This is a genomic window from Microcoleus sp. LAD1_D3, assembly GCF_036702135.1.
GTDB lineage: Bacteria > Cyanobacteriota > Cyanobacteriia > Cyanobacteriales > Microcoleaceae > Microcoleus.
Window position 1 is genome coordinate 57672 of sequence record NZ_JAUBSB010000005.1, and the last position, 57310, is coordinate 114981.

A 57310-nucleotide genomic window follows, 5' to 3' on the forward strand; every position below is an offset into this window, starting at 1 on the left:
TTAGCTTTTATTACCTCATCCGCGATCGGCTCGAAAGTTTTTAGCGTTTCTCCCGTTGCCGGGTTGATAGTAGCAATAGCCATGGTTTCATCTCCTGTGTGAAAAACACAAAACTCCCTGCTAGTTTTCAAGCTATGCCGGGAGTTGTATCAAAGTATTACAAAATAGGAATTTACCAGCCACGTTGTCAGGTCTTGCTAATTTGCAAGTGCCGCGATTTGTTTAAATTTCTCTACTTTTAATTATAGTTCAGAGTCTCGATCGCAAATCTTAAGAAAATTTGTCTTTCTGAAATCACGCACAAATCTTAAGAACAGGCTTTCCGGCCTGTTCCATAAAAGTTAAATGTTCTTGTGGGGCGTCCCGCCCGCCCCTGACAGCTTTATTCACAATTAATGGTGCAAGATGGATGAAATATCTTGTCGGCTGTCCCGCCCGCCTTGCATTCTCAAGAACAGTATAGCCGTAGGGTGTGTCGCCATCAAAAATCCTCAAAAAAAGCGAAAATCTCGCAGCGACGCACCTGGCAAGAATTAGGCATAAGGTGCGTCGCCATCAAAAATCCCCAAAAAAGAGCGAAAATCTCGCAGCGACGCACCCTACGATAATTAGCAATTCCTCTCCCTCAAACAGACTGTTCCTGGACGTAATCCTGCACGTAAGACTGATAGTAATACCTGCTGCCTTTATCGTTATTCGCCACCATTCCCAACAGCGGAATCCCCGCCATTTTTAAATCTTCAAAAGCCAACACCAGCGCCTCCCGCTCAGTTTGATGCAGCCCCACTACCAGCATCAATCCGTTAGTGTGAGCCGCCAACAAATTCGCATCCGCCAAACCCAAAAGCGGTGGAGTATCGTAAATAACTAAATCAAAGTGACTTGACAAAGCTGCCATTAAATGCGGCATTTTTCGGGAAGAAAGTACCTTTGTAGGATCGAGAGGAACCGGGCCCGAAGTTAACACAAACAAATTTTCATCGCGGGGCGATCGCACAATCACCTGTTGCACATCCACATCATCAGCTATCACATTGTGCAAGCCTTGCCAATTCGGTAAACCCAGCATTTCGTGTACCTGCGGACGCCGCAAATCCCCATCCACCAACAGCACTTGCTGCCCCATTGCAGCCGCCGCCCGCGCCAGATTTACTGCTACCGTAGACTTGCCGTCACCTACTTGACAAGAAGTAATTACGCAAGAATTAATCGGAGTATCAACGTTTAGTAAGCGAATATTCGCATTGAGCGATCGAAAAGCTTCTTGAAAAGCATCCGTCGGCATCGGCGAAATTGCCACATCCACCGGGCTTGTCTCAGCAGGAGGAAGTCTCAAAATTTTATCGCTAGCAGGAATTACCCCCAACAAAGGCAGGCGAATCGACTGTTTGACATCCTCTGGAGTTTGGAACACCGTTTTATTTTTAAACCGTTCCGCCAACTGCGCCGCCAGCATACCGAACAGCAAACCACCCAATCCCCCCAAAGCCAAATTCAAAGGCATAATCGGAGCAACAGCCATCAACTCCCCATTTTTGTAACGTGGAATTTCCGGCTTAGCAATAACTTCCCAAGCCACCTCTTTTTTGCCCACAGCTTCAAGCTGCAAAGCTTGCTGTTTTGCCACCAAACCATTCAGCGTATTGTTAGTTAAATCCAACTCACGCTGCAAATCGGAATAGCGCCGCAAAATCACCGGGAATTTTTGAGAGTATTGATTCAACTGCTTAGCAGCTTGTTCCAAAACTTGATTCCGCACACCCAGCACCTGAATTAAATTAGCAGTACCGATAAACTGCTCGATCAACTTAATCCGCACCGGATCTTGAAAAGTCAGCACTTGCGAATTTACCTTAGCCAAATCAGTTCCCAGAACCTGTTGGGCTTCTTTCTTCAACAAAGGAATCAGGTTCTTGCGCTGTTCTCGCAACAATTGCATTTGCGGAGTTTCGTCTGTAAACGTAGCCGAGTTAATCGCAATTTGCCCTTCTAATTGTTGCAATTGAGTCAGCATCCCTTGATAGCGGGGAGCTTGACTCAGAGCCGAGGCCATCAGCGCTTGCTGCTGGTTCAGTCCGAGCTGATTTTGCAGATTGGAATAGAGCAATCTCTGCTGATTGAGCTGCGTTTGCGCTTCCAATCTTTGCGTTTGAAGTTCACTGATTTGCTGCGCGAGTTGTTGGGTTTGAATCTGCGGGTCAATGAAATTGTACTGCTGCCGCAATTTTTGAATTTCTGTTTGCAGAGCTTGTTGGCGCTTTCGCTGGTTGGGAATTTGCGATTTCACAAAATCCAGAGTCTGACTAATTTGAGTTGTGGTATCTTGCACGCTGTAGTTGCGGTAGCCTAGCGCAACTTTTTCCAAAACAAACTGAATTTTTTTCGGATCATAATCCCGATATCTAACTTCGATAATTTTGGTATTCTTGAATCGATTAATTGACAACCTAGTTTCCTGAGAAAACGGCAAATTATCTGCTTTTTGGTTCAAGAGGTAGTTGTAATTTATTTCTGGATACTTAGCCTGCAACTGTTTAATAATCGGCGACATTACTTGCGGGCTTTGCAAAACTTGAATTTGGGATTCGTAGTCAAAACCGGCATTTTCGGTCGTCGCGGGGGCCGCTGGTTGCAGTTTCAGCTCACCGGAGTATATTTTGGCTAAAGTATTTTGCGTAACTGCTGGTTCTACTAATAATTGAAAGCGCCCTTCGTACTCGCTTTTTTGATTCAGCGTCCAGGCGAAAACTCCGGTAGTCACTGCTGCTGCTACGCAGATGACTAAGATGGAGCGACTGCGGCAAACTTCCAAAAAACTTAACTCTTCTGCCTCGGTTTTGTTTCTGCCTAAAAATTGATCTTCTTCATAAAGCCCAGAAGATATTTTTTGCAGATCAGCAGCTTTTTTATGGTTATTAAACAGTGCTATTTGAGATTTGTTCCCTGGTTTCATTTGATTTCTACAACTTATTAGTTTAAACGTCTGTATTGATGGCAGAGTTTCAGGAAACCGGTTGATTTCTAGATATTTCATTACCCAACCGCAATTTTTTCTAGAAACCGGGTTTCTGAGGTCTTAATGCCAGTCTATTCAAATCACCGAAAAATATCGAACAACCGAAATATTCCTAACAGCGGGCTGAGAGGAGCGAGAGTCCCGCCTACATTATCCGAGAACGTAGCGCGACCCGATCGCCTTACCATAATTACATCATTATTTTGCAGTTTGGGATTAGTTTCTTCATTGGCAGTTGCGGAAAAATCAACCTTAACAGTTAGCTGCGAAACAGTGCCGTTAGGATTGAGGCGAATTAAATTCACCGAATCCATTTCGGCCCGCGCTTTATTAAAACCTCCCGCTGCTACCAGCGCTTGATTTAAAGTGGTGTTGGGCAGCACCGCAATCGCTCCGGGTTTCACGACTTCTCCCACAATGTTCACCCTAATCGTATCCGGTGAAAAATTAGAATTAGCAACTTGTTCGTCTTGGGTTTCATCAAGGTTTTCGGCTTTGGGGACGATTACCGTATCTCCCTGTTGTAGCGCTAAATCTTGGGATACATCTCCCCCTTCCAAAAGTTGCCACAAATTCACATTAATAATTTGTTCTGTACCCGCCCGCGTCAGGCGGCGAACTTGTATTTGTCTGATATCAGCTACCGGCGTAATGCCGCCTGCCATTTTAATTGCCCTCGTTACAGTTTGCTGCAAAACAGTTTCCCCGCCGTTGGTTTCCCTGGCAGCAAACAAACCAGAATTTTCACCCATTTCATTCTCTTGTACCCTACTTTGAGCCTCTTTTGCCAAAGTATAAGTACCGGGGCGAGTTACTTCGCCCACCACAGCAATATTAATTGGTTGAGTGCTTTGTCCGGTAATGTTAGCTACTGCTAAAGTCGGTGCTTCTTGGCGGTTGAGGCTAGTTACAGTGGGAATAAATATAGTATCGCCGTCGCGCAAAGTCATATCGGCCCGCAAATCGCCGTTTTGCAATAATTCCCACAAATCCACACTAATAATTTGTTCCGGTGCGTTGCGCTGGGGGCGGCGGATTTTGATTTGCCGCACGTCTGCTGACTGCGTAATTCCGCCGGCCATTCGCAGAGCCCGCGATATTGTTGGCATTTGAGTTCCCATTTGCTCTGCTGTGCCTCCGGGGCCTGCTGCTGAGGATATTGTATAGGCTCCGGGGCGGTTAATTTCGCCCGCGATCGCAATTTGCAAAGGACGCGGTGCTAGCAGTTTCAGGGTAATCCAAGGACGTTTGAGGTATTTGCCGTATCGGTCTTTAACAGCATTAGAAGCTTGTTCTAAGGTCATCCCGTACACCGAAACGCTGCCAATTAACGGCAAACTCAGGGAACCGTCCGCCTGTACTTGGTGTTGACCGTTGGGGCCGCTGTATTCCGGGACGTTGAAGATGTCCATTTGAATACGATCGCCCGCGCCTAAAGTGTAAACTTCCGATCGTACACTTGAAGGTGCACTTGCCGGAAATCCCTGAAATCCCGGCACTGCGGGTACTTGTACAGGAACAGGAGAACCCGTATCAGCAGGAGGAGGAGGAGGAGGCATCAACTGGGCCGCCGCAGGAGATGAACCCACCGCCGCGAGCACTGACACTGTTAAACTTTGGGCAATTAAACTTTTGACAGCATTGCTTGCCCAATAACTTACCTTGCAGCTTTTGCTGGAAATGTCTCCCTGAGCCCCTCTCCTTGCAGCAAAGGGGAGAAATTCTTCCCTTTCCTTCTCGGCGAAGGGGAAACAAGGGTGAGATTTTTTCTCAAGTTGCACCTTGCGCGAATCACTTTTCACCACCATCGCTTTTTGCCCCTATCCTCATCCAACCCCGCCAACATCAAATGTAACCCAACTCTTCTAACTTGCTGAGAACTTTTTTAACACTCTCTTCGACACTTTCTCGCTCTGTGTAACAAATAATCTCAGGATTGAGCGGTTCTTGATAAGGATCGTCAATTCCTGTAAAACCCTTAATTTCTCCGGCTCTGGCCTTAGCGTATAGGCCCTTGACATCGCGACCTTCGCAAACTTCTAACGGCGCTGTGATATATACTTCAACAAAATTTGGCTCCATCGCTCTAATTTCGTCGCGAATTGCTCTGTAGGGGCTAATAGCTGCGGTCATTACGGCTACTCCATTGCGGCTCAGCAGGTGAGCAACAAATCCAATCCGCCGAATATTAGTATCTCGGTCTTCTTGGCTAAATCCCAAACCTTTTGACAAGTTGGTGCGAACGACATCTCCATCCAATATTTCAACTTTGCAACCTCTTGCCTTCAATTCGGGTTCGAGAGCTTTGCTGATAGTTGTCTTACCGGAACCGCTCAGCCCGGTGAACCACAAAATAAAACCTTTTTCCATTTTCAGCCGTTAATTACTAACTCGGAAATTATTAAGACGTAAAACTTTATAGATGCTGTTCCCTTTTTTCTATTATCGTTATTCGCGGTGTCATATTGGCAATATTTGCGCGCCAAAAGTGAGAAATCAAAAGTTGCGATCGCTCATGCAGTCATTTAGTAAAAAAAGTGTGCGCTCGTTGTATAATTACCGATTTATTATTTTTCAAGTATTTACACAGTAAAATTCAATTCGCGATCGCCAACGCCGAACATCTATCCGTAGCGCACCGATCGCCTGACTAACCCTTTCACAATCTAAAATCTAAAATCCTATTCCCCATGTCCCCAACCTTAAAAGCAGATGTTTTGGTAGTCGGTGGCGGCACCGGCGGCACTGCTGCAGCCGTCCAAGCAGCCCGCCGAGGTGCCAAAACTATTTTAGTAAGCGAATTCCCCTGGCTGGGAGGAATGCTGACTTCCGCAGGCGTTTCTGCCCCCGATGGCAATGAATTAGTAGCTTTTCAAACCGGTTTGTGGGGCGCGTTTCTCCGGGAACTCCAGCAGCGACAGCCGGCAGGTTTGGATTGGGGCTGGGTCAGTTTTTTTACTTACGATCCCCGCATCGGTGCGGAAATTTTCGCTGATTGGGTTAAATGTTTGCCGAACTTGCGCTGGATTTCTGGACAAAAAGCTCAAGATGTGCTGTATGAAGGAGATCGCATTTCTGGCGTCCGGTTTGCAGATTTTACGGTTTCGGCCAAAATCACTTTGGATGCAACGGAATTGGGAGATTTGCTGGCTTTAGCGGATGTTGGACACCGCTGGGGTTGGGAATTCCAAGCCGAGTGGGGAGAACCCAGCGCGCCCGCTGCCTCTAATGCTCTCACAGAGCGCTATTCGGTGCAAGCTCCGACTTGGGTGGCAATCATGCAGGATTTTGGTAAAGGTGCGGCCGGGCCCGAAATTCCCGCGCCGCCTATTGATAATCCCGATCGATTTACTGGTGCTTGGGACGGTTACACTCCTGAGCAATTTCTCAACTACGGCAGGCTTCCGGGCGGATTGTTGATGATTAATTGGCCGATTCGAGGTAATGATTATGGTGAAGGGGTCGATCGACTCATTAAATCTGAAGCATCTCGACAAGAATTCCTCCAAGAAAGTCTCTGGCATACTCAAAGTTTCGCCCGCTTCATTCAAACGCAACTCGGCCCCCGCTACGGCTTAGCACAGAATATTTTCCCCATTTCAACGATCGAGAATCAACAAAATTCTTCCCTTCTTTCTTCCTTTGCTTTACATCCTTACTACCGAGAAAGTCGGCGCTTGCGAGGGATAAGTACAGTCAGAGAACAAGATATTTTGCCTATTGTCGGTGGAAGAGTCGCGAAGTTGCCGATAAATTCTGAGGGCATTTGTGAAACAATTGCGATCGGCAACTATGCCAATGACCACCACTACCCCAGTGGCGACATTCCCTTGCAGCCAAAATCCATCCGCTGGGGCGGCCGCTGGACGGGAACTCCGTTTACCATTCCTTACAGCGCCCTAATTCCTGCGAGTACAGACGGTTTGCTAGTCTGCGAAAAAAATATTTCCGTCTCTCACATCGCCAACGGTGCAACTCGCTTGCAACCGACGGTAATGAATATTGGACAGGCTGCGGGGATGGCGGCGGCTTTGTGCGCGGAATCTGGATGTCAGCCGCGAGAGTTGCCGGTGAGAGTTTTGCAGGAAGCTTTGCTGCAAGATACCGAGGCGAGTGCGGCAGTTATTCCCTTATTTAATTTGACACGGGCTCGATCGGACTGGCTCGACTGGCAACGCTATTATCTCGATCGACCTGAAGCATATCCCGCCAGCGGCGAATGTCAGGAGTCCGTAGAGAAACAAAGCAGTCAAACAGCAAATACCCACAGCCCATTTTCGGGCATTTTCCGTCGCCTCGGCGAACAAGACTGGACACTAACGCTGACAAGCCCCGAATCTTTAGCCTGTCAAACTTGGCAACTCGTGACTTTGGACTCCGAAACCGACAGATTTTTACACAGTTGCGAAACGGAAAAGCCTCTGACAGTATGGGGCAAGCTGAATTTTGCCGGTGCTTGGCTGCTGGCGGGATCAGTAGAATTGAAGACGTAAGGTTTTTTGCAGAGATCCGAAAATTGCACAGATATCTATCCTGATCGATCGGGGCAAGTCTGTATCAGGTAATAGACACTGACACGGATACTACCCATGCACACCTACACTGCAATTGCTTTACTAAGCCTGTTGGGCATTACCTTGAGTGCCAGCGCCCAGAGTGCTTTTGAATGCCTAGTCGAACTGCTGGCAATTGCCACCGCTGATTATATTGTCTTGGCGCCAACTCAACAAGAAAAAGGCGATCGTTCTCCTGAAAGAGGCAGCGGACGCAGACAGTTCAGTCAGCCTCATCTTTACACCCATCACATACCAGCATTTTAATGGCATGGGACGAAAGGGAGTTCCACCAATGAGTCGGTTTCGGCCACCAGTGTCGATCGGATTTTCTGGGATTCTAAGAAAGTCAGGTTCGTCTGGCAACTGCACTTCTTGTTGACAGTCATTAGAATACTTATTCTGTGTAAAAAATGATCATCTCAAGCTTCAACCGCCATCTATCGAGAGATTTACTCTTTCGATATTTGGCGGTTTTGTATTTTCAAGGCTGTAGATACATTTCACCCTGTCAAGTTAAACCACTAAAATTTACTGTGGGTGACACAATTTGAAAAGTTAAATAATTCTCGCATCATGTTTTTTGAATAGTCTGGCAATTTCTGGGAAATCAATCCTGATGAGCAAGGGAAAAGTCCGTATCTCTAAATAGACACTGACACGGATACTACCCATGACAAACTACACAGCAATTGCTTTATTGAGCCTGTTGGGCCTTAGCTTGAGTGGTACCGCCGCTCTATCCCTTGAATCCCCAGTCGAACAGCTAGAAACTGCCACCGCTCAATATATGTTGTCAGCGCAAACTCAACAAAGAGGAGAGCGCGCTCCCCGCAAAGTTCGGCAACGGCGTGATTTTATGGAGTCCCGCACTGACATTCAGCCACTACAACAATTTTAATCGCATTGCCAGAAACCTAGTTCCGCAACTGACTCATTTCGAGGCTGGTTTCGAGGCCGCCCGTGTCGATCGAGCAAACTAATTTTCTGGGACTCTAATTTTTCGGGTTCGTCAGGCAACTGCAGTTTTTGTTGACAGTTATTACGAGATTTTTTTGATCTTACTATGAGGACATATCAACTTGGAGCTGCCATCTACCTAAAGATATACTCTCCTATGTGGCGGTTTTGTATTGAAATGTTTCAATGAAATAGGAATTACCCGGAGAACTCCGATGGTCGGGTTTTTCAACCGATATCCCAGGGCATCAACCCCGTATTTTAGTCGATCGAACCTGGTGTCGCCGTCCAGGAGTATTTAAGAACTGTTGCGCTCGGAGCCGCCTCAAATTCCTCTGATCGCAACAGTTATTTACCTTGTCCCCGCCCAAAGTAGGGTTTAATTTTCAACGGCTGCACTATAATTAACGTGCGATAACTAACTTATATAGGTAAACTGTCAGCGCAGAGGGTGCAGCAATCTACTTAAATTGGCCACCAATAAGAACCACTTATGCGGTGTGGATAGCCTTTAAGCTCATGCCCCTGTTACCTCAGGGAAATTAACTAACCTGAATATTAGGGTAGCTGGCAAGCTTTCCGGCGACAGTCGGCTATGCTTGATTCGGCGCTCTCGCAATAATTTAATGGAGGATGACAAAATGCCTCCTAATTTGGCTATTTCGGGGATAGTGATGAAAAATGACTCTTTGGATCTGGTCAAAAGCCTCAGCCCTAGTGCAATGGATCAGATCATGCTATATCTGGCGTTTAGCGCCATGAGAACCAGTGGGCACAGGCACGGGGCGTTTCTAGACGCGGCCGCAACGGCGGCTAAGTGTGCCATTTATATGACTTATATGGAGCAGGACAACAACCTGCGGATGACCGGACACTTGCATCACATTGAGCCTAAACGGGTGAAGGTGATTGTTGAAGAAGTCCGGGAAGCTCTGACTCAGGGAAAATTGCTGAAAATGTTAGGCTCGCAAGAACCTAGGTATTTGATTCAGTTTCCTTATGTCTGGCTGGAACAGTATGGTTGGATGCCGGGACGCCCTCGCATTCCGGGAAACAATTTGACTGTAGATGAAAAAAAATATCTCGAAGGCAAGATTCCTCCGAATCCGCCAGATGCTCAACTGATCAATTCTTTTCAGTTTATGGAGTTGATCGAGTTTCTGCACAGGCGATCGCAAGAAGATATGTCTCCAGAAAGGCGAATGCCTTTGAGCGAAGCTCTAGCAGAACACATTAAGCGACGCTTGATCTATTCTGGGACAGTTACTCGTATTGATTCTCCTTGGGGAATGCCGTTTTATGCCCTCAGCCGCGCTACTTACTCTCCGGCAGAGCAGGAAGAGCGGACATTTACTATGGTTGAGGATACGGCTAGATATTTCCGACTGATGAAGGATTGGGCGGAAAAACAACCGAAGGTGATGCGAATTATGGAGACTTTGGATATTCCGCCGGAACGGCTCGACCAAGCCCTTGAGGAATTAGATGAAATTATTCGCAATTGGGCCGATCGCTATCACAAGCGGGGCGAACCGACGATGATTGTACAAATGGTGTTTGGGCCGCAAGACGACGCTTAGTTTGATTAGTTATTAATCATTAGTCATGAGTTGATTGCTTGAAACTAATCACTAATGATTAATAACTAATAGCCCTGGACGCCGCCACCGGGTTTTTTTTCCAAAAATACGGCTTTAATGGTTTGAGTTATCGTAAAAAACCTGTGTATTGTGTCGCGAATGTGTCCGGAATTAACTAAGCTAAAAAAGCTCTCCAGGTCGCCGCTAAAACGATCGCTGCGATCGCTCCTATGAGTGTATTGAAAAAATTTACCACCTCGTTCGTCAGCCACTCAAACTTTGATTGCACCGTCGCCCCAATCACGCTCTCAATGTTCGTGGCAATAAAAGCTGCAATAACACAAAAAACAATTCCTGTCAAGTCAATTAAACCGACGGCCCAACTCACAAGCGCAATCAAAATTGAGCCGATAATACCCGCAATTGTTCCTTCCAAACTTACGGCCCCTTCCGTACCCCTAGGTACAGGCTGCAAGCTGGTAATCAAAAAAGTCCGCTTCCCGTAAGCTTTGCCGATTTCGCTGGCGCTGGTATCGGAAAGTTTGGTGCAAAAACTCGCCGCGTAACCTAGCAATAACAGGGAAATAGCATCTTGTGGCACAGACATCTTGCCTGTCTCTCCTAAAATAGATAATGCCAAAACTCCCAAAGCGCAAAGAGTAGCGGTTAAAGCAGAACCCCAGACATTTTCCGGGCCTCTGGCGCCTGAACGCTTTTCGGCTATGCCTTCTGCTTCTTTTTGGGCTTTGCCGATGCTGGTAACTCCCGATCCGACAAGAAAGTAAAACATCACCACAGCATAGCCTTGCCATCCCAAACAGCCCCAGATGAGCACGCCCAATACCCAGCCGTGAAATTGGCCAGCGGGAGTGAGCAATTTTTTAGGCGCAATGGTGCCGATCGCAAGTAAAACTGTATTTAGGGCGATCGCCACCAACCAAGGATTAGACCAAGATAAATAATTAAAGAACAATTCAGAATTCTGCATTTAGTATCTCCATGAACCAAGTCTTATTTCATCTTGCCTTCCCCGTGACCGATATTGGTCAAACCAAAGCGTTCTACGTAGACGGACTCGGCTGCGAACTAGGTCGCGAATCGCCGAATTCTGCAATTATGGGTTTGTGTGGGCATCAAATTGTCGCCCACGTCAGCCACGAACCTTTGACGCCTCAGCGAGGCATCTATCCCCGGCATTTTGGGTTAATTTTTACTTCCGAAGCTGACTGGGAAGGATTGCTAGAAAAAGCCCAGCAAAACAAGTTAAATTTCTATCAAGAACCGAGACGGCGATTTGTCGGTTTGCCTACAGAACACCGTACTTTCTTCTTAGAAGATCCTTTCCACAATATACTGGAGTTCAAGTATTACTGTGAAGCTGAAGCAATTTTTGGCCGCAGCGAATACGCTGAAGTTGGGGATGCTGTTTGATATTTAGTCCGGTAGCGATTTGCCTCATGTGCGGGCGGGTTTACGAGATTGTTGGTTTTAGGAAAAAATGGTAGGTGAAACCCGCCCGTACAAAATTTAACATTATACAACAAGGAATCAAACGGTTAATCATGAACTTTCAAGGGTTCTGAAAGTGCTTCAGCGACCGCTTTTAAACTGCTGGAATGCCTCGCCATCATGGCATGGGCGAAAATAGACAATTTTACTTCTTTGGCAGCCGATATTTGGGAACTAGAAGCAGGTACAATGATGAAATCCCAATCTGTCCAAATCGAAGTAAAATTGAGCTTTTCCAACAAAGCAGCATCTCGATTTAAATCTTCCAAAAAAGCACTGCCAGGACGCATTTGGATGCAGCCTTTTCCCCAGAGAGTGTAAGCCATCCAAGTACCGCTGTGAGGAGAAGATATGGCAATAAAGCGCTGCACTCGGTTAATACCACCTAACCTTTGCAGGTAGTAGCGAGTTGCTAAACCGCCCATACTCAATCCTACTATATCTAAATGCTGTTCTGGCGCAAAGTTTTTGTCTATATAATCTGCTATTTGTTGGGCTAATTCGTCTATGCTGGCGTTGCCCCAATGGGGCGAGAGATTGAGAGTGTAGACTGACCATCCCAGTTGGGTGAGGTAGGCAGACATTTTGTAAAAAATTCCCGATTTTCTGAAGATTCCGTGAATTAGCAAGACTGGGTTCCGGCTAAAATTGCTATTCATTTTTAAGTGGGAATTTTATTTTCAATAGGTGCTTTGAGTTCTTCAACTAATGCGTTAATACTTAGGGGTTCGGTCACCATTTGGCGGTGCAGCAAAACGTTGACTTTAACTTCTTTACCTACTGGCATTTGGGAGCTGTTCGACGGTACAATCATTATGTCAAATGGCGTCCACATTGATGTAAAGTTTATGCGTTTGAGCAGGGTCACATCTTGATTTAAATCGCGCAGCAAGCCACTATCGGGCCGCATATCCAGGTATCCTGGTAGGCGTAGGGAATAGGCTGTGAGGGTGCCGTGGTGGGGGGAAGATAGGGTGATGAAACGCTGTACGCGGTTGATTCCTCCGAGTCGCTGGACGTAGTAGCGACTGACGATGCCGCCCATGCTGTAGCCTACTATGTCTAAAGGCTGTTCTGGATCGAAGGTTTCAGAGATGTAGTCTGCGAGTTGCTTGGCCAGTAAGTCGAGCCCGATGCTGCCGTCGTTGGGGGTGAGGTTGAGGCTGTGGACTGACCATCCGAGTTGGGTGAGGCGGGCGGACATTGTGTTGAAAATAAGCTTTGTGTCCCAGATGCCGTGTAGGAGGATGACGGGATTGCGATCGAGCGAACTGTTCATTTGGCGGGAAAATTGCTTGCTGATTACAGCATAGATTACTCCCCTAAAGAGTTTGACCCCTACTAGGACAGCTATGGAATCGGATCGAGGTACGATCGACAATTAGTGGAAATTGCTAACAAATTCTGAGATACTTTGTAAATAAGTGCAAAGCAGTGCGGGTATTTATACCTAAAGTTTTCTTTGATGAGGTAGCTTAAATTTAGCAAGATGTAAATTTTGATGAATAAATGTAGACAAAGGTTGCCATAGCTCGTAATCTAACTTTGTTGACAAGCTTGTACAAATTTCTCTAAAAGAACAAAAGGAGTAAGTCTAATGTTTGGTTTTATCAAAAATTTCTTCGGCGGTATTTTTGGCTTTTTCGGCAGACTGTTGGGCTTGAAAAAGTCTGAATATTTCCTAGATTTGGGCGAATCGGGAGCGAAGGAACCAGCAAAAGTTGCGCCTGCGAAGGCTGAGCCTGTTGCGATCGCACCGGCAAAAGTTGAGCCTGTTAAATCTGAAAAGTCTGAGAAATCAGAACCGGCTAAGAAGGCTAAGGTAGAGAAAAAGTCGAAGAAAGAAAACGAACCAGTCGCTAGCGTTCCTGCTAAGACTCCGGAACCCGCGAAGGTACCTGCCGCGGCAGCAACTAACGGGAAAGTGCCGAGTCAAGTTGAACCGAATCGGACTTTTGCTCCTAATAATTTAATGCCGACACCAACTGGAACTCGTCGGAGCCCGGGCCCCAGCATGAACAATTTCCGAGAAATGGCTCGTCAGGTGAAAACGAAGTAGGAAATTGGGAATTGATAATAGGGAATTGGGCATTGGATAATTCCCAATGCTGGCGTTAAAAAATTAAAAATGGGATTCCTGATTTTTAATTTTAACTCTTTGTTCTATTCCCTATTTTCTTGGTTTCTGAGGAAGGCTAATCCGCTGTATAGCTGAAAAGCTGAGTCCCAAGGAGTTTCGGATTTGCGCTCGACTTCTATATGAGATTCGATCTTGCTCAACATATTAGTGTAATCGAGCACTGTCTCGGCAAAGGGCGTAAATTCTGACCAAACTGTAACGTCAAGCTGGCGATCGAATATTTCTAGTAAGTTATTCCAGTTAATTCGGGTGGTACTTTGAGGAATTTGTTGAGAGTTTTTGACTTGCGATGTTTTGTTTTTCTGGTTCGGTGAAGTGGGGAGCTCGGCTGAAGCTTTGGTGAAGTCAACTCCTTGTTGAAATTGGTAACTTTGGTCGCAAATTCGCAGAATGCAGTTTCTGCTGGGAATGTGTAAGTCACAGATTTGAGCGTAATCTTGCCTGATTTCTCTGTGGCGAAATTGCTCCTTTCTGCGATTCGGGGAGTAGTCCATGACTTCGATGAACATCGGCAACAAGCCTTCTACTCTTTGGGTAACTTCTGACCAGTTAAATTCCATCGCACCGAGTCGATCGAATTTATCTTTGCAAACAACGGCTGGGGAAGAGAGAGACTGGAAGTGTTGCACTCGGAAGATTTGAATTTTTTGAATATCGCTTAGGGTTGCCCAAAATACGGGAATGCCGGCGTTGAGAAGTTCTTGACCATAAATTCGGAGTTCGGCGATGGAACCAGTTTTGTAAAGTCTCCAGCCGCGGCTTTGGATTTGCATCCGGGTTGTGTAGGCGTCGATTTTAAAGATTCTGCTGATATTTTGAATGGCGGCGGGTTTGTTTTCGGGACTCACTGGTTCGAGGATGAGGAGTCCGGGTTCGAGGTTGCTGGGGTCGTTTTTGGCGGTTTCTATGGCTTGTTGGCGGATGTTTTGTTGGGCGGTTTCAATCCGTTGAATAGCTTGGCGGGTCTGGGAGACGATTTTGGCGTTGGTGATGTCGCGGAGTATTTGTTTGTAGGTTGTTTGGGCTTTTTCGAGGTTGTTGGTGAGTTCGTAGTAGCGGGCGATATAGTATTGCACCCACGGATTTTCGGGGGATTCTTTTTGCAGTTGTTTGATGAGTTGGGCTGCTTGTTTGTAGTCTTTACCATCTAGGGCGGCTGCTATTTGGTTGATGTCTGTCATGGCGATTGCGGAAATGGCGTTGTTTCTATCTTGGCTGATGTTTGGTTGGTTCCGCCACTGGTTAACAACTTTCGCTGTTATGTTAGTGTGGGATTTTGGGCGGTTGGGAAAAATTAAGATTGGGATTTTAACCGCAGATGAACGCGGATGAACGCGGATGTGTAGAGATGGATGTTAAGGGGATGTGAAAAGAAATATAAGTTACAATTGGTTGGAATTTATGCTTAATTTGTAAGTACCTTTGCTTGTGCGATCACCCAAGACTGAAGAATTAACACTTAATGTATAATTCTTTGCTTGTGCGATCACCCAAGACTGAAGACACTATGCTGTGATTATTGGAGAGTTTTATGGCAAGTATCGCAGAGATTCCCAAACCCGGACAGCTTCTTGGGGGCTAATGTCCTTACAATTAGATAACTCTGGAGGCGCGGTATCTAAGAAAAGACGAGAACCCGCACCAGTAAATCTGTAAAATGGGCCTTTTCCCATCCAAGTTCCTATTAAAGTAGGGCCAGAAAGTCGATCATTTTTACGATATTTTAACACTGCGCCTTTGCCCAATATTGAATTGTTGACGGGATAGTCCCGTTCTAAGTCAGCCGATGGCATATCACCAATACCGCCACCGGTGGATTCAATAGCAAAGCAAGAGTTATTGGGGTTTCGATAGATAATTGCGTAGTTAGGGCAAAAACGGCGGACTCCTGAAGGACAAGGTTTAACTTGAACGCTAGCCACCTTAAACCCGGCGGGAACATAGCTAGGAATGGCAACTTTAACTCCGAGAGACTTAAGCTGATTTGTTTGTCTGTCAGATAGCTGAGCATTGGCTAGCAATTGATCTTGATTTGTCGATCGCTCAGCCGTTACAGATTGTATACTGGCGGTCGCTAGAATTGCTGTGATGATGGTGATGATTATGGGCGATCGGTTTTTCATGAATTATTCTCATGTTTTTGGTGGAGACTTTTTGCACCGATCGTATTTTATGATTCTTTAACCGCAGATTCACGCAGATTAACGCGGATGAAGGCCAAGGTAGAGGCGATTTGTTGATATTAGCACTTCTCAAAAGCCGCGCCCACCAACGATAAAGCAACAATCGGTGCAGTCACCGCCCTGAGAATTCTACTCCCCAAAGAAACAGGCTCAAAATCACATTCGATCGCCCTTTTCACCTCACCATCAGTCCATCCACCCTCCGGCCCAACAGCAATCACAATCGATAATTCTCCCCCTGCAGGGGGCGGGCACGGGGGCACCGCCCCTACAAAGGGGGGATCGAAACTACCAATCAAACAATCCCACAAATGCCGATTTTCCCCGCGAGCAACACAAATAAATCGATATTTTTGACCGCAATCTTTCACAGCAAATTCAAACGAAACAGGCTCTAAAATCGTCGGCACAATTTGACGTTCCGACTGTTCCGCCGCCTCCGCAGCAATTCTTTTCCACCGATCGACTTTCTGAGCACTTGGTTTGAGCAAAGTTCGATCGCTCGTCACCGGCACTATACTTGCCACCCCCAACTCCGTCGCCTGCCTCACAACCTCGTCAAACCCGTTTCCCTTGGGCAATGCCGCCATCAAAGTAACTTCCACGGGTAGCTCCCTGTTCACAGCAATCTCCTCTGCTATCGAGGCAAATAACCCGGTTTCCCGTACTTCTAGGACTGCTAACCACCAATGTCCTCGGCCGTCCATTGCAATAAATCGATCGCCCGCTTGCAAACGTAGCACTCGATTTAAATAATGCTGCTGTTCTCTAGTTAAGTCGATTTTGCGATCGCAAATTTGAGGGGCAGTAATTGCTAATCTTTGTAATTGAGGCATTGAATTTGGGATTGTTCGTTTTCTATTAGAGATTTTTTTATTTAACCGCAGAGAACGCAGAGAACGCAGAGGAAGAGAGGAGATAGGCAGGCGGGGTTTCAACCGATCAGAAATAATAAAGGCAAAGCATTTACAACCAGATTTATGTTAAAAATCCAAGGTTTTTTCTGCAAATGCTCTGCCCTTATATTATTTTTGCTTGAGGTTTATATGATGCGAGCAAAAATCGAAAATTGAAAATCGGCTTATGCTTCCTCCTTAATCTTCTTTAAATAAGTGGAAATCGCCTCTGTAGCTAGCTGCGTGATTGGCTTGCCCTGACGGGCTGCTTCTTCCTTGAGCTCGTTGTAGATTTCATCGCGGACGCTAATTCGACGGCGGACTTTGCCACCGCTAGCAGGGCCAGTCTCATTTGCATCGTCGTTACTAGACGTAACTTCTAATTCATTAATCTCAGTTGTCATCGAGTCAGCAGATTGGTAGTTGGTTACAAATTGACGGATAGATTCTAACCCGACGCGATCGCAAAAATTGCCAAAACTCTCGCTCAGTTGCCGTTTTTGTTTGAAATAAACAAAAATCGGCTCCAGAAAAGCTTCAAAATCCTTGACGTGCAGCTTTTCCTCAATTGGTTTTGCCAGCCGCGTTTGGTCGGGAGAACCGCCCAGCCAAATCTGGTAGGATTCCGGCGAACTCCCGACAAACCCCAATTCTGCCATATAAGGGCGGGCGCATCCATTTGGGCAACCAGTCATCCGCACCACCAAATGCTCGTCTTGTAAGCCAACTTTGGTCAAAAGTGCCCGAATCCGCTCTAAAATGCTCGGCATCACGCGCTCAGATTCGGTAATCGCTAACCCGCAAGTCGGCATTGCTGGACACGCCATCCCATAGCGCACTAAGGGGTCGATCGCAGTTTCCCGCTGAATGCCGCATCGATCGAGTATTCCCTGAATTTCTTGTTTGATATCCGGCGAAATATCGTAAATCAGCACGTTTTGGTGCGGCGTCGCCAGTATCGGCAAGTTGTGCTTCTGCACAATTTCCCGCAAAGCCGTTTTTAGCTGAAATGAACCTTCATCCTTGATCCGGCCATTGTCCACAGAAATGCCGACAAACAGCTTGCCGTCTCCTTGTTCGTGCCAGCCCAAGAAATCAAAATACTTCCACTCAGGCAGCGGTTTAAAGGCTTCTAGCGGCTTGCCAAAATATTCGGCTACTTTTTCGCGGAACCACTGTACACCTTTGTCGTTAATCAGGTACTTCAGCCGCGCGTGCCGTCTGTCTGTGCGATCGCCAAAATCTCTTTGCGTTGCTACAATTGCCTTGACCAAATCGTAAACATCATCCTTGGCAACATAGCAAATCTCATCCGCAACCCGCGCAAAAGTCTCTTCTTTGTTGTGAGTGCGGCCCAAACCGCCGCCAGCAAACACGTCAAAACCTTGCAATTCCCCAGCTTCATTGGTAATTACCACCAAGCTCAAATCCTGAGAGTACAAGTCAATTGAATTGTCTCCCGGCACGGTAACGGAGCACTTGAACTTGCGCGGCATATAATGGCTGCCGTAAATCGGTTCTTCTTTGTCGTCGCTAAAGATTGTGCCGTTGCCGTTTTTCTGTCTCGCGGCCTTCACTGCTGGGTCTTCCTCGGCCGAAACAGCTTTTTCGCCGTCCAACCAAAGTTCATAATAAGCACCGGTTTGCGGTGTCAGCAAATCGGCGACATTGTTAGCGTATTGCAGCGCATACTGGTATTCTGGGCGATTTTTGTATGGTGCTGGAGGTGCCATGATGTTGCGGTTCAAGTCGCCGCAAGCTCCCAAGGTTGACCCCATATTTTTAATAATTGAGGAAAACACTGCTTTAAGATTTTTTTTCAACACGCCGTGCAGTTGGAAACCTTGGCGCGTTGTGACGCGGAGCGTGTGGTTGCCGTATTCTTCAGATAGCTTGTCTAAAGCTAGGTATAATTGCGGCGGAGTGAACCCGCCGGGATTGCGGGTGCGGAGCATGAACTGATAATCTTTTTCTTGTCCTTTAACTCGATTGTCGCGGTTATCTTGCTGGTACGAGCCGTGAAATTTGAGAATCTGAAGCCCCTCTTCGGTGAAGTGGGTAGTTTCTTGTAACAGTTCAGTCGCAACGGGTTCTCGTAAATAGTTGCTGCGTTCTTTGAGACCTTCTGATTTAGAGGGCTTGCGCGCAACAGGGGTTGAAGTGGAAGATGTGATCATGGGAATGTATAGTGCCAGTTATAATTAGATACAGCCGATCGAATATTTCTTGAAATTTTGACACTTGACAAATTTGCACTTGACAAATCTCCTCAGAAATGCTGTGTCGGATATGTTGACAACTAGGTTAACAAGTCAGTTAACAAGTAAGTTAATAACGGTAATCCGGTAGGAATTCTGATGTTGTTCAATTGTAACACGATCGAGCTGGGGCTGGAAAATTGTAATTAAGAGTTTATACTTTCGATCGCTTAACTGCACGAAATTTTACAAATAATTAACCTCAACCTTTGAAACTATGTCACTGTATGACGAAGACACCTTTGTGGTGTTAGAAACAAACCAGCCAGAGCAGTTTTTGACTGCGGCGGAACTGTTAGAAAAGCTGAAAGCCTTGTTAACCGAGGAACACGAAGATTTGCCGCAGGACGTACACAAAATATCGGGCGTGGAAGCTCAAGCCAAATATTTAATTGATACTTATTGTGAATTAGATGTCGGGCCGGGAAAATTTTTGCAGTGGTACGCTGTGCGCTTGGAAAAGTAATTTTGGAAATAGGGCATTGGGCATCGCGCATTGGGCATCGGGCATGGAGAATTGTTTATTAGAACCAACAAGTAACAAATAGCAAATAACAACAAACAAATAATAAGCAACAACTAACTCATGCCCAATTCCCAATTCCCAATTCCCAATGGTTAATCTTCCAACTGTTGAACCGATGATACTTCAACTGCGGTAACATCGATCGTACCGGGAGGAGTCAAACGGCTAAAATGACCTTCCTCTATTTGCAGAGGTTCGCCGCAGTTGGCACACTGAAACTGAGTTTGATTTAAAGCTGTAAATTCGTATTGACAAACTGGACAATTGTCCTCAATTAAATTGCGTTTCAGCCACCACTGAAGCGCGAAAAATGCGACCACAGGCGTCAGCAACAAAAAAGCTACTACAATCAACACGGATTTAACTATCCAACCCAAACCAATTGACACCAACAAACACGCGATGCCCAGCAGTATCAGCCAATTGCTAATACGGGGTAGCTTGAAAGATATTTTGGGGGTGCCTTGGTTCACGGTGGTCTCCTTGGGTGTCTTTGCAGGTAGGCATAACTCTATCCTACTCAGAAATTCAGGCGGTCGATCGAGTTAATTTTCCCATTGTACACCCAGAAACCGCTCTCTACGGCATAAGTTTATCTGAGTCAGAGGGTTGAAAAATTCCTTGTAAGGATTGACAAAGGGATTCAAAACTAAATCTTGCCAGGGTTTGTTCCCTCAACCAGTGGCGATCGCACCTTTTATCCTCTCCTCGCAGCATTTCCACACAAGCAACCGCTACTGCTGCTGAATCTCGGTGGGGAACTCGCCATCCCAGTTTATCATCTTGCAGCGGATCGGCCGACCCGTCCGCGTCTCCCGCCAGGACGGGTATTCCGCAAGCCAGCGCTTCCAAATAAACTATACCGAACCCTTCCTGGGAGGGCATTACATAAGCATCGGCTAACTGGTAATGTGCTGCTAAATTTTCTGTCGGTACAAAACCCGCAAATATTACTCTTTCGGTAACTCCCAAATCATCAGCGAGTTTGGCTAATCTAGATCGATCGTCTCCGCGTCCAATAACTAAATATTTCACATTCGGAAAAGCTTTGGCTATTTGCGGCAAAGCTTGAATTGTGACATCGACGCCTTTGTAAATATCCGTCGATCGCAATCTGGCTACAGTCATCAATATTTTAGCGCCAACCAAATTGTACTGCTCTAATAAATCCTGTGGCTTCGGCCCAGTGGTAAATATATTTTCATCTACCGTACAAGGTACAATGTGGAATTTTTCGGGATTTAATTGGTTAATTTCGCAAGTGCGATCGCGCGTGTACCTGCTAATAGTCCAAATACTCTCAGCTTGTCTCATTGCTGTTTGATATTTGGGCGGAAGCGGTTCCCACACTTCCTTGCCGTAAGTTAAAATCGTGTAGGGAATTCCTAAAGGTTGGCACAGAATTTGAATTAGCGGTGCGAGTTTGATGTGACCGCAAAAAACCCGCTGCGGTCGTTTTTGCAGCAAGCGAGTTAGTAATACTGTAGCAAACTTAAGACGGCCAAACCAGGGATTCTCGGTTTGGATGTAATAAAATTTCAGATTTTTTGACTCGTAAGGATTGTTGCAGTCTTCCGAATCTCGCAACAGCAATACTTCAGCTTGCGGCGGCGAGTTTGTCCCTACGGTTATGGAAAGGTAAGCTTTGAAAAGGTCTTTAACGTAGGATTGAATGCCGCCTTCGCTGGCAAATATTTCTAGGAAACAGAACAGGTAATTTGTCGATCGCATCTCAGATTTACCCATTAACAGCGCAGCCAATTATTCCTGTAGAGTAACTTTGCAAAAAAGGGCGATCGCCATTATCCAGAGCTTTTAAACCATGTGATGATGACTGTAATTGCAGGTTTTACAGGCAAATATTTGACTCACCTACTCTCAGCGTTAGTTTTGAGCGACGCTCTGCTTTTTTACTAGCGCTTTTTAACTAGGTCTATGGGTGAGCGCGAGGCTTTGCTTTTAGTTTACTATAGTCTACCGTAATTGACTGTCAACTTAATGATTTTTTACAATATCCTACCCCAAGCAAAATTTAAGATTTATTGAGTTGAAGCGGGGCATCCGACCAGCCTGAAGATTAGCAAAGCGGTACCGCTTGAGGCGATCGCATCTTTAGTTCTTGGTAAAAGTATTGTCTATCGAAAGATAGATAACGAGCCTGTTTTTAACGGTTATCATCAGTAAACATAGAGAGTTAAATTCAATATGACTCGACCAGGTTTTAAAAGCAATTTCTGAAATAGTTTGTCGAAAATATTCTCCTAAAATTTTCTCATCCCTGGAAAATTTTAAATGCTCATAAAGCATTTAAAAAACTCAAGCATCGTTGATTTTGGGGGCAGGGAGGAGCGATACTGGATATTCGTATCTTTTCTGTTTGCAAAAGCAGTCTAACGAGCCGAGCCAGAAAGTTTTACGAGCCGAAAAGAAACAAGCTTTCGTACAATCATGTACGAAGAAAAGCCGGCAACCTAAAACATTAAGTATTCGAGCTTAAACCTGACGAAAGCTAATGTTAGGTTGGCAACGTCATATTTACGAGTGACTCTCTCCAAACGAGAATTCAGTGGAGTTTGAGGTGAAACGAGTAACGATCGCACTCAGTCTTTTTAGTCTACTCAGCAGCACTCTGGCAAGTTGCACAGCCACTTCCCAGAACGCTCAAAACGGCACACAACCAAGCAACTCCGAACTTTCATCAGTTGCTGTAGCAGTCCGCGACCTCGGCAATCCATTCTTCGTACAAGTTGGCAAGGGCGCTGAGGCCGCAGCCAAGAAAATCGGCGGTGCAAACGTGAGGACAACTCTCGTTTCCAGCGGCGACGATTTAAATCAGCAATTCAATCAAATCGAAAACTTTATTGCCTCTAATGTCGGCATGATTGTACTCAATGCGGCAGACACCAAAGGCATTGCCCCCGCTGTCGAAAAAGCCAAGCAAGCCGGAATTCCGATAATTGCAGTGGATACCGCCGCCGAGGGAGGCGTTGATGCCACAGTTACTTCAAATAACGTGCAAGCTGGCGAAGTAAGCTGTCAATATATAGCCGATCGCTTGAAAGGAAAAGGCAGCGTTGTGATTATCAACGGGCCTCCCGTCGCTTCAGTCGTCGAGCGAGTTCAGGGGTGCCAGAGTGTCTTCTCCAAATATCCCGATCTCAAAGTTCTTTCCAAAGATCAGAACGCAGAAGGCAGCCGCGATGGCGGATTGAGAGTGATGAGTGATGTCCTTACTTCCTTCCCAAAAATTGATGCTGTTTTTGCAATTAATGACCCCTGTGCCATTGGTGCAGAATTAGCAGCCAAACAGGCACAAAGAAGCGAGTTCTTTATTGTTGGAGTCGATGGTGCACCTGAAGCTTTAGATGCCCTCAAGCAAAACAACAGTCTCTTTGTGGCTACAGCAGCTCAAGATCCATTTCGCATGGCAGCCAAGGCAGTTGAAGTCGGGAACGACATTCGGAAAGGAAAAAAGCCAGCCAATCCAAACATTCTGATTCCAGTCGCGCTGATAACTCGCGAAAACGTTCATCAACATAAAGGCTGGACCAGCGAATAAATCAGAAATCGCGGGCAATCGAGTTGTTTGCGAAAATACTTCGTTTTAGTAGTCCTGCCGCTATTGCTAGGGGTAAGGTGCGCGGGCCGGCGCACCCTACAGATATATCTGCCATTAATTCCACAAATTGATGGAGCAAACCTCGACTTGTAATTGGCATAAAATTACGGTATTTGCGATGGTAAATAGCACTCAAGATTCAATTAAAACTAAGCCCGTTCTCGAAATGCAAGGTATTAAAAAAACCTTTAACGGTTTTATAGCCTTGCACGATGTAAATATCACCGTTTACCCGGGCGAAGTCCACGCCCTCATGGGGGAAAACGGCGCGGGTAAAAGTACGCTGATGAAAATTCTGGCGGGAGCCTACATAGCCGATGCAGGCGAAATCAGAATTGACGGCAAAGCTGTTAAGATGACCGACCCCGCTCAAGCCAGAAATTTAGGGATAGCGATTATTTATCAAGAACTCAATCTCGCCCCCAATCTGACAGTTGCTGAAAACATTTTTATGGGCAGCGAGCTGAAGAAAGGAGGTACATTTCTAGACCAAGATGAAATGCGGCGTAGGGCCGCTGAGGTATTAAAAAACCTCGATGCCAATTTTGAGGCTGGAGACCTGGTTTCGACACTTTCAATTGCTGAGCAGCAGCAAGTGGAAATAGCTAGGGCGCTCAAAGACAACAGCCGAATTTTAGTGATGGACGAGCCGACGGCCGCGCTTTCAGACCGGGAAACAGATAAGCTTTTTGAAGTGGTTCGCCGCTTGCGGAATGAGGGCATTGCTATTATTTATATCAGCCACAGAATGGCAGAAATTTATGCCCTTGCCGATCGCGTGAGCGTCATCCGAGATGGCGGGTATATTGGCTCTCTTGAAAAGCACGAAATTTCGGCAGAGCGCCTAGTGGAAATGATGGTGGGTCGTTCTTTACAGGATTTGTACGAAAACAAGCATCAAATAACACCGGGTGCAGTTGTTCTTGAGGTAACAAATTTAAGCGACGGCCACAAAAAAGTAAAGTCGGCCAGTTTTCAACTTCATGCGGGCGAAATTCTGGGTTTAGCGGGTTTAGTTGGCGCTGGCAGAACAGAACTTGCCCGCCTGATTTTTGGTGCCGATCGAAAGACAGGCGGTGAAGTTAAACTCGAAAATCGTCCCCTCAATCTCTCGACACCCAATGAAGCAATGGCAGCCGGAATTGCTTACGTGCCAGAAGATCGCAAGGCTCTCGGACTATTTTTGGAGGCAAGTTCGGGTGAAAATATCACCATGAATGTCCTCGATCGAGAAGCAAAAGCTGGCATTATCAACTCAAATTTTTTGTTGAAAATTGTCAATGATGCGATTAATAATTTGCAGATTCGCCTTGCAAGTCCGAGCATCAGAGCAATGGATCTTTCTGGGGGGAATCAGCAGAAGTTGCTGCTAGCGCGTTGGTTGGCTATCAACCCAAAGGTACTTTTGCTAGATGAACCGACGCGGGGTGTGGACATTGGCGCAAAAAGCGAAATTTATCGAATTATTAGCGATTTGGCAGCCAAAGGTGTAGCTATATTAATGATTTCCAGCGAACTGCCGGAAATTGTGGGAATGAGCGATCGCGTCTTAGTCATGCGAGCAGGAAGCCTCGTCGGTGAAGTAGGCGGATCGACTGGGGAAAAGATTACGCAAGAAAACATTATGGCTTATGCCACTGGTGCAAAAGAGGTAGTAAAATCATGAGTCAAACGCAAACAAAAACCAGCAGAAGTTCAGGGAGCGATCGGCAGAAAACAAGTAAAGCTCAAGCTTGGAAAAATTTCATCCAAGTTGCCGGTATCCTGCCGATTTTGGTGGCTATCTGTGTGATTTTTTCCCTGGTAACGCCCAACTTTCTTTCCGTAGGAAATTTTATCAATGTCATTCGGCAAGCATCGATCAATATTGTCCTTGCTACTGGCATGACTTTTGTGATTTTGACGGGCGGAATTGACCTTTCAGTCGGGTCAATTTTGGGCGTGACGGCAGTTGTCGGGGTGCTGGTTTCCTTAGTTCCAGGTCTGGGTTGGTTTGCCGTACCGGCTGCGTTAATAGCGGGAGTCTTTTTGGGATTACTTAACGGCTCGCTAATTGCCTATTTAGGTTTGCCTCCGTTCATCGTCACCCTCGGTTCTTACACTGCTTTGCGGGGAGTTGCTTATTTAGTAGCTAACGGCACTACAGTTATCAATAGAAATCTGAATTTTGCTTGGATAGGTAACAATTATGTCGGTCCAATTCCCTGGTTAGTTATTATCGCTTTCCTCGCAGTTCTAGCGAGTTGGTTTGTCTTGCGGCGGACTGTTCTAGGGAGGCATATTTATGCCGTGGGAGGCAACATTCGGGCAGCACGATTGACAGGTATTAAGGTGAGTCAGGTGCTGTTATTTGTCTATGGCGTGAGTGGGTTGCTTTCTGGTTTAGGTGGAATTATGAGCGCGTCGCGCCTCTACAGTGCGACGGGGATGTTGGGGCAAGGCTACGAATTAGATGCGATCGCTGCTGTAATTTTGGGAGGAACGAGTTTCACAGGTGGAATTGGCACTATTTGGGGTACTTTGCTGGGGGCTTTAATTATTGCCCTGCTCAACAATGGACTAACTCTCATGAACGTGTCTTTCTTCTGGCAGTTAGTTGTCAAAGGTCTGGTGATAATTATCGCAGTGACGATTGACAAAGTTCGCACCGGTTCAAGCGCAGCGTAATATTGCTAATTCGGTCGATCGGTTCCTTATGAGGAGCTTTGTCCTATGCACATTCAGCATTTTCTTCACCTGATTACTGCTTTTATACTGGGAACACCTGGTGTATTTCTACTAACATCATCCCCAAGTTTGGCCGCCCCAATTGATAGATTAGTTGCTCCTGAACCGTTAAATACCTTGGCAGAAAAACCCTTCGCGCAGGTGAATTCTGTCTCTCAACTCTCGGATGTAAAACCCACTGACTGGGCGTTTCAGGCGCTGCAATCTCTCGTAGAACGCTACGGCTGCATTGCGGGTTATCCCGACGGCACCTACAGAGGAAACCGCGCGATGACCCGGTACGAATTTGCAGCAGGATTGAATAGCTGTCTCGATCGAGTCAGCGAACTAATTGCCGCAGGAACAACCAACCTGATTACTCGGGAAGATTTAGCGATCGTCCAAAAACTGCAAGCAGAATTTGCCACTGAATTATCGGTGTTGCGGGGTCGAGTCGATACTCTCGATGCACGCACAGCAGAACTAGAAGCGAATCAGTTCTCGACTACGACGAAGCTGAATGCGGAAATTATCGTGGTGGTAACAGATACCTCCGGTAACAGTGTTGGGGACTCGCGCGATCGCACCAACACTATTGTTGCCAACCGCGGCCGATTAAATTTGGAAACCAGCTTCACCGGTCGCGATATGCTGAGAACCCGTTTGGAATTCGGCAACTTGGGCAGGATTGCCGATCAGACGGGTACAAATATGACGGCCTTGAACTTTGATGGCAATGTAGATAACACAATCACCGTCCCTCACGTATTATATGTAACGCCGCTGACCTCTAATCTGGCGCTGACCGTGGGCTCCACAGGTGTTGGGTATCCCGATATTACGGATTTGCTGACTCCTCCAACGATCGCCAGCGATAGTCAGGGAATTCCCTCGAAGTTCGGACAATACAATCCCCTCTACCGCCGGGGAGGTGGGGGTGGTGCTGTCAACTGGACGATCGTCAAAAACCTCACCCTGACTGTGGGCTATGTAGCCGGAAATGCCAATCTCTCGCAGTCAAGTAACGGTTTATTCAACGGTTCGTACAACGCTCTGGTTCAGCTTGCCTACCGGGGCGATCGCGGAGCAATTGGCGTAGCCTATTCTCGTACCTTTGCACCAAGCGGTAAAGCCGATCTCACAGGCGGTACGGGCAGTTTTCTGGCTGCGCGACCGTTTGGGGACAATATTGCTACATCCAGCGATTCTGTAGGCGTACAAGGATTCTACCGCCTTGCTCCCCGGTTGCAAGTTCACGGTTGGGGCGTTTATACTCGCGCCAATGCAGAAAATTCCGGTGTTAGCAGTGTTTCTGATGGTAGAGGTGGCGTGGTTTGGCTAAATGTTGACGGCGGCGATCGCGCCGATGTTGTGTATGCAGCGATCGGGATAAGTTTCCCAGATGTGGGAGGTGAAGGCAACCTACCCGGGATTTTGGTGGGTTTGCCAGGTCGCGTGACGAGCAGTAATGTGCGCCGCGAGCGAGATACTTCCTATCACATTGAAGCGTTCTATCGCTTTCAGGTCAACGACAACATTTCCATCACCCCTGCTGCTTCGGTCGTTGTTAATCCTGAGAATGACAGTCGCAACGAAACTCAATGGGTTTGGTTGCTCCGCACTGGCTTTAACTTTTAACCAGAAAGATATTTTAGTAACCTAGTCCTGGACGCAAAAACCCAGTTTCTTGACGTAATTGCCTCATTTGAGACGATAATCGCGAGAAACTGGGTTTTTTAGACTGATAGTGCGTCAAGGACTTCAAGTCCAGGCCACAACAAAAAACCCCTACCATCGCTGGCTGGGGTAGAAAATTATCAGGGTGCATCTACTAATGTGCTTACTATAGCATCTATTGTGGGGTGTCACCCCTGATTGGTGACAGCCAGGAAGATTTTTTAATGAGAATAAATTATACTTGAGGTTATAAAAGATTGAGAAAACTTGTATGTCCGAGCGGATTGTCGCTGTTAACCTAAGATAGGACAGACGCAGGAATCCTCAGAAACCCTGTTAATTCATAGATTTATGCTTGCCAAAGCCAAGATTTTCCAAGAAACCGGGTTTCTGAGCGCAAGTCCGATAAAATTTAAGATTTAGAATAAATCTGTGCTAGACCTCAAATTAATCCGAGAAAACCCGCAAGCCGTGCAAGAAAGCCTCAACCTGCGCGGAGGTAACTATGAAATCGAGCCGATTTTGCAATTAGACAAACAGCAGCGGGAGTTGGAAGGCAAGCGATCGCAACTGCAAGCCCGCAGCAACGAAATTGCCAAACTCATCGGTCAAAAAAGAAAATCGGGTTTACCCCTCGAATCTCCCGAAATTCAGGAACTGCAGGCAGAAGGCAACGCTGTCGGCACCGAGTCGAACGAATTGCAAGCACAGGAAAAAGAGCTAAAAGCTCAAATAGAAGCTTTATTGCTGCCGCTGCCAAACTTGCCGGGTTCCTCAACGCCGATCGGCAAAAATGAAGAGGAAAACGTCGAAATCCGGCGCTGGGGAGACGAATACATTCCCCAAAATCCCGATATTTTGCCGCACTGGGAAATCGGCGAAAAATTAGGGATTCTCAACTTTGAACGGGCCGTAAAAATCGCTCAGCCCCGCTTTGTGAGCTTAATTGGAGCTGGTGCAGCCCTGGAAAGAGCGATTATTCAATTCATGCTCGATCGCCACACAAAAGCTGGTTATGTAGAAGTGATTCCCCCACTTTTAGTTAACACTGAATCCCTCACTGCAACGGGTCAATTACCCAAATTTGCTGAAGAAAGTTTCAAGTGCGACCAAGATGATTTGTGGCTGATTCCTACTTCGGAAGTTCCCGTTGTCAATTTGTACAGAGGTGAAATTTTGACAGCAGAACAGTTGCCAATTTATCACTGTTCTTACACTCCTTGTTTTCGGCGCGAAGCTGGCAGTTACGGCAAAGATACGAGGGGATTAATTCGATTGCACCAATTTAATAAAGTTGAATTGGTAAAACTCGTGCATCCGAGTACCTCCGAGGCAGAGCACGAAAAGTTAGTGCAGGATGCTGAGGGAGTTTTGCAGGCGCTGAAATTGCCTTATCGGGCGATCGCACTATGTACCGGCGACTTAGGTTTCGCGGCAGCCAAAACCTACGATTTAGAGGTGTGGCTGCCATCTGCGGGCAAATACCGCGAGATTTCCAGTTGTTCCAACGTCGCAGATTTTCAGGCGCGGCGGGCAAATATTCGCTTTAAAGAAGCGGGTAAAAAAGGCACTCAATTCGTTCACGCCCTCAACGGTTCCGGTTTAGCTATAGGTCGCACAATGGCGGCTATTTTGGAGAATTACCAGCAGCCAGACGGAACTGTAAAAGTGCCGGAAGCCTTACAACCCTATTTGGGACGGGAAGTTTTATAAACAAGATGATTCGGCGATTAACTGGTTGCCCAGGCTCTGCCTGGGAACCGATGTACAGAGGCTCTGCCTCGCTTGCTTGCGAAAATTGGAGGCAGAGCCTGTGGATCTCCGTTACCAGGCTCTGCCTGGTAACGAGTAACGAGTAAAACTCTTGTGGTGTAGGCATCCTGCGTGCCCTTGGCTGGCTATTTACCAGATGTCTATTACAGTTTGAGCAACGCTTCTTTGATATTTAATGCTAAAAATCTATCCAATGCTAGATACATCCAATAAACAGATAATTGACTATCGCTGCTAGTCTTCTGAAATCCCAAAGCCAGGGACTGTTTTTCGTACATGGGGTGAATCATCAGGGTGTACAAGTCGCAAAGATTGGGAAAATCTTTTTGCATTTCGCTTAAAACTTTTTGTGAGTCTTCGAGAAAAGCAATGCGGTATTCTGACAAATACTGCGGATCTATCATCCAACTGCGGACAAATACTGACTGGCAATTTATATCTCCTGGTAGCGCCATATTGAAAGGATCGATGTCCGAAATAGAACTTAAATGAAGGCTTTTGCTAGGAGCGTTAAAAAAATTTACTTCAGATTCGCTAGCGGTGGGATAAAGTAAGTAAAACCCGACTGGATTGAGATTATCTGAGCGGCGCAAAACTCGCATTCCCTTTGAGTATTGAATGGCAAAAAGCCGGAGGATTTTAGCAATTTTGTGGGGAACGGTGTTAGTGTTGCGGTTCATCCAGTTGTAATTGGTGGCTAATAAATTGGCAACGGGAATCGCGTCGCACCGAGGGTTGAAATCATCTAATTGGAGTTGTATAGGCTTTTGAGGTTCGGCGGTCTCTAAAATTTCTGAAACTGGTTGAATTTGAATTGCCGTAGCGTTACCATCAAAGTGTTTTGCGATTAATCCGAGTGCTGCTAATTTATCTAACATCATTCCGGCGGCGCGATCGCTCCCGCGATCGGAATCGCAGTAAAATAGTTCGGCGGCTTCCCGGTGAGTGCACTGCACTTCTGTTGCTGGCAGTTCCAGTTTCGCCAGCGGCGGTTTGAGGCGGGGCTGGCTTTCCTGAAGCTGTTTCACCGATAAGTAAACCCAAAGCCTGATAAAGCATTCAGCCCTAGTGCGAGTTACGCCTACTCGTTTCATCAACAGCGAAACAGCCGTGCGGCGTTGAGAAGGAGAATACCAAGTATCTAGTTTTGCAATATCCATTTCAGTCACCAAGCAGTGAAGGAACTCTAGTTACATATTGGCTCAATTACAATAAACTTCACCCCGCTTCAGGTTACTTCTTGTCGCTGTTGCTCAACTTGCCTGATTTCCGGCGACTCTACAAGATAGCTGCTTGCTCCTTGCGCGTGCACTGCTTAACAAAGCACCATCAATTTTAGATATTTTCTGGCTTGATTTAACAAACCAACGAACCCGAGTAAATTAGCAACTTTAGAGGTTTACGCCATGCACAGTGCTTATATCAATCGGATTGGAAAATTTTTGCCGGGAGAACCAATTAATAATGATGAGATGGAAGAGTATCTCGGCAAAATTGCCTCGCGCCCTTCGAGAGTCAGGCAGCGAATTCTCAACAGCAACGGGATTCAACAGCGCTACTACGCGATCGACAAACAGCAGCAAACACTATATTCTAACAGCAAAATGGCAGCGTTTGCCGTCCGCGACGTGATTTCTCAGGCCAATCTGGAACCAGGGGCGATCGACTTATTGGCCTGCGCTACCACTTTACCAGATTTATTAGTACCGGGATTTGCCAGCACAGTACACGGGGAACTTTCCGAATTATCTCCCCTAGAAATAGTGTCAACTCAAGGAGTTTGCTGTGCCGGAGTTAGTGCTTTAAATTACGCCGCCTCTCAAATCGAACTCGGCAAAAAACAAACCGCCCTTGCCGTCGCTTCCGAATTTCCCTCGCGCCTGTTCAAAAGCACCAAGTTTGAAGCAAAGACTTCGGTACAAGCGGGAAAACCCCTGCCTTTCGATACAGAATTTCTGCGCTGGATGCTCTCCGACGGTGCGGGATCATTGTTGCTCCAAAACCATCCTAACGCGACAGGAATTAGTTTAAAAATAGAATGGATTGAACTCGTTTCTCACGCCAATGCTTATCCTGTTTGTATGTATTCAGGATTAGCAAACGAAACATCAACTAAAAGCTGGTTGGATTATTCCTCCTACCTCGATGCAGCCACAGCAGGAGCTTTTGACTTGCGGCAAAATATTCGATTGCTGGAAAATGTAATGAAATTAGGCGTTGAAGGTTGGCTGCGGTTGATTAAAGCCGGGAGAGTTTGTCCGCAGGAAATCGACTGGCTGCTGTGCCACTATTCGTCTCACTTTTTCCGGGCGCAAATTGTAGATATTCTGGAACAAGCAGGCTGCATGATTCCTGAAGAAAAATGGTTTACCAACTTATACACACGGGGAAATACAGGTTGTGCCTCGATTTATTTAATGTTAGAGGAATTGTTCAATTCTGGCAAGTTGCAGCCTGGACAGAAAATCTTTTGTTTTGTGCCAGAAAGCGGCCGCTTTACAACGGCATACATGATGTTAACTGCTGTGGAAAATACCAATAAATCTATGATTAGTCAAAGTTATAACTCCCTTGAGGTTCCCGAAGCTTCGCCTCTCGAAAGCGTTAAACCGGAACACCCCAACTCTCCGCAAGCTTATTTGTTCCGGGAGTTAGCATGGATTTGGCTGAAGTTCGATCGCGAAATTCGTTCCGTTCCTATTGTCCGCAAATTGTACCGAGGAGAGTTTACAATAGAAGATTATCAAGCTTTACTTTGCAATCTCCGGCCGCAAGTTGTAGAGGGATCTCGCTGGATTGCTCGTGCTGCTTCTAACATGAGTGACTTTCGCCTGCGATCGACTTTTATCGGCCACGCTCAAGACGAACACCGCGACTATCAAATGCTAGAACAAAATTATGTTTCTGTGGGCGGTGAATTGGCAAAAATTGTGGAATATGATAAGAATATTGGCAGCGAAGCACTATCAGCTTTTATCTTCCACCAAGCATCGCGGGAAAATCCGGTTGATTTAATTGGCAGTATGTTTATTATCGAAGGATTGGGCAATCGGTTGGCGGGAAAGTGGGCCAAACAAATTCAAGAAACTCTCGGTTTGCAAGATGAACAAGTATCGTTTTTAGCGTATCACGGATCTAATGACGAGTCGCATTTAGCCAAACTGGAAAATTTGATTAATGCCGAATGGATGACAGATGATATTGCCCGCCGCATTGTCAAAACCGCTCGCGTCACTGCTCGTTTATATTTGTTGCAACTGGAGGAAATTCGCTAATGCAAAGCCTGCAAAAACAAGATACCGAAAATCTCCCAGATGAGAGAAAAATTCCTTACGCTACCAAACCCTATAACCGCCGAGATCCGAATGTTTGGGATGTACTGTTTTGCGATCGATCTATTCCCGTCGATTTAGTGGCAAAAGCCTACATGATGCGGGATTTGCAAAGCTGGACTCGCAATTATTTGCTCATCCCGATCAAAGTAATTGCTAACTTGTTGCTGGCGGTAATTATGACTGTCAAGCGCCTGTTGCCCTTTCAATTTCGCGCTTACACTTTAATGCACAAATCGGCTGCATTTTTTCTGAATAACTTTGTCTCGCCCGAAGCTTGTTATTTAATAGTCCGGCACATCTGCGCCGGCTCCAACATTATCAACTTCTTGATTGACAACGGCCCCGACACCCAGATTGAAAAGTCAAAGCTTTATCCGCGCACAGTTAGCGATTTAGCTGACAATGCGTTTCTAGAACATGACTTAATTCTCTATAACTTTGTCTGGGATTACAACCAAGCAATGGTGACAAATCCTAACTGGTTGCAGTTGGTTAAAGAACGGGGAATTAATTATGATAGCATTCAACCAGTAGAAGTTGCCATAGATTTTGAAAAACGCAGATGGCTAAACATTCTGGATTTAGAATCGGCGATCGAATTGTTTAAAGTGTTTTATTCTCTGTGTTTGACTAGCGACGAATTTGCGCGAGCAGTGATGTCGCTTCAGTTAGATGAAAACTTCGGACTGTATGTCAGCGAGATTACCGGAAATTGCGACTGGAATCATGTAATTGTTAACCGCCATCCGCTAGCGCCAAACAGTCCCTTTAATGCGGCACGCGACTTGTTTTTGCACGGAATAATTTCGGAATATCTCTATCGGTATTTGGAACTTCAAAAAGAGATGATAAATGTTTCAAAGTAAGGTGCTTAGGTAAGTGCAAGGTAAGCACCTTACGAATATAAGTAGCGCGTCCAATAACTTTTTGCGTAAGTCCTGAAGTTTGAAAGAATGGTTGATTTTCAGGTATAAAATTAATAGGAAAACTCAAGCTGCTACTAGCTGTGCTTGTTCTGCTGCTTTGGGCAAAGTCTGATTTACCACAATCCACTTGCCTGTAATTGGGTCGCGGTAAGTAATAAACGGATTAGATTTTAAAGGTTGACTGCAAGGTTTAGCGGCCATTTCTACACACTCCCAATAAATGGTATTGAATAACTACTACAACACCATACCTTTAATAATCGGCTATTTTGCCTAAAATCCGCGTGATTTATACCTCAACAATAGGTGATATTTTAGGTATGTTTTGGTGACATAGAACACTGCCTAATGTGATTGAAAACTGGGTTGGCAGTGAGCAGTATCACCAAAAACCTTCCGTAAAAAAAATCTGCCTTCTGGTTTTTACCTTCTACCTTTAAGAGGGCCACTATTTTCAGTATACATCTGATATTATTAAGTAAGGTAAAGACGTTTATCAGAGATCCCCCTTAGAAACTTATGGTGCTATTTGGATTTGGCAAAAAGTCGAGCCTGCCCTCTCCCCAAGAGGCATTACCGGGACGGGCAGAGTCGATGTCGGTACCGGCAAGTCACTTTGTTAACGGCAATCCGCTCAAACCTCCCTTTCCAAACGGCATGGAGACTGCCTTGTTTGGCCTAGGCTGTTTTTGGGGAGCAGAACGCAAATTTTGGCAACAAAATGGAGTTTTTTCGACGGCTGTTGGCTACGCAGCCGGGATTACTCCGAATCCTACTTACAACGAAGTTTGCAGCGGGATGACGGGACATAATGAAGTAGTTCTGGTTGTGTTCGATCCGAAAGTAATTAGTTACGAAACGCTGCTGAAAGTTTTTTGGGAAAGTCACAATCCTACTCAAGGAATGCGTCAGGGCAATGATTCGGGTACTCAGTATCGATCGGGAATTTACACGTATTCAGCCAGCCAAATGCAGCTAGCTGAAGCTTCGCGAGATGCTTACCAGCACGCTCTGACACCTGCCGGTTACGGTAAGATTACCACTGAGATTATTGAGGCTCCTGAGTTTTATTACGCAGAAAGCTATCATCAGCAGTATCTTGCTAAAAACCCGAACGGTTATTGCGGTTTGGGGGGTACTAAGGTTTGTTTGCCTGCTATGTCTCAGGCTTAAAATTTGACCCAGCTTATGGATAGGGACACATAGTTCAGGACACAACATTGTTGTGTCCCTACAAAATAGATCAGGACACAACATTGTTGTGTCCCTAAACAAGAGGGCTTCTAGCCCGCCCAAAAAAGCGGAATATGTTAGTAGTTTAAAAAGAAGTAATAAATGCTGACTGCTGTTGTAATTATAAATCTACTAATATCTCTGGTTGGCTTTTATATCGCTGCGAAGGTGTGGAAAATCAGGCGGACGATCGCACGTTTGGAAATGCGGATCGAAGCTATGGAACGCAGCAGCAGCAAGGTTCTCAGCACGTCGCCGGATTTCCTTGGTAAAAGGCAGCAAGGTACCCGCCAAGTGCGACGGCGTTATCAACAACTGGAACTGCAACTGCAACAGGTTCAGCAACTTTTGGGATTGCTGGGTTTGGGACGGATGCTTTGGTCCAGGCGCGCTCGACCTTTGAGGTAAGGTATCCTAAAACTGTCGCCCCTGCTGACTCCGTAGGATTGTCAACAATATTTCTACCTTTGTAAAGGGCTGCGATCGGGCAAACGTGCCTAAAATTGGTGTATGGAGAGAAGTTATAAAAATGTCAACTAAACGTTCAGGATTATTTATTGGCGGTTTGCTTGTGGGTTCTGCGATCGGGGCCGTGACTGGGTTGCTGATAGCACCGCGACCGGGCAAGGAGACGCGGCAGATATTGAAAAAATCGGCCGATGCTTTGCCCGAGTTGGCGGAAGATTTATCGACTAGCGTGCAGTTGCAGGCCGATCGACTTTCTGAAACCGCAATCCGAAATTGGGACGAAACTTTGATTAGACTCAAAGAGGCGATCGCGGCAGGTTTGGAAGCGACTCAGCGGGAACGCCAAACCCTGTCGGAAAGTGAAGCTGAAGTGAGTCCCCCGTCGCGCCCTCCCATCCGCTAAATGACATGAAATCCCAAACCCCCAATCCCAGATTCAAGTGAGCGATCCCATATTTTGGCTAGGACTTTCGATTTTGCTAGTGGCAGTTAGCCTGACTGCTGTTTTAGTGACTTTAATACCTGCGGTGCAAGCGCTGGCCAGGGCGGCCCGCAGCGTGGAAAAGCTGGCTGACACGCTTTCTCGCGAATTTCCGCCCACTTTGGAGGCGATTCGGTTGACGGGGCTGGAAATTAGCGAGTTGACGGATGATGTCAGCGAGGGAGTACAAAGTGCGGGCGAGGTTGTCAAACAGGTCGATCGAAGTATTGGTAGCGCTAAAAAGCAGGCGCAAAACGTGCAGGTAACAACTCGCAGCGTGGTAACTGGGATTAAGGCTGCTTGGAAAACTTTAACTCGGAAGCCGCCCATGTCTGGGACAAATCGCCGATCGACAGATAGATTGTCGCCGAGTCAAAGAAGTGCGATTTCGCTGAGGGATTCGGGCTTGGAGGATAGGTATTCTGGGGTTTACGGTGCGGGTGCGAGCAATGGGGAATCGCCCAGGTTGAGGAATAGCGAGGGTTCTGGTTTGCCGGGGGATGCTGAAGAGTTTGAGCAAGTGCGATCAAACGATTCTTGATTGCACCCAATTCCTCATCATCCCCCTACAGCACACCCATCCCACCAGCAAGGATTCTTATCAATAAAATCCATCAAGGCATCATACTTAGGCGAACCCTTTTGTTCAACATACTCCAAAGCCCCCCAACTTCCCCACTTACTAAATGAACTCACGTCCACAAAGTGCATGAAAAGACTGCCTCCAGCTTGTTTCCAACTATTCAGTAATTGGGTGTACATATCATACATTTCTGGACGCCTATTTAATTCCATAAAAAACTTGGTCAGTTTTTCGTTATCCTGAACTCCTTCAATACCTACAATATGTTGACCCCCCTCGTAAACAAATAACTTGAGACCTTTCTTTTGAGCCACATCTAAGAAATACCTAAAGTCATTATCCACATCGGGTAAACTATCTTTGAACCCCGGCAGTAACCCGCCCTCTTTTAACTGCTTAAAAGCTTTGCCAAACCCGCCATCGGCGTCATTCAACCAAGATTCGACTGTGCTGACACTTTCTTTCCCGCCCAAGTTGCCACTAAAATATCCCGCTATAGCTACGGCATCAATCCCGTGTTGATAACAAGGTTTATTGCCCTCAGCTACCCAATAGGAACACTCTAAAGAATAAGTTTCTAACTCTCTCCAGGCTCTTTGAGTTCCTAACACGCAGACAACTCGATTCTTTTGATCCCCAAAGACGCCTTTCCATATATCGCACATTTGAGCACTACGCATTCCGTGCCATTGCATAAAAGCATCGCCTTTATCTCCCCACCTCGCTTTACCTTGTTTCAAAGCATAAGTTGCTTGTGGAAATGACCAATTCCAAACCTCATTAGAATACTCTACATAAACTTTCAGCTTTGGATCTAAACTATCTTTGACCATTTTAGCAAAGTTAGTCATATATTCATCCGTAGCCTGATGCGGCATATTAAACCAGGGTTCTTCTTGGACTTTATTAGATAAATTCACCATAACTTCTATGGGAACATTTCCTCTGTAAGCATAGGATACACTCTCTGGTTTAGGTCGGTTTGACCATTCTTTTTGTTCAGAACCATTTGTCCCCATCCAGTCCATAAAACGCAATACTCTAAAATTTTTAATCTTGTCTATAAACAGCGGATTAAATATTTCACCATTTTGATAAAGCTGTTCATCTTGCGAGTGAACAACTTTAATATTGCGGATATAGTTCCCTGTTTTCTTGGGATCGGTAGCAGTAATTATAATGTAGATGCCTCCGCCTTGTGTGGCATCTACATTAATGATATCCCTCCCAGGTTTCGACGCAGCCTCATCTTTTTTGGCATCAAAGCTATATTCGAGCGCACCTTCACCCTCATAAGTAACAATATATTGCCCTGAAGGATAGCGATTGGGGATTTCCCTAAGTAATAGCGTACTTACCCTAGTATATTTAGGAGCATCTTCGGGGGATGGAAGAGACTTTACCCACCCATTTTCATCAATATTTAAAAGATTATACTCCTCTGTATCCCATTCACCTTTACAGTTTGGTTGTCCGCTGACGCATTGAGTTATCCATTGTCTCGAAGATTTGAAAGCATCTAAAAAGGGTAATTGTGTGGAGTAGTCAGCAATACCATTAAGCCCAACTCCTAAAGAAGAGCGAGAATTTGATGTATTTTGTACATCTGCCCGCACAGCTACTGTGTTATCTACTTGCCGTACGGGTGTGGGAGCAATATTAGTTGTTAAAGCCCAACATCCGGGAATAAAAATGACAAAAATTAAGAAGCCCAGCACAAAACCCAGAGCTTTTTTGTTCGATCTGATACTTAATCGAGACATAAATTTGACTAATTTGATTGTTTTAGGTAAAATCGTAGCGAGTGAGGCAGTTTTAATTTTGATATTTTATCAAAAAGTTCCTTCTCAAACTATCAGCTATAAGATTATTAACATTTTTGTCTCTCAGTGGAGGGGCGAGATCCCTTTCTGTCCCCAAATGCGATCGCCCATCTAACCGTCTTTATCCAAATCTTCTTTTTTCGGAGTTTCTGAAGTTGAGGGGAATGTTAATTGGATGTTAATATCCATTGATATTGTACTTTGCTCCAGCCAACCTATATTAACTATCTTTATTAATGCTTCTGTAGGTACAGAATTATTTATTTTAAATTCAGGAGAAGACTGAGTTTTATATCCGGCTTCTTCTAGCCGATCGCAAATATTGCGCCAATTTCCTACAGGTTCGTTAGGTACATCTGCAAGTTTTTTAACATATTGGTATAAAGTTTTACATAAATAAACCTCTGCACTTTTGGAACTCTGAAACAGTTGGCGGGCGATTTCGGCGGGACTGCAACCGGAAAGCAATCCTCGCAGGTAGAGTTTTTCTGTTTCTGTTAGTCCCCTGCGCGATCGAGGAGAGATTTGCCGTTTAGCTTCTGCAAAAGCTTGGTACAGCCTTTCTAAGTCCCAGTGTTTGGCGGCTTCGGCAAATAAGTCTTCCTTTGAGGCCATTTTCGGGTGTGGTGAGATGTGGCTAACGATAGCATAACCTAAATTGCTAGCGTTTGTTAGTTGTTTGCTAACAATAGGTAGTCTAGTATTAAATTACCGACTCATCGTCTAAGTGCAAATACTTAGAAAAGCGGGAAAGTGCGATCGCGATATTTCAAATTTTGCCTGTTTAGTTAACTTTCGTTAGTCAAACAGTTAGTTTTTGTTCCTTACACTGAGGTATTCCAATGGCTAAAAGTGATGAAATAGCGAAAGCGGCAGGTTCCGCTGCTGCGGGTGCTGCTGCGGGTGCTGGTGTGGTAGCTGCTTCTGGTTTTACGGCAATTGGTGCTATTGGTGGAGGTGCTGGTATGGGTGCTGCTGCTGGGCCCGTTGGTGTAGCCGTAGGTGCGTTGGCTGGTTTGGCATTTTACGGGATCAGCAAGGCTTTTTCTGACGACTAAATATTGACTCGCGCCAGGGACTTCAGTTTGCACCATTGTCAATAACGGGCAAGATGCCCGTTCCACAAAGAGTGAATTTCTTGTGGGATGGGCCGGAGAGCCCGTCCGTTCCACAAAGAGTGAATTTCTTGTGGGATGGGCCGGAGAGCCCGTCCGTTCCACAAAGAGTGAATTTTTTGTGGGATGGGCCGGAGAGCCCGTCCGTAAAAGGCTTATTGAGAATGGTGCAATATCTCAGTTAAAACCGACTGGAAACGCTCAGGCAATTATCTTTGTGCCTGTTCTCATATTTTATTCAATCAAGATTATTAACTTATGTCTTCTCAAGAATTTCAAGCAGCATACACCAGCATTTACAGTACAGGCACTTTTCTATTACAATATCTCAAAGAATTCCGTGACGGACTCCGCATTCAGGGAGATGAAAGTCAAGGGCTACAAAGCATTGAAGATGAAATTAACAAAGCTTTAAAGGCTTTGCAAGATCAGAAGTATCAAGTAGCCGTCATAGCAGCAATGAAAGCTGGCAAAAGCACCTTCTTAAATTCTATCATCGGTGCTGATGTGCTGGCGAGTGAAACGGCCGCCTGTACCATCTGCCGTACAGATGTCCGACACATTAAACCGGGCGACACTCCTAAACTTTTAGAGTATCGAGAAGGACAAAAGAAACCAGTCATTCTTGTTGAGGGTGACGCTGGCCAAATTCAGCAAAAATTCCTGCTGCGTACCCGTGAAATCAGAGAACAAGGCAATCCTGATAACACCACACGCTTTGAGATAGAGCATCCGATTGAAGCAATTAGCCAATTATCTTCTCTCACAGGCTTTACCTTAGTTGATACTCCCGGCCCTAATGAGTGGGAGTCTGCAAACTTCAACATAAATGAACTGAAGCAGACAGCACTAGAAGCACTGCGAACCTGCAATGCCATTCTGTTTATTTTAAACTACGCTTCCTACAAAGATAATGCAGTTGCGGATTTGTTTAAGGATGTTGTTGAAAATCGTAAGGATTTTATAGCTGAGAACACGGGAAAAATTTACTTTATTTTGAATAAAGTTGACCAAAAAACAGAGAGAGACAAAGAAATTGCTGAGGTCATTAAAGATTTAGAGCGAGAGTTAGTTGGCTTTGGCTTTTGCAATCCAGTTATTTACCCTGCTAGTTCTCGACAAGGACTTTTAGCGAAACTGATTCAGCAAGAAAAAGCCACTGAAAGCGAAACCAAAGACTTTAAAAAATTCTTTAGTGCTAGGTATGCCACGGAAGATGAGGAAGGAAACCAGATTATTCCTGCACCCAAGAAAATTGCACCGCAAGCACTAGCAGATAGCGGTATCCTAACCATTCAAGAAACCGTCATTCAAAGGATTACGCAAAATTCTGGCTGGAATTTATTGAGTGAGGTGGTGGCAGAAATCGATAAAGCTGCTAAGGCAATTGAGGATACTCTGAATACAGAAATTAAAGGTTGGGAAATGGGGATTGAATCCCTCAAACAAAAAGTAGAAGAGTACAGGAAACGCTCAGAAAATGCGAGGAACCGAGTTGAATTAGTAGAAACAGCCGTCAAGCAACAAAAGCAAATACTAATTGAAGGATTTAGTCAAGGCATTGATAAATTTGCCGAGGGAGCTAAAAAGCAGATAGCCAGTGAGATAGATAAGATTGCAGGATCACGTTCCGCTAACTCTCCAAAGCCAAAAAAACTCAACAGACTCCTCAATTACCAGCGGCAAAATCTGACACTAAGGGTTTCGGACAAAGGGTGGGAGAACTTGGAGAAGAACTATTAGGATATATACCTGATTTTGGTAAGAGATTAGGCAAAGCATTCAATTTAACTGTACCTTTGTTGGATAAGCTGAGTGAATCTGTGCCTGAAATTTTCAATAGTTCTGTTTCTCAAGAGGCTGTTAAAAGTGAAAAATTAGAGCCGTACATTATCCGCTGTAAAACTAAGGCGGAAGCTGAAGAAATTGTTAAAACAATTAATAATTTTTGCGCGCCACATATTCAGAATTGGTGGATAGATACTCAGGATGGATTAGTTCGAGAGGGGACAAAGATTCGCGAAGAGTTGGCAAAAAAAATTCAAGAAGATATCCAAAAAATATCAGATGAACTATCTGATTATCTTGGTGATGCTTTAGCAGTGAAACTGAACATCAACCCGATTCAGTTTCCTAGTTTTGATTTTCCCGGAATTGATGCACGTATTAAAGATGTGCAATTAGCAGTGGTTGTAGGAACGAGAAGGGAAGAAACAGGTAAAAAGAGTCGTTGCTGTAACTCTGATGAAGTCTATTACGCTGATGTTGATATTACGGAAAGTCGTGACTTTTTTGATGTTGATTTACGACAGACCTTAGAGTCAGTAAATCGGAAAATAGATGAGCAGATATCTAGAAACCGACAACTTCTAGAGCGAGTTATTGATAAACAGATTTCTGCTGATTTCAGAAGTGCCGAAAAGCAAATCAATGATTACATTCACAGGTTTCAAAATGACTTCGATCGCGTTTTGAAGGAACGGGAAACGAAAGAAGCAGAAGCGCCGGAAATTCTAGCTCGTCTTGAGTATCAAAAAGCCAAGCTTATTGAGTACCTCAGTCAATTAAGTTCGATTCGGGAATCTCTCAATAGTTGGAAGCCAGTTAAGTAAAGTTAGAGAAAGTGCGATCGCCCTTTTCTTCCAAAAGTGCGATCGCACTTTCTCTAACTTCTATTCTCCTCACATTATTAAGCAACTGCAAGTTCATATTGCAGGACTAAAATTTCATCGGCTTTCAACATAGCCATAGCATATTCACTGCCTTGACTATCAGCAAACTCCACTAAATACTGACATTCCTTTCCCGTATCATACACTTCAACAATAGTTCCCACAAGTCCAACTGGCAAACTAGAAATAGATGCGTATTCTGGTTCCACTAGCGCTAATCGCGTATTTGAAATCGGCGTGAGAATCGCAACAGAATCCAAAACTCTCAAATGTTTTATCATAGTTTAATAAAATCTGAAATCCAACAACGGTTAGAATTAGTTGAAGTCATTTCCCAGAAGTACCTTCTTAAGCTTTATAGGGGCAGGTTTAGTTAGGAGCTACGCGATCGCAGCGAGTTTACCTCTTTCACGCACCCGCCCTCCCCACGCTAGGATTTACCCCTTACTTAGGCCTTAAGTTCGCGCCACTAAACTCCGAAGCAACTATCATCGACCCAATCCCCGCATCCGTAAATATTTCTTGCAGCAAAGCATGAGGAATTCGACCGTCAATAATGTGAGCACCCTTCACACCCTGAGCCAAACTCCGCACACAACAATTAACTTTTGGAATCATCCCCCCAGACACAACTCCCGACTCAACCAACTGTCTCGCTTCCTGAATATCTAACTTAGCAATCAGACTCTCTGGTTTGTGATAATCCTCCAAAATTCCCGCCGTATCAGTCATCAAAATCAACTTTTCTGCTCCCAAACCAGCCGCAATTTCCCCAGCCACCGTGTCAGCATTAATGTTGTAAGATTGACCGGTTTCATCGGCTGCCACGCTCGACACCACCGGAATATAACCGCTGTTCACCAAAGACTCCAAAATCTGAATTTTCACGCCACTGACTTCACCCACAAACCCAATTCCTTCCCGGCCATCTGGACGAGCTTGAATGAGATTGGCATCCTTGCCACACAGTCCCACGGCTTTGCCACCCGCTTGGTTGATTAACGAAACAATTTCCTTATTTACTTTCCCCACCAAAACCATTTCTACAACTTCCATTGTTGCCGCATCAGTCACCCGCAAACCATCCTTAAATTGCGGCTCAATACCCAATTTTTCCAGCCAAATATTAATTTCCGGGCCGCCGCCGTGAACCACAACCGGACGCATCCCCACGCAAGCTAGCAGCACAATATCCCGAACCACCTTGTCTTTGAGAGTGCTATCTTTCATCGCCGCACCGCCATATTTGACCACAATTGTGCGACCGGCAAAGTGTTGAATGTAAGGCAGTGCTTCGGACAGCACCTCTACTCGATTAGTGTCCGAATTCCTAACAAAATCGCTTTGTTTGAGCATGGGTAAATTACAAAAGACTAAAAACTTAATTCTAAACTTTAATGGCTAAAGCATATATCAACAGCCACAAAAATCACTTTTTCCCTTGAATTTATCTACGCGCAGGCTCGATCGCCCTTATTGAACCCAATCCTCAAAAACTTAATAGGTTTTTTTAATAACCTCATTTAAAATTATGTATTATAACTTATACATTTTTTGCTAAAGTCAAGAAATGTATAACTCCCTTGATTTACTTAACGTTTTATGTTAACTGCTGTCGCCCAAGACTCCGAAAACCTTCAGTACAAGCTACCATCAGAGGCTGACTCGTCCCCCCGGATGACGGTATTTTGCGATTTAGACGGGCCCATAGTCGATGTGTCCGATCGCTACTATGCCACCTATCAACAGGGATTAGCCGACACTCAAGCAGCTTATCTGGCTAGGGGAATCAACCTCAACATCCAAATCCTCAGCAAACAGCAGTTTTGGCAAATGAAACAAAACCGAGTACCCGATGCTGAAATCGCCAAAAGTTCCGGCTTGTCGGGAGAAGAAATTCACGTTTTTCTCGGATGCGTCAGTCAGCTTGTCAATCAACCAGACTTGTTGCACTTAGATCGTATCCAGCCAGGAGTGCAATGGGCGATCGCACTTCTGCACTCCCGTGGCGTGCGGCTGATTTTAGTCACCCTGCGGCCGAGAAATCAAGCCGTTCAACTGTTACAAAATTACGGTTTAGCCAGACTGTTTACCAGCATTCGCGGAACTCAGATGGCGGATGCCGCCTATCACAACTATACAGCCTTAAAAACTGAATTGTTGGCTGAAGTTGCAGAAGAATTTGAGTCATCCCTGGGTTCGGCTTGGATGATCGGAGATACAGAAGCAGACATCCTAGCAGGACAAGCATTAGGAATACCTACAATTGCCGTTACCTGCGGAATTCGCAGCCGCTATCAACTCCAAAAGCACCAGCCTAATTTCATTCTCAGCGACTTGATTATTGCCGTTCATCACTTATTAGGTTCCGGTCAACAAGTAATAGTAGAATGACGACAGTTAACAGTAATTAGTTAACAGTTAACTGTTGACTAAGGACTCATGGCTGATGACTAATGGCTGACTAAGACTTTTCTAAAGTCCTGGTCATTTCCCACAAGCGATTGAGCGGAAAATACATCACCGGAGCCCAAAGACTGCTAAGAATGGCAGAACACAAAGCCACTCGCTGGTGATAGCTCCAAATTTCCAGTAAAGCCCGATCGCCCATAGCAAAAAATTGTAGCCCCATCACCGTTTCCGCTACCACCGCCATCCCAAAAACAATTAACGCTATCGGAATCGGATCTCTCTCAACAATATCTGCCGGAATCGACCAGGTTTTCTGCAAAACAACTGTTAAGACTCCTACAACAACTAGACTGACAGCATGGGTGGGATGAGGAGCCGTCATCGCATCTTGAAGAAACCCCAAAACCAAGCCCATGCTAGCAGCTCCCCAAACTGTACGTTTCCGCTTAATACTCCAAGCTACCAACCAAATTAACAGCCAGTTCGGTCCAATTCCCAACAATTCCATTCCCGGCATCCGGGTGGGCAATATCAGTATGCACAGCATCACAGATAGAAATGTAACGGCGAAATTGAGAAATTGGCGCGATCGCGAAGACATCCGAGATAAAGCTTTCATTGTTGCTGTGATCCCTCAGATAGTGCAGAAGATTGACCCTCCGAGTTCGTCGGTTCGGCTTGCTTAGAGTGGGGGTAAACCACCGCCCACTCCAGAGCATTCATCGGTGCAGAGAACTCAACAACAGCTTCTGGAGCCGGAGTTTTATTCATATCCACCGAAACCACTTTTCCGACCGGCAAACCAGGAGGGAACAACTGACTGTAAGAAGAAGTTGAAACCACATCCCCAGGCTTGACATTGGGAACATTCTCAAAAAACTCCATCACAGCCTGATTTCCGCCTTTCCCGCGCATAAAACCCATGTGACGACTGCGGGTAATTCCCACACCCAATTGACTCGTAGCGTCGCTAACTAACAGCACCAAGCTAGTATTAGGAGTAACGCTGACAACCCTGCCTACTAAACCGCCGGGGCCCATCACAGTAAAATCTGTTTTAATGCCATCGTTACTGCCGCGCCCCAAGGTTACTTGCTGCCACCAGTGGTCGGCGCTGCGACCGACAACAGGAGCTACAATCCCTGTAGGTTTCTTAGCCGAAACGTAACCTAAAAGCTCTTTTAGCTTCTGATTTTGATTTTCTAATTCTAATAGCTGCGCTTGCAATTCTTGAGTACGCGCCGAGATGAGTTCCTCTTGCCCAGAGCCGTTGGCGTGAAACGGACGAGTCACCCAATTGTAAACTTCAAATACGGCAGCACCTTGTGTTTGTCGAACTCCCCAAGCGGCAGTTACAGCTAAACCTAAAAGAGCAATTTGCAGTCGCAGATCCCACCACTTTCGGAATGTATTTTTTAGCATAATTTCAGTAATCTAAAATTGTTATGTCAGGATTTTAGATTTGAGATTGCAGCCGTATTTCTAAATCCACAATCCCAAATTTTTTAACTACATATTGCGCGACGACTGCCCGCTAAAAACCCGTTCCAACTGTTTGTTTTCCAATACCCTACCAGTTCCCAAAACCACGCAGCACAGCGGATCTGCTGCCACGTGAGTGACAATTCCTGTTTCGTGACTGATCAGAGTATCTAAACCTTTCATCAGCGCGCCACCACCAGCCAGCATAATTCCCCTGTCAATAATATCTGCTGCTAATTCCGGAGGGGTGCGTTCCAAAGTACGCTTGACAGCTTCCACAATTACTGAAAGCGGTTCCGACATACTTTCGCGAATTTCTGGGCCTTTGATAGTAACAGTTCGCGGCAAACCAGACAGTAAGTGCAAGCCCCGCACTTCCATCATTACATCGTCATCCTCTGGAGTTGGATATGCAGAACCAACCTGAATCTTAATTTCTTCAGCAGTGCGTTCGCCAATGACCAAATTGTGAACTTTTTTCATGTATTGGACGATCGCCTCATTGAGTTCGTCGCCGGCTACCCGCACAGACTCACTGATCACCGTACCTTGCAAACTCAAAACCGCAACTTCCGTCGTACCTCCGCCGATATCTATAATCATATTGCCAGTCGCCTCAGCAACAGGCAGTCCAGCCCCGATCGCCGCAGCGATGGGTTCATCAATTAACCGTACTTCTCTAGCACCGGCCTGAGTCGCCGCCTCAATGACAGCACGCCTCTCGACTCCGGTGACACCGCTGGGGATGCCAATAATTATCCGCGGCGAAACTAAGCTTCGGCCTTCGTGAACTCTGCGGATAAAAGTCTTAAGCATCAGTTCCGCCGTATCGAAGTCTGCAATTACCCCATCGCGAAGCGGGCGCAGTGCTATGACATTCCCTGGCGTGCGCCCGAGCATTTTCTTGGCTTCTTCTCCAACAGCCAGCGCTATTTTTAAATCTTGGTCGATCGCCACTACAGAAGGTTCCTGCAGAACAATACCTTTGCCCGATACATAAACGAGCGTGTTAGCAGTACCGAGGTCGATACCCATATCTCTAGATAACGAAAATCGATTGAGAAGACCCACTGATTTGTACCCCCCCCAAAAACTAAAATACTATTGTGTGCAATAATGTTGTTACAAAAGTGTAACCGAGGTGGATTCTATTACGTTTTTCATCCTGAGTCTAGTCAGAAATGTACATTGTCGAGCTCAGGTTGAGCGCAGACTTGCCAATCATCCACCATCAATATGTTCTCCTAACTGGGTGTACAATCAGGATGAAGCCTCACAAGCGTTGTTCCCAGTTCAGTTTCGAGGCTAATGCGCGTGTGGACTGTTTAACTACATCACCGATCGACCACATTCCCAAAAAAGTTTATGAGTCTTAATGTTGTGACTTTAGTAGGCCGCGTCGGCGGCGACCCGGACGTGAAGTATTTTGAGTCGGGTACAGTTAAGTGTAATTTGACGCTGGCAGTGAACCGCAGAACCAAGAACAGCGATCAACCAGACTGGTTCAATCTGGAAATCTGGGGCAAAACAGCGCAGATTGCTGCTGACTACGTTCGCAAAGGCTCTCTAATTGGCGTAACAGGCTCTTTGAAGTTCGATCGCTGGCAAGACCGCAATACGGGTTCAAATCGCTCGAAGCCGATAATTAAGGTAGACCATTTAGACTTGCTCGGTTCCAAGCGCGACAACGAGTCGGGTATGTCGCAACACAACAGCGAATTCTAGTGTTTGGGGAATTGGGGAAGTAATATTTGTGAATTGGGTGGGTGCTTGTGACTTCAGAAAAGTTAGAAATTGTTCAAACTGAGTACCAAGCTGGGCAAGTAGCTTTTGAGAGTGGCCGGTATGCTCAAGCTGTGCAGAGTTTAGAAACAGCAACCGGTTTAGTCGATCGAAATTCCCGGTTGGGCGGCGAGGTGCAGATGTGGTTAGTCACAGCCTACGAAGCATCGGGCAATACAGAAAAGGCGGGTGAGCTTTGCCGCAAGCTCACCCGCCATCCCCGCCAAGAAACCCGCCAACAAGCAAAGCGCTTGCTGTTCATTCTCGAAGCTCCCAAACTCACTATCCCTCCTGAATGGATGGTGAAAATCCCTGATTTGGCAGCTTTAGATGAAAATCAATCAATCAGTTTTCAAGCCAATCCGAACGCTGATATCAAGTACGCTAAACCCAAGCCCGCCGTACCAGAGCCTGTAGATTTGAGTCAGGTTAATACGAAAGATAATAGGTTTATCTGGGTGGCGTTAATTGCGATCGGGCTAATTTTAGGCGGCTTATTTATTAGTTATTAATCATTTTTTCATTCCCACAAACTCTATCTCTAGGGTGCGCCGGGCGGCGCACCTTACCCCTACTGAGAGAAGTTAAGCAATGCCTTTTAGCAATTATAAAAGTATCAGCGCGGTCGCCAAAGAATTCCAAATTAATTACCTGCGGGATAATTTCATTGTCGAAACAGAATTTGCAGTCAGCGAAGTTTTTCGGAATGAATTAGAATTGATTTTCAATGAGGGAGTATTTGACAACTCGGAAATCGCCATTTGTGAAAATATCATTTATCCTGTATTAAAAGAAGTTTGGAAAAATTATCGAAGTAATTTTCTCCTTTGGAGCCACCAAACCTTAGTCTATAATGAGAATCTGTCAGGAATTCCAGATTATATATTGGCGAAGCGCTCCCCCCTTGGCACAGTAGTTTTTGACAAGCCCTATTTCATATTAGTTGAAGCCAAGAAAGAGAGCGCATTTGATGAAGGATGGGGGCAGTGTTTGGCAGAAATGATCGCCGTGCAGCGACTTAACAATCAACCAGAACAAACTATCTTTGGTATTGTTTCTAATGGGGCAATGTGGCAGTTTGGCAAGCTCAAATTAGAAAGGTTTACTCAAAATAAATTTTTCTATACAATTCAGGACTTAGAGCGACTCTTTGCAGCCGTTAACTATGTTTTTAAACAGTGTGAATTACAATTAGAGGAGAAGGAAGAAGGAAGGAACGACACTGATTTTGACACGGATACACGGATTAATTATCGAGCATGAGGCAGGAGTCAGAAGTTGAATAGCGATAATTGCTAAAATAAAAAAAAGACCAAACCAGAAAGGCGATTATTGTGAGCGATTCAACCATAGAACAGATTTTGAAATTGGCCTCTCAGCGCGCCGATGCGGCTGAAGTATACTACCTGTCAAGTCAAGACACCCCCATAGAATTTGAAAACAATCGTCTCAAATCCCTGCAAACCAAAGCCCTGCAAGGCGTTGCACTGCGACTGATTTACCAAGGCAAAATCGGTTTTGCTAGTTCCACAGATTTAACGCGGATAGACGATTTAGTAGATGCAGCGATTCAAACAGCCGAAATCGGCGACCCCGCAGAATTTGAACTCGCCTCCAACTTCCACCTAAAAGGCCCGGAAACCACCTACACTCCACCCACAACTCAAGAATTAGTCGAAAACGGCAAAAACCTCATCGAGCAAGTTCACGCTTACAATCCCGATATTATGGTAGATGTCGGCTTTCACGTCCGCAGCGGCAGAGTGAAAATTGCCACAACGCAAGACCTGTATGCCGAAAGAAGCAGCCCAATAGTCAGCGGCTCGATCGCGGGAAATTTGGTAAAGGGAGAAGACTTTATGCAAGCATACAGTTACGACGTAGCGCGCGATCGCCCCCTAGACACCGACAGCATCCTCCAATCACTCCTCGAAAAATACCGCCTCGCGGAACATTCAGCCACCATCAGCAGCGGTTCCTACCCAGTATTATTTACCCCCAATGCCGCCGCTAGCACCCTCGGCAGCCTATTTGATACCATCCTTTCAGGTCAAGCAGTAGTTCAAAAAGCCTCTCCCCTAGCCGACAAAATCGGCGAAACCTTATTTGACGAACGCTTTACCTTTTTTGAAGACCCCACTTTAGGCCCTTCTGCTTGTCCCTTTGACGACGAAGGTACACCCACCACCCGCAAAGTCTTGATAGACAAAGGTACTGTCACCGGATTTTATTGGGATCGCAGGTGGGCCGCTCGCGCCGGTGTAGAATCAACCGGGAACGGTTTTCGTGGCGGATTGTCTCGCCCAGGCCCGGATTTGACTAACTTTTGCATTTCCCCAGGAAATACCGCCACTCAAGACTTGATTGCTAGCATGGACGAAGGTCTAATAGTAGAGCAGGTTTTAGGAGCCGGTCAGTCCAATCAGTTAGCTGGAGAATTTTCTGTCAATTTGGACTTAGGCTATAAAGTAGAAAAAGGCAAAATTGTCGGCCGCGTCAAGAATACAATGGTGGCAGGCAGCATTTTTGAAGCCTTTAAAAATTTGGCAGATTTGAGCAGCGAAGCCGAATGGGTAGGCGGTGCAGCCTATTTGCCGAGTATACTGTTTCAACAGTTGGGTGTAGCTTCGAGGCAATAAGTTCAGTGCGGTTAATTCTAGGTGACGCTGATACTGTTGCTAGAAAAATCTTAGCACTCACCTCAAAAAAACCTGGTTTCTGCCACAAAGCATCTGTGAAATCGCCCTTCGGTAGCCCCTAAACCGGGTTTTTGGTATGCGGTTCGCAAGTCCAGACGTGGAAATAAAAACACATAAATACTGCCGACAATTCAACGCTTTGCTAATTCATGCAAATAGGGAAAAACAGGGAAAAAGGTACAATGAAAGAGCAAAATGTCAAGGATGGAACTCGGAAGAAGAAAAAGCAGTTTTTCTTTCTTTTACCTTTGGTTTTTTGCCTTTTAACTCTAGTGAGTGGATGCGTTCAGTACGATGTCGGGGTGAACTTTGAGAGTCAAACTCGTGGCGAAATCGTGCAGCACATAAAACTGGGGGAAAGGTTGACGAGCTTCAGCAGCGAAACTGTTGCAGAATGGTTGAAAAGCGTAGAACGCCGGGTGAGGTTGCTGGACGGAAAAACTAAACGGCTTTCCCCCACAGAAGTTCTAGTGAGGATTCCTTTCAATAATGGAGCCGAGTTGCAAGACAAGTTCAACCACTTTTACAATCCCGTCGCACCAACCACAAAATCTCGGGTCGCAAGTCCGCTAGAAACCGATTTGCCGAAGTTTGAATCTCACCTTAGTGTCAAGCAGAATAATTTGTTATTGGTGCTGCGAAATCGGTTGAGTTTGGAATTGGATTTGCGCTCTCTTTCACTGCTTTCTTCTAATGGCAGCCTGCTGCTGAGCCCGGGGGGACTTTTGGAGCTAGACTTTAGCTTGAACACGCCTTGGGGCGCCGAAAGTATTGAAACTGTTGCCGGTGCGCTGGTTCCCGAAACCTATCAGCAAGGAAAACAGTTAGTTTGGAAGCTCAAACCCGGAGAAGTTAACTATTTGGAGGCGATATTCTGGATTCCCAGTCCCGTAGGAATTGGGGCGCTGATTATTGCCTTATTTGTAGCGGCGGGCATTGCTTTGAAATATCAAATATTGCCAGCACTGGGAATCGGTAAGAAACCGCAAAACATCGGTCAAACCTAAAGAGGATATGTCCTAGAGGGGCGGGTTAACCAATATCTTCAATCCACTCTCAGAACTCCCATAAACCCGCCCCTCCCCGGATATTATGGTTAATTGACCCGATTTGATATTATCCAAAAAAACTGAGAACCTCTGTCAAAAAACAGTTGACAAATGGTAAATAATTTGCTTAATCTGACTTGATAATTAGGGACAGAGAAAATGCGATCGCTAAATTTCTTCTTCATCTTTCTGATTTGCTTGGCTCTAGTATTATTCAGCATCGAAAATACAGAGCCAGTCGCGATTCAAGTTATCAAAGGCGTCCAAGTTAAAGCTCCGCTGTGCGTCGAACTAATTGTAGCGACTGGATTAGGGGCCACACTAGCGTGGCTGTTCAGTCTGTGGTCGAGAATGCAGCGAACCCTCGCGTCGCGCCAACAACTCCGCCAAGTTCGGGAAAAAGAGCAGCGTATTCAGGAATTAGAACAAAATCTTGAACGCTATAAAGCCGAAGTAGAAGTCCAACAACCTTTGTTAGAAAGTGCAGAACCGATAAGTTTAGAAATAGCAGCCATTGAGGGTACAACTGCTGAAATCACCGCCACTTAACTTGATATGCTCTCTCGTTTTCGGAGAGAGAAAATCAAAAATCTAAGATCTAAAATATAAAATCTAAAATCGAATGGCCGTTTCCCGAGACCAAGATGGTTTAGAAACGATTTCCGAGGGGATCGCAATTTTAATTGACCTAGCCGAACGGGGAGAAATTGATCCTTGGGACGTTAAGGTAATTGAAGTGTTCGATCGATGTTTGAGCAAGCTTACGAACGCCTGCGATGCGGATCAGAGTAAGGATTTCTCCGATTTGTCCCACTCCGGCCAAGCGTTTTTGTACGCTTCCATGCTGGTTTTGCTCAAAGCAGAAAGTATCGTCCTCTCAGAACCCCCCGCGAATCCCGACTCGGCCGACGAGGCGGCACTCGAAGACGCAGAGCACTCAGGAGGGCGACACTTGCCCCAGCATTTGGAGCGGCAATTGCGCCGTCGCGGTGTAGCTCAACTACCGCAAAAACGCCCGGTAACTCTCCCAGAACTGATTGAGCAGTTGCAGCTAATGAAAGCAGCAATGGAGCAGACAGTTACCCCCCGGCGTCGCCCTACCTCAAAAATGCGATCGCAAGCAGCCCAGGCTATCTTTGAGCTAGCTCACCAAGAAAATTTGGTGGAAACTGCTAGTGAACTTGATCGGTTTCTGGCAGAACGGGGATCAGAAATTGACGAGGGTTGGCTGGACTTGGAACAACTGCTGGAACTTTGGCATGATAAGGATTTGCACTTCTCTGTCAACCCAGAACACCCGGTATCGACTGGGGAAGTTCACTTGCCAAATCATGACCGCGTGGGTATCTTTTGGGCGTTGTTGCTGCTTTCGGCTCAGTCTAAAGTAGAGTTGCTTCAAGAGGAGTTTTATCAAGACCTCAAAATCCGCGCGCTTTGAGCTTGCAGGGTATTAGGTTCTCGGGCGAAACTAATAACTTTGCCGCTGCGTCGGTTAAAATTCCAGACAGAACCTCGCTCGCCGACATTCTGTTGCTGAGTCTGGGATGCGGAGAGCGAGAGTTTGAAGTTATTGCTGGTTCCCGATACCTGGTTTCTTAAATCTAGGTAAATTCGGAATAAATGATTGATAGCCTGGTACGATGTCGCCTATAAACAGGTCAGGATTTTGCTGTGATCGATCGATTCGATCGCAACCGCTAGCATCTAATTGTTGAGTTTATATCAATTAACAGAGGGTTGAGGAAGTTAAGAATGAAAGCGATGATTCTGGCGGCCGGTAAAGGCACTCGCGTCCGTCCCATTACTCAGACAATACCCAAACCGATGATTCCCATCCTGCAAAAGCCAGTGATGGAGTTTTTGGTTGAATTGCTCCGACAGCACGGATTTGACCAGATTATGGTCAATGTTTCCCACTTGGCAGATGTGATTGAAAACTACTTCCGTGACGGTCAAAAATTTGGGGTACAAATTGCCTATTCTTTTGAAGGGCGAATTGAGGAGGGAGAACTTATTGGAGAGGCTCTGGGTTCGGCTGGTGGCATGAAGCGGATTCAGGACTTCTCGCCGTTTTTTGATGATACTTTTGTGGTGCTGTGCGGCGACGCTTTGATTGACTTGGACTTGACTGCTGCTGTGAAGTGGCACCGGGAAAAAGGGGCGATCGCTACTATTGTTATGAAATCGGTTCCCCGCGAGGAGGTTCCCAGTTACGGTGTCGTAGTTACGGACGAGTCTGGCAAAATTAAAGCTTTCCAAGAAAAACCTTCTGTAGAAGAAGCTCTGAGTACCGACATCAACACTGGTATTTATATTTTTGAACCGGAAATATTCAAATACATCCCTTCGGGCGAGGAGTACGATATCGGTTCGCAGTTATTCCCCGCGCTAGTAGCAGCAGGTGCGCCTTTTTACGGGATTAGCATGGACTTTGAGTGGGTAGATATCGGCAAAGTTCCTGATTATTGGCGGGCAATTCAGAGCGTGCTGCTCGGACAAGTTAAAAATGTTTCGATTCCGGGAATTGAAGTGCGCCCAGGCATTTACGCTGGTTTGAATGTAGCTGTCAACTGGGATAAGGTTGATATTACTGGGCCTGTTTACATTGGCGGGATGACGATCATTGAGGATGGAGCAAAAATTGTCGGCCCGACAATGATCGGCCCAAATTGTTGGCTTTGCAGTGGCGCGACTGTCGAAAACAGCGTGATTTTTGAGTATTCCCGTTTGGGCCCGGAGGTGCGGCTGGTTGACAAACTGGTGTTCGGGCGCTACTGCGTTGATAAAACCGGAGCTGCGATCGATTTGCAAGCGGCGGCTCTCGATTGGCTGATTACTGACGCTCGCCAAGTTTTACCGACTCAACACGGAGAAGAGCGGCGGGCGATCGCAGAAATTCTCCGTCCTGAATAATTGGTAATTGTTCAAGGTAAGGTGCGCTAGGCGCACCCTACTTCTACATTTATGATCTCAGCTTTTAATTGTGGTAATGTGCTTAGGTGGCACCCTACATTTTAAGACTGAAGATAAGTATATTGGCTGAGACTCCGTTCGTAATTTTGCAGCAAAAGTTGGGCCTCGGAAAGAGTAATTTTATTTTGCTGCAAAGCTGCTTCTGTCTGACGGCGGATGCTTTCCACCAAATTTTCTGCATCGTACTGTACGTAGCTGAGGACTTCTTTCATAGTGTCTCCTTTCACAACGTGTTCGATATGATAGCCAGAAGGTGTTAGCTGAATGTGAACTGCATTTGCATCGCCGAATAAGTTGTGAAGGTTGCCCATAATTTCTTGATAAGCACCTCCCAAAAATAGCGCCAAATAGTAAGGTTCTCCAGGTTTGAGAGTATGCAGTTCCAAAACCGACTTCACATCTCGCAAATCAATAAATTGGTCTATTTTGCCGTCGCTGTCGCAGGTGAGATCGGCTAAAATACCGCGCTGAGTTGGTTCTTCATCGAGTCGGTTAATTGGCATTATTGGGAACAATTGGTTAATTGCCCAACTGTCCGGTACTGACTGGAAAACAGATAAGTTGATGTAATAAATAGACGCCATCACCTTTTCTAAGTCTTCCAAATCGTCAGATACGTATTCTTTTTGCCGCGCGATCGCCTGTATCTTATCGCAGCAAGCCCAGTACAACTGTTCGGTTTTCGCCCGCTCCGCAATCCCCAAATAGCCTAAGTTAAATAAACTGACTGCTTCTTCCTTGAATTGGATAGCATCGTGATAAACTTCTTGGTAATTTTCGGGACTGATAGATTGGTAAATTTCGTAGAGATTGCGCGGAATTTGGTGCGCGTTTTCATCTACTGGTTCTGGTACTTCTCTGGGGACATCGCTAGTACCGAGTACGTCAAAAACTAACACTGATTGGTGAGAAGCGATCGCCCGCCCGCTTTCGCTAATGATAATTGGAACCGGGATTTTGCGCTCGTCGCAGGCATCTTTCACTCCCGCTACTACGTCGTTAGCGTAGTTTTGCATATTGTAGTTTTTGGAAGCGTGGAAGTTTGTTTTAGACCCGTCGTAGTCAACGCCGAGTCCACCGCCTACGTCCAAGTAGTTCATATTAGCTCCCAATTTAGCTAATTCTACATAAATGTGGCTGGCTTCTCGAATGGCGTCTTTGATGACACTAATTGAGGAAATTTGAGAGCCGATGTGGAAGTGCAATAACTGCAAACTATCGAGCATTCCAGCTTTTTCTAGTTCGGCGACTGCGCGAATAATTTCAGGAATTGTCAAGCCAAATTTTGCCCGATCGCCCGTGGAAACTCCCCAGCGACCAACGCCTTTGGTAGTGAGTTTTGCTCGCACTCCCAAAATCGGTTTAATTCCTAATGCTTTGCTGGCGGCGATTGCGAGTTCTACTTCCTCTATTTGCTCCAGCACAATTACGGAAGTTTGCCCTAGCCGCTGCGCCAAAATAGCAGTTTCTATGTATTCGCGGTCTTTGTAACCGTTGCAAATTAATAAAGCGCCTGGGTTTTTTAAGGTCGCCAAAGCTATCATTAATTCCGGTTTCGAGCCGGCTTCGAGCCCGAAGTGATGGGGTTGACCGAAACGCACCAAATCTTCAATTAATTGTCGGTGCTGGTTGCATTTAACTGGAAACACACCGCGATAGACATTTTTGTAGTTGTACCGAGCGATCGCTCTGGCAAAACACGAATTTAAGCGCTCGATCCGGTCTTCCAAAATATCAGAAAATCGAATCAGCAGGGGCAAAGCCAAATTTCGTTGTTTGAGGGATTCTACCAGTTCGCACAAGTCGAGGGAACCGCCGCGATCGCCCTTGGGAGACACTGTAACGTGGCCGGCTGCATTGATCGAAAAATACGGTTCGCCCCAACCTTGAATTCGGTAGAGTTTCTCACTATCTTCTATTGTCCAAGATGCTTGTGGCAGTTGAGCCGCCGTTACCAAAGCACTGTCTGGTGCCGCCAAACTCGTGACTGTTGGCGAGTGAGTCGATAGCGGATCGAGATCGGGGAAAGCAGCGGTGGCTGGGGAACTCATCTTATCGGAAACCTCTTTTAGGAGTGGTCAAATAGATAGTTTATCGCACATATCGGGTTTCCTGATGCAGTTAAAAATTCACTTTGGGTGTAGGGCTAGGCGATTTTAGATTTTAGACGCGAGATTTTAAAATTGACTCCACAGATGGATGAAGGTGGGGGATTCAACTAAAATCTAAACGGTGATTGCTCTCCACTACTCATGTTTTCAAGTAAGTATCCCTATGCAGGTGAACTCTGAAACTGGGTTTCAGAGTTCACCTGCGCCAAGAGTGTTGTCGGGCGATCAATCGCCCGACACACACTAACCAAAAATCACCTCCGGCGGCGCCATGTCAGCCCCCACGATCATTACCCCGTTACGGTTAGACTTCTTCAAACCCGGTTGAGGTGCTTTTTCTGGAGTCTTCTGAGCCGGTGCAACTGAGGCTGGCGGTGTCACCTGCATGGGAGGTACTGCCTGTGCTCCTGGCACCACGGGTTGCTGCGACAGCCAACCCAAACCCCCTACAGCCCCAGCCATCAAAGCGGTGTAGCCGATGTACAAATGCAGCGGACGCATTTGAAAGCCTTCGGCTGAGTCGGAATCGGAAACAGACACATACATACTGGGAATTGGGCTCGGAGCGGGTTTGGGCAAAGCATTCGCCATAGCGCTGCCGTCTAGTCCCAAGGCGTCGCCGAGTCTGCGGATAAAACCTCTAACGTAAATATCTTGGGGCAGTTTGTCGATTTCCCCATTTTCGATCGATTCGATGTGGTGCAGCGGCACGAGAGTTTGACTGTGGAGTTGCTGCAGGGATAGGGAGCGAATTTGCCGTCCCTTACGCA

At 45.9% G+C, this 57310-nt stretch carries 55 protein-coding genes (2 of these 55 only partly in view); 31 read left to right on the plus strand and 24 right to left on the minus strand.

What is annotated here, in order from left to right:
* From QUA74_RS04105 to cysC, 4 genes are all read right to left on the minus strand, one after another.
* Positions 1–83, minus strand: partial view of an NAD-dependent succinate-semialdehyde dehydrogenase gene (locus tag QUA74_RS04105; RefSeq protein ID WP_333325241.1) — the start only. 1285 nt of this gene lie to the left of the window's left edge; only the first 83 of its 1368 coding nucleotides appear in the window; its start codon is at positions 81–83; its stop codon lies off the left edge, out of view.
* Between the two features lie 542 nt (positions 84–625).
* Entirely contained in the window at positions 626–2953 is a 2328-nt protein-coding gene (locus QUA74_RS04110; RefSeq protein ID WP_333325244.1) for a polysaccharide biosynthesis tyrosine autokinase, read from the minus strand.
* Between the two features lie 143 nt (positions 2954–3096).
* Positions 3097–4824: an SLBB domain-containing protein gene (locus QUA74_RS04115; protein ID WP_333325247.1), complete on the minus strand. Its 1728-nt coding sequence runs from the start codon at positions 4822–4824 to the stop codon at positions 3097–3099.
* Between the two features lie 37 nt (positions 4825–4861).
* Positions 4862–5386 (minus strand): adenylyl-sulfate kinase, encoded by a 525-nt coding sequence (gene cysC, locus QUA74_RS04120; protein ID WP_333325249.1) that lies wholly within the window; start codon positions 5384–5386, stop codon positions 4862–4864.
* 320 nt (positions 5387–5706) lie between these two features.
* On the opposite strand from cysC, the gene QUA74_RS04125 reads away from it, so the two are divergent.
* The 4 genes from QUA74_RS04125 (at position 5707) to hetR (ending at position 10109) form a co-directional block, all read left to right on the plus strand.
* The gene (locus QUA74_RS04125; protein ID WP_333325251.1) at positions 5707–7509 is read left to right on the plus strand and encodes an FAD-dependent oxidoreductase; all 1803 of its coding nucleotides are present in this window, start codon (positions 5707–5709) and stop codon (positions 7507–7509) included.
* A gap of 96 nt (positions 7510–7605) precedes the next feature.
* On the plus strand, positions 7606–7836 hold the full coding sequence (gene patX / locus QUA74_RS04130) for a heterocyst-inhibiting protein PatX (RefSeq protein WP_333325254.1): 231 nt from the start codon (positions 7606–7608) through the stop codon (positions 7834–7836).
* A 406-nt stretch (positions 7837–8242) separates the two neighbouring features.
* Positions 8243–8470, plus strand: a complete 228-nt coding sequence (locus QUA74_RS04135) for a hypothetical protein (protein ID WP_333325256.1) — start codon at positions 8243–8245, stop codon at positions 8468–8470.
* A 733-nt stretch (positions 8471–9203) separates the two neighbouring features.
* Positions 9204–10109, plus strand: a complete 906-nt coding sequence (gene hetR / locus QUA74_RS04140) for a heterocyst differentiation master regulator HetR (RefSeq protein ID WP_333325578.1) — start codon at positions 9204–9206, stop codon at positions 10107–10109.
* Positions 10110–10284: 175 nt separating this feature from the next.
* On the opposite strand, the gene QUA74_RS04145 is transcribed toward hetR, so the two are convergent.
* A complete protein-coding gene (locus QUA74_RS04145) occupies positions 10285–11097 on the minus strand; it encodes a TIGR00297 family protein (RefSeq protein WP_333325259.1) in 813 nt (270 codons plus the stop codon).
* A gap of 11 nt (positions 11098–11108) precedes the next feature.
* On the opposite strand from QUA74_RS04145, the gene QUA74_RS04150 reads away from it, so the two are divergent.
* On the plus strand, positions 11109–11540 hold the full coding sequence (locus QUA74_RS04150) for a VOC family protein (RefSeq protein WP_333325262.1): 432 nt from the start codon (positions 11109–11111) through the stop codon (positions 11538–11540).
* Between the two features lie 125 nt (positions 11541–11665).
* Here QUA74_RS04150 and QUA74_RS04155 read toward each other — a convergent pair whose 3' ends face one another.
* Positions 11666–12277: an alpha/beta fold hydrolase gene (locus tag QUA74_RS04155; RefSeq protein ID WP_333325264.1), complete on the minus strand. Its 612-nt coding sequence runs from the start codon at positions 12275–12277 to the stop codon at positions 11666–11668.
* A 2-nt stretch (positions 12278–12279) separates the two neighbouring features.
* Positions 12280–12897: a triacylglycerol lipase gene (locus QUA74_RS04160; protein WP_333325266.1), complete on the minus strand. Its 618-nt coding sequence runs from the start codon at positions 12895–12897 to the stop codon at positions 12280–12282.
* A 318-nt stretch (positions 12898–13215) separates the two neighbouring features.
* On the opposite strand from QUA74_RS04160, the gene QUA74_RS04165 reads away from it, so the two are divergent.
* Positions 13216–13677, plus strand: coding sequence for a hypothetical protein (locus QUA74_RS04165; protein WP_333325268.1), 462 nt, complete (start codon positions 13216–13218; stop codon positions 13675–13677).
* A 104-nt stretch (positions 13678–13781) separates the two neighbouring features.
* On the opposite strand, the gene QUA74_RS04170 is transcribed toward QUA74_RS04165, so the two are convergent.
* Complete coding sequence (locus QUA74_RS04170; protein WP_333325271.1) at positions 13782–14939, minus strand: tetratricopeptide repeat protein; 1158 nt, start codon at positions 14937–14939, stop codon at positions 13782–13784.
* Between QUA74_RS04170 and QUA74_RS04175 the strand changes: the two genes are divergently transcribed.
* Positions 14938–15090 carry a hypothetical protein gene (locus QUA74_RS04175; protein ID WP_333325274.1) on the plus strand — a complete coding sequence of 51 codons (153 nt, stop codon included), beginning with the start codon at positions 14938–14940 and terminating at the stop codon, positions 15088–15090. The two genes, QUA74_RS04170 and QUA74_RS04175, sit on opposite strands and share 2 nt — an antisense overlap.
* 197 nt (positions 15091–15287) lie before the next feature.
* On the opposite strand, the gene QUA74_RS04180 is transcribed toward QUA74_RS04175, so the two are convergent.
* From QUA74_RS04180 to sir, 3 genes are all read right to left on the minus strand, one after another.
* A complete protein-coding gene (locus tag QUA74_RS04180) occupies positions 15288–15881 on the minus strand; it encodes a hypothetical protein (protein ID WP_333325276.1) in 594 nt (197 codons plus the stop codon).
* A 119-nt stretch (positions 15882–16000) separates the two neighbouring features.
* Complete coding sequence (locus QUA74_RS04185; RefSeq protein ID WP_333325279.1) at positions 16001–16777, minus strand: 16S rRNA (uracil(1498)-N(3))-methyltransferase; 777 nt, start codon at positions 16775–16777, stop codon at positions 16001–16003.
* 245 nt (positions 16778–17022) lie between these two features.
* Positions 17023–19014, minus strand: coding sequence for a sulfite reductase, ferredoxin dependent (sir, locus tag QUA74_RS04190; protein ID WP_333325282.1), 1992 nt, complete (start codon positions 19012–19014; stop codon positions 17023–17025).
* 298 nt (positions 19015–19312) lie between these two features.
* On the opposite strand from sir, the gene QUA74_RS04195 reads away from it, so the two are divergent.
* Entirely contained in the window at positions 19313–19561 is a 249-nt protein-coding gene (locus tag QUA74_RS04195; RefSeq protein ID WP_333325283.1) for a chlororespiratory reduction protein 7, read from the plus strand.
* Between the two features lie 152 nt (positions 19562–19713).
* On the opposite strand, the gene QUA74_RS04200 is transcribed toward QUA74_RS04195, so the two are convergent.
* Both QUA74_RS04200 and QUA74_RS04205 read right to left on the minus strand, forming a co-directional pair.
* On the minus strand, positions 19714–20094 hold the full coding sequence (locus QUA74_RS04200; protein ID WP_333258317.1) for a hypothetical protein: 381 nt from the start codon (positions 20092–20094) through the stop codon (positions 19714–19716).
* Positions 20095–20200: 106 nt separating this feature from the next.
* On the minus strand, positions 20201–21367 hold the full coding sequence (locus tag QUA74_RS04205; RefSeq protein ID WP_333325287.1) for a glycosyltransferase family 4 protein: 1167 nt from the start codon (positions 21365–21367) through the stop codon (positions 20201–20203).
* 832 nt (positions 21368–22199) lie between these two features.
* On the opposite strand from QUA74_RS04205, the gene QUA74_RS04210 reads away from it, so the two are divergent.
* The 5 genes from QUA74_RS04210 to serS all read left to right on the plus strand — a co-directional run bounded on the left by QUA74_RS04210 (position 22200) and on the right by serS (position 29336).
* Positions 22200–23180: an ABC transporter substrate-binding protein gene (locus QUA74_RS04210; RefSeq protein ID WP_333325289.1), complete on the plus strand. Its 981-nt coding sequence runs from the start codon at positions 22200–22202 to the stop codon at positions 23178–23180.
* A 178-nt stretch (positions 23181–23358) separates the two neighbouring features.
* On the plus strand, positions 23359–24906 hold the full coding sequence (locus QUA74_RS04215) for a sugar ABC transporter ATP-binding protein (RefSeq protein WP_333325292.1): 1548 nt from the start codon (positions 23359–23361) through the stop codon (positions 24904–24906).
* Complete coding sequence (locus tag QUA74_RS04220) at positions 24903–25907, plus strand: ABC transporter permease subunit (protein ID WP_333325294.1); 1005 nt, start codon at positions 24903–24905, stop codon at positions 25905–25907. Before QUA74_RS04215 ends, QUA74_RS04220 begins: the two co-directional genes overlap by 4 nt.
* A 45-nt stretch (positions 25908–25952) precedes the next feature.
* Entirely contained in the window at positions 25953–27584 is a 1632-nt protein-coding gene (locus QUA74_RS04225; protein WP_333325295.1) for an iron uptake porin, read from the plus strand.
* Positions 27585–28055: 471 nt separating this feature from the next.
* Positions 28056–29336 (plus strand): serine--tRNA ligase, encoded by a 1281-nt coding sequence (gene serS, locus QUA74_RS04230; protein WP_333325297.1) that lies wholly within the window; start codon positions 28056–28058, stop codon positions 29334–29336.
* A gap of 203 nt (positions 29337–29539) precedes the next feature.
* Here serS and QUA74_RS04235 read toward each other — a convergent pair whose 3' ends face one another.
* A complete protein-coding gene (locus tag QUA74_RS04235) occupies positions 29540–30556 on the minus strand; it encodes a hypothetical protein (RefSeq protein ID WP_333325300.1) in 1017 nt (338 codons plus the stop codon).
* 246 nt (positions 30557–30802) lie between these two features.
* On the opposite strand from QUA74_RS04235, the gene QUA74_RS04240 reads away from it, so the two are divergent.
* Both QUA74_RS04240 and QUA74_RS04245 read left to right on the plus strand, forming a co-directional pair.
* Positions 30803–32671, plus strand: coding sequence for a 3-oxoacyl-[acyl-carrier-protein] synthase III C-terminal domain-containing protein (locus QUA74_RS04240; protein ID WP_333325302.1), 1869 nt, complete (start codon positions 30803–30805; stop codon positions 32669–32671).
* Complete coding sequence (locus tag QUA74_RS04245) at positions 32671–33597, plus strand: DUF6999 family protein (protein ID WP_333325304.1); 927 nt, start codon at positions 32671–32673, stop codon at positions 33595–33597. The genes QUA74_RS04240 and QUA74_RS04245 overlap by 1 nt, the downstream gene beginning before the upstream one ends.
* A 123-nt stretch (positions 33598–33720) precedes the next feature.
* Here QUA74_RS04245 and QUA74_RS04250 read toward each other — a convergent pair whose 3' ends face one another.
* A complete protein-coding gene (locus QUA74_RS04250) occupies positions 33721–33858 on the minus strand; it encodes a hypothetical protein (protein WP_333325307.1) in 138 nt (45 codons plus the stop codon).
* A gap of 318 nt (positions 33859–34176) precedes the next feature.
* Here QUA74_RS04250 and msrA point away from each other — a divergent pair, with 318 nt between their 5' ends.
* The 4 genes from msrA to QUA74_RS04270 all read left to right on the plus strand — a co-directional run bounded on the left by msrA (position 34177) and on the right by QUA74_RS04270 (position 36380).
* A complete protein-coding gene (gene msrA, locus QUA74_RS04255) occupies positions 34177–34830 on the plus strand; it encodes a peptide-methionine (S)-S-oxide reductase MsrA (RefSeq protein WP_333325309.1) in 654 nt (217 codons plus the stop codon).
* A 162-nt stretch (positions 34831–34992) separates the two neighbouring features.
* On the plus strand, positions 34993–35298 hold the full coding sequence (locus tag QUA74_RS04260; RefSeq protein ID WP_333325311.1) for a hypothetical protein: 306 nt from the start codon (positions 34993–34995) through the stop codon (positions 35296–35298).
* 121 nt (positions 35299–35419) lie between these two features.
* Entirely contained in the window at positions 35420–35761 is a 342-nt protein-coding gene (locus QUA74_RS04265; RefSeq protein WP_333176020.1) for a YtxH domain-containing protein, read from the plus strand.
* A 37-nt stretch (positions 35762–35798) separates the two neighbouring features.
* Positions 35799–36380, plus strand: coding sequence for a DUF948 domain-containing protein (locus QUA74_RS04270; protein ID WP_333325313.1), 582 nt, complete (start codon positions 35799–35801; stop codon positions 36378–36380).
* Positions 36381–36397: 17 nt separating this feature from the next.
* On the opposite strand, the gene QUA74_RS04275 is transcribed toward QUA74_RS04270, so the two are convergent.
* Together QUA74_RS04275 and QUA74_RS04280 are read right to left on the minus strand one after the other, a co-directional pair.
* On the minus strand, positions 36398–38185 hold the full coding sequence (locus QUA74_RS04275) for a cellulose-binding protein (protein ID WP_333325315.1): 1788 nt from the start codon (positions 38183–38185) through the stop codon (positions 36398–36400).
* 171 nt (positions 38186–38356) lie between these two features.
* Positions 38357–38860 carry a DNA-binding response regulator gene (locus QUA74_RS04280; RefSeq protein WP_333325318.1) on the minus strand — a complete coding sequence of 168 codons (504 nt, stop codon included), beginning with the start codon at positions 38858–38860 and terminating at the stop codon, positions 38357–38359.
* A 227-nt stretch (positions 38861–39087) separates the two neighbouring features.
* Here QUA74_RS04280 and QUA74_RS04285 point away from each other — a divergent pair, with 227 nt between their 5' ends.
* The 3 genes from QUA74_RS04285 to QUA74_RS04295 all read left to right on the plus strand — a co-directional run bounded on the left by QUA74_RS04285 (position 39088) and on the right by QUA74_RS04295 (position 41972).
* A complete protein-coding gene (locus QUA74_RS04285) occupies positions 39088–39303 on the plus strand; it encodes a hypothetical protein (RefSeq protein WP_333325320.1) in 216 nt (71 codons plus the stop codon).
* Between the two features lie 315 nt (positions 39304–39618).
* Complete coding sequence (locus QUA74_RS04290) at positions 39619–41103, plus strand: dynamin family protein (RefSeq protein ID WP_333325323.1); 1485 nt, start codon at positions 39619–39621, stop codon at positions 41101–41103.
* A complete protein-coding gene (locus QUA74_RS04295; protein ID WP_333325325.1) occupies positions 41076–41972 on the plus strand; it encodes a hypothetical protein in 897 nt (298 codons plus the stop codon). Before QUA74_RS04290 ends, QUA74_RS04295 begins: the two co-directional genes overlap by 28 nt.
* Positions 41973–42049: 77 nt before the next feature.
* Here QUA74_RS04295 and QUA74_RS04300 read toward each other — a convergent pair whose 3' ends face one another.
* Together QUA74_RS04300 and argB are read right to left on the minus strand one after the other, a co-directional pair.
* The gene (locus tag QUA74_RS04300; RefSeq protein ID WP_333325327.1) at positions 42050–42292 is read right to left on the minus strand and encodes a DUF4926 domain-containing protein; all 243 of its coding nucleotides are present in this window, start codon (positions 42290–42292) and stop codon (positions 42050–42052) included.
* Positions 42293–42476: 184 nt separating this feature from the next.
* Positions 42477–43388, minus strand: coding sequence for an acetylglutamate kinase (gene argB, locus QUA74_RS04305; protein ID WP_333325329.1), 912 nt, complete (start codon positions 43386–43388; stop codon positions 42477–42479).
* A gap of 246 nt (positions 43389–43634) precedes the next feature.
* On the opposite strand from argB, the gene QUA74_RS04310 reads away from it, so the two are divergent.
* On the plus strand, positions 43635–44426 hold the full coding sequence (locus QUA74_RS04310; protein WP_333325331.1) for an HAD family hydrolase: 792 nt from the start codon (positions 43635–43637) through the stop codon (positions 44424–44426).
* A gap of 70 nt (positions 44427–44496) precedes the next feature.
* Here the strand turns inward: QUA74_RS04310 and mreD are convergent, their stop codons facing one another.
* The 3 genes from mreD to QUA74_RS04325 all read right to left on the minus strand — a co-directional run bounded on the left by mreD (position 44497) and on the right by QUA74_RS04325 (position 46961).
* The gene (mreD, locus tag QUA74_RS04315; protein ID WP_333325334.1) at positions 44497–45063 is read right to left on the minus strand and encodes a rod shape-determining protein MreD; all 567 of its coding nucleotides are present in this window, start codon (positions 45061–45063) and stop codon (positions 44497–44499) included.
* Positions 45060–45866, minus strand: a complete 807-nt coding sequence (gene mreC, locus QUA74_RS04320) for a rod shape-determining protein MreC (protein WP_333325337.1) — start codon at positions 45864–45866, stop codon at positions 45060–45062. The genes mreD and mreC overlap by 4 nt, the downstream gene beginning before the upstream one ends.
* An 87-nt stretch (positions 45867–45953) precedes the next feature.
* Entirely contained in the window at positions 45954–46961 is a 1008-nt protein-coding gene (locus QUA74_RS04325) for a rod shape-determining protein (RefSeq protein WP_333325339.1), read from the minus strand.
* Between the two features lie 330 nt (positions 46962–47291).
* Here QUA74_RS04325 and QUA74_RS04330 point away from each other — a divergent pair, with 330 nt between their 5' ends.
* The 8 genes from QUA74_RS04330 (at position 47292) to QUA74_RS04365 (ending at position 54369) form a co-directional block, all read left to right on the plus strand.
* On the plus strand, positions 47292–47651 hold the full coding sequence (locus QUA74_RS04330) for a single-stranded DNA-binding protein (RefSeq protein ID WP_333325342.1): 360 nt from the start codon (positions 47292–47294) through the stop codon (positions 47649–47651).
* A gap of 47 nt (positions 47652–47698) precedes the next feature.
* Positions 47699–48220: a tetratricopeptide repeat protein gene (locus QUA74_RS04335; RefSeq protein WP_333325344.1), complete on the plus strand. Its 522-nt coding sequence runs from the start codon at positions 47699–47701 to the stop codon at positions 48218–48220.
* Between the two features lie 79 nt (positions 48221–48299).
* Positions 48300–48971: a hypothetical protein gene (locus QUA74_RS04340; RefSeq protein WP_333325347.1), complete on the plus strand. Its 672-nt coding sequence runs from the start codon at positions 48300–48302 to the stop codon at positions 48969–48971.
* Between the two features lie 71 nt (positions 48972–49042).
* Complete coding sequence (locus QUA74_RS04345) at positions 49043–50347, plus strand: TldD/PmbA family protein (protein ID WP_333325350.1); 1305 nt, start codon at positions 49043–49045, stop codon at positions 50345–50347.
* Between the two features lie 242 nt (positions 50348–50589).
* The gene (locus QUA74_RS04350; protein WP_333325351.1) at positions 50590–51414 is read left to right on the plus strand and encodes a DUF3153 domain-containing protein; all 825 of its coding nucleotides are present in this window, start codon (positions 50590–50592) and stop codon (positions 51412–51414) included.
* Between the two features lie 201 nt (positions 51415–51615).
* On the plus strand, positions 51616–52005 hold the full coding sequence (locus tag QUA74_RS04355) for a LapA family protein (protein WP_333325355.1): 390 nt from the start codon (positions 51616–51618) through the stop codon (positions 52003–52005).
* Between the two features lie 73 nt (positions 52006–52078).
* Complete coding sequence (locus tag QUA74_RS04360) at positions 52079–52894, plus strand: segregation/condensation protein A (RefSeq protein WP_333325357.1); 816 nt, start codon at positions 52079–52081, stop codon at positions 52892–52894.
* Positions 52895–53208: 314 nt separating this feature from the next.
* Entirely contained in the window at positions 53209–54369 is a 1161-nt protein-coding gene (locus QUA74_RS04365; RefSeq protein WP_333325360.1) for an NDP-sugar synthase, read from the plus strand.
* Positions 54370–54470: 101 nt separating this feature from the next.
* On the opposite strand, the gene speA is transcribed toward QUA74_RS04365, so the two are convergent.
* Positions 54471–56480, minus strand: coding sequence for a biosynthetic arginine decarboxylase (speA, locus tag QUA74_RS04370; protein WP_333325362.1), 2010 nt, complete (start codon positions 56478–56480; stop codon positions 54471–54473).
* A 303-nt stretch (positions 56481–56783) separates the two neighbouring features.
* Positions 56784–57310: the 3' end of a helix-turn-helix domain-containing protein gene (locus QUA74_RS04375; protein ID WP_333325365.1), read on the minus strand. It continues 625 nt past the right edge of the window; only the last 527 of its 1152 coding nucleotides appear in the window; the start codon falls outside the window, past its right edge — the gene reads right to left on this strand; the stop codon is at positions 56784–56786.

What these genes read in the sequence shown, in the direction of transcription:
- QUA74_RS04110 (WP_333325244.1), bottom strand. Translation starts at nt 2,953, where the DNA reads ATGAAACCAGGGAACAAATCTCAAATAGCACTGTTTAATAACCATAAA.
- QUA74_RS04115 (WP_333325247.1), bottom strand. Translation starts at nt 4,824, where the DNA reads ATGGTGGTGAAAAGTGATTCGCGCAAGGTGCAACTTGAGAAAAAATCT.
- cysC (WP_333325249.1), bottom strand. Translation starts at nt 5,386, where the DNA reads ATGGAAAAAGGTTTTATTTTGTGGTTCACCGGGCTGAGCGGTTCCGGT.
- QUA74_RS04125 (WP_333325251.1), top strand. Translation starts at nt 5,707, where the DNA reads ATGTCCCCAACCTTAAAAGCAGATGTTTTGGTAGTCGGTGGCGGCACC.
- patX (WP_333325254.1), top strand. Translation starts at nt 7,606, where the DNA reads ATGCACACCTACACTGCAATTGCTTTACTAAGCCTGTTGGGCATTACC.
- QUA74_RS04135 (WP_333325256.1), top strand. Translation starts at nt 8,243, where the DNA reads ATGACAAACTACACAGCAATTGCTTTATTGAGCCTGTTGGGCCTTAGC.
- hetR (WP_333325578.1), top strand. Translation starts at nt 9,204, where the DNA reads ATGAAAAATGACTCTTTGGATCTGGTCAAAAGCCTCAGCCCTAGTGCA.
- QUA74_RS04145 (WP_333325259.1), bottom strand. Translation starts at nt 11,097, where the DNA reads ATGCAGAATTCTGAATTGTTCTTTAATTATTTATCTTGGTCTAATCCT.
- QUA74_RS04150 (WP_333325262.1), top strand. Translation starts at nt 11,109, where the DNA reads ATGAACCAAGTCTTATTTCATCTTGCCTTCCCCGTGACCGATATTGGT.
- QUA74_RS04155 (WP_333325264.1), bottom strand. Translation starts at nt 12,277, where the DNA reads ATGAATAGCAATTTTAGCCGGAACCCAGTCTTGCTAATTCACGGAATC.
- QUA74_RS04160 (WP_333325266.1), bottom strand. Translation starts at nt 12,897, where the DNA reads ATGAACAGTTCGCTCGATCGCAATCCCGTCATCCTCCTACACGGCATC.
- QUA74_RS04165 (WP_333325268.1), top strand. Translation starts at nt 13,216, where the DNA reads ATGTTTGGTTTTATCAAAAATTTCTTCGGCGGTATTTTTGGCTTTTTC.
- QUA74_RS04175 (WP_333325274.1), top strand. Translation starts at nt 14,938, where the DNA reads ATGGCGATTGCGGAAATGGCGTTGTTTCTATCTTGGCTGATGTTTGGT.
- QUA74_RS04170 (WP_333325271.1), bottom strand. Translation starts at nt 14,939, where the DNA reads ATGACAGACATCAACCAAATAGCAGCCGCCCTAGATGGTAAAGACTAC.
- QUA74_RS04180 (WP_333325276.1), bottom strand. Translation starts at nt 15,881, where the DNA reads ATGAAAAACCGATCGCCCATAATCATCACCATCATCACAGCAATTCTA.
- QUA74_RS04185 (WP_333325279.1), bottom strand. Translation starts at nt 16,777, where the DNA reads ATGCCTCAATTACAAAGATTAGCAATTACTGCCCCTCAAATTTGCGAT.
- sir (WP_333325282.1), bottom strand. Translation starts at nt 19,014, where the DNA reads ATGATCACATCTTCCACTTCAACCCCTGTTGCGCGCAAGCCCTCTAAA.
- QUA74_RS04195 (WP_333325283.1), top strand. Translation starts at nt 19,313, where the DNA reads ATGTCACTGTATGACGAAGACACCTTTGTGGTGTTAGAAACAAACCAG.
- QUA74_RS04205 (WP_333325287.1), bottom strand. Translation starts at nt 21,367, where the DNA reads ATGGGTAAATCTGAGATGCGATCGACAAATTACCTGTTCTGTTTCCTA.
- QUA74_RS04215 (WP_333325292.1), top strand. Translation starts at nt 23,359, where the DNA reads ATGGTAAATAGCACTCAAGATTCAATTAAAACTAAGCCCGTTCTCGAA.
- QUA74_RS04220 (WP_333325294.1), top strand. Translation starts at nt 24,903, where the DNA reads ATGAGTCAAACGCAAACAAAAACCAGCAGAAGTTCAGGGAGCGATCGG.
- QUA74_RS04225 (WP_333325295.1), top strand. Translation starts at nt 25,953, where the DNA reads ATGCACATTCAGCATTTTCTTCACCTGATTACTGCTTTTATACTGGGA.
- QUA74_RS04235 (WP_333325300.1), bottom strand. Translation starts at nt 30,556, where the DNA reads ATGGATATTGCAAAACTAGATACTTGGTATTCTCCTTCTCAACGCCGC.
- QUA74_RS04240 (WP_333325302.1), top strand. Translation starts at nt 30,803, where the DNA reads ATGCACAGTGCTTATATCAATCGGATTGGAAAATTTTTGCCGGGAGAA.
- QUA74_RS04245 (WP_333325304.1), top strand. Translation starts at nt 32,671, where the DNA reads ATGCAAAGCCTGCAAAAACAAGATACCGAAAATCTCCCAGATGAGAGA.
- QUA74_RS04250 (WP_333325307.1), bottom strand. Translation starts at nt 33,858, where the DNA reads ATGGCCGCTAAACCTTGCAGTCAACCTTTAAAATCTAATCCGTTTATT.
- msrA (WP_333325309.1), top strand. Translation starts at nt 34,177, where the DNA reads ATGGTGCTATTTGGATTTGGCAAAAAGTCGAGCCTGCCCTCTCCCCAA.
- QUA74_RS04260 (WP_333325311.1), top strand. Translation starts at nt 34,993, where the DNA reads ATGCTGACTGCTGTTGTAATTATAAATCTACTAATATCTCTGGTTGGC.
- QUA74_RS04265 (WP_333176020.1), top strand. Translation starts at nt 35,420, where the DNA reads ATGTCAACTAAACGTTCAGGATTATTTATTGGCGGTTTGCTTGTGGGT.
- QUA74_RS04275 (WP_333325315.1), bottom strand. Translation starts at nt 38,185, where the DNA reads ATGTCTCGATTAAGTATCAGATCGAACAAAAAAGCTCTGGGTTTTGTG.
- QUA74_RS04280 (WP_333325318.1), bottom strand. Translation starts at nt 38,860, where the DNA reads ATGGCCTCAAAGGAAGACTTATTTGCCGAAGCCGCCAAACACTGGGAC.
- QUA74_RS04285 (WP_333325320.1), top strand. Translation starts at nt 39,088, where the DNA reads ATGGCTAAAAGTGATGAAATAGCGAAAGCGGCAGGTTCCGCTGCTGCG.
- QUA74_RS04290 (WP_333325323.1), top strand. Translation starts at nt 39,619, where the DNA reads ATGTCTTCTCAAGAATTTCAAGCAGCATACACCAGCATTTACAGTACA.
- argB (WP_333325329.1), bottom strand. Translation starts at nt 43,388, where the DNA reads ATGCTCAAACAAAGCGATTTTGTTAGGAATTCGGACACTAATCGAGTA.
- QUA74_RS04310 (WP_333325331.1), top strand. Translation starts at nt 43,635, where the DNA reads ATGTTAACTGCTGTCGCCCAAGACTCCGAAAACCTTCAGTACAAGCTA.
- mreD (WP_333325334.1), bottom strand. Translation starts at nt 45,063, where the DNA reads ATGAAAGCTTTATCTCGGATGTCTTCGCGATCGCGCCAATTTCTCAAT.
- mreC (WP_333325337.1), bottom strand. Translation starts at nt 45,866, where the DNA reads ATGCTAAAAAATACATTCCGAAAGTGGTGGGATCTGCGACTGCAAATT.
- QUA74_RS04325 (WP_333325339.1), bottom strand. Translation starts at nt 46,961, where the DNA reads ATGGGTATCGACCTCGGTACTGCTAACACGCTCGTTTATGTATCGGGC.
- QUA74_RS04330 (WP_333325342.1), top strand. Translation starts at nt 47,292, where the DNA reads ATGAGTCTTAATGTTGTGACTTTAGTAGGCCGCGTCGGCGGCGACCCG.
- QUA74_RS04340 (WP_333325347.1), top strand. Translation starts at nt 48,300, where the DNA reads ATGCCTTTTAGCAATTATAAAAGTATCAGCGCGGTCGCCAAAGAATTC.
- QUA74_RS04350 (WP_333325351.1), top strand. Translation starts at nt 50,590, where the DNA reads ATGAAAGAGCAAAATGTCAAGGATGGAACTCGGAAGAAGAAAAAGCAG.
- QUA74_RS04355 (WP_333325355.1), top strand. Translation starts at nt 51,616, where the DNA reads ATGCGATCGCTAAATTTCTTCTTCATCTTTCTGATTTGCTTGGCTCTA.
- QUA74_RS04360 (WP_333325357.1), top strand. Translation starts at nt 52,079, where the DNA reads ATGGCCGTTTCCCGAGACCAAGATGGTTTAGAAACGATTTCCGAGGGG.
- QUA74_RS04365 (WP_333325360.1), top strand. Translation starts at nt 53,209, where the DNA reads ATGAAAGCGATGATTCTGGCGGCCGGTAAAGGCACTCGCGTCCGTCCC.
- speA (WP_333325362.1), bottom strand. Translation starts at nt 56,480, where the DNA reads ATGAGTTCCCCAGCCACCGCTGCTTTCCCCGATCTCGATCCGCTATCG.